Here is a 56,502-nt window from a genome sequence, read left to right as displayed (position 1 = left end):
ACGACAGCGGTGAAGTCACCAGTGTCGGCCTGCTGCTGCGCATCGGGCCCGACGGAACGGTCAGCCGGACACTGGTCTCCGGCCGGGTGCTGCACCACGAGCGGGTCCGCGACGCCCTCCTGCGCCATCTGGAGAAGGACCTCGGCCCGGTGGCACTGCCCCGTGTGCCGTCCTCGCTCCAGCCGTTCACGGTCGCGGAGTACTTCCCGACCCAGGGCGTCACCCCGTTCCACGACCCCCGCCAGCACGCGGTGTCGCTCGCCTACGTCGTGCCGGTCACCGGCGACTGCCGCCCCCGGCAGGACGCGCTCGATCTGGTCTGGTTCAGCCCGCAGGAGGCCCTGTCCCCGGCGGTGCAGAGCGAGATGCCGGGCGGCCACGGGGTGCTGCTGAAGCAGGCGCTGGCGCATGTGGGCTGCGTGATCTGACTACCTCGCGCGAGGGTGGCGGGGGCGTCCGGCCCATGCCGCCCGCGCCGCTCGTGAGGGCGGCGGCCCGCCGGCCCGGGACGAGACGGCGCGTCCGCGGCCGTGACTCGCCGCGGGCCAGGCCCGGCGCGGCGCGCCCGGCACGTGGTCAACGGGGCAGCGAAGCCGCGCACGGCACCGGGACCGGCGCGTCCGCCTGCGGCCGTCCGGCCGGGAACAGACGGTAGGAGCCGGGCAGGTCCCGCACCTCCGCGGAGAGGACCACCCCGTCCGCGCCGCCCGTCGGCAGGTGCTTGGCCAGCACGGCGAGGACGCTCTCGGACAGACGCGCCTTCAGCGTTTCGGACCGTCCCGGCATGAGACCGACCTGCGCGTGCACAAAATCCCTCCCGTCGCCCCCTCCGTCGCCGACGTACGTCTCGGCCGGGCGGAAGAACGTCTTGCACACGCCCGCCGACCCCGCGACCTCCCGCACGAGCGGGTGCAGTTCCCTCACGAGAGCTGCGCGGTCGAAGACGTCGGCCAGCCGGGAGGAGTAGTCGATGGTGAGGTGCGGCATGAGGGACCTTTCGCGCGCCCTGGTTTCTTCGGGCAACTATTTTCCCCCTGCCCCGGTCCGCACCACCGGCGGGCCCCCCGAGGCGTCCGGAGCGCCCGGCGCCGGTCGGGGAAGACGACACGGTCGGATCGGCAGGATCTTGGGCTTCGGGCTCACCGAGCCCGCCGGCCTGATCCGGGCCGGACTCGCCCGCACCGCGTGGCGGCCGCCGGACGGCCGACCGGGATCCGCCCGCCGCCCCGGGCAGCCGTACGCGGTGGCGCGCGTCGGCCCCGCGGGGCGGAGGATCCGGTCCGGATCGTGGTCGATCCCGGCCCCGGCGGAACGGACGAGGTCACGAGTGACGGGGAAGGTCACCAGTAGTGCCGACGTCCCCCGACGGCGTGTCCGGTGGCTCCGAGGATCCAGAGAATCGCGCCGATGACCACCAGGATGATCCCGATGGTCCACAGGATCGAGATGCCGGTGAGGAATCCGACGACGAGCAGAATGACGCCGAGGAGGAGCATGACCGCCTCCGGTTTCGAGTAGTGCTGTTTTTCACTCTGCACGGCGATGCCCCGCCAGGGAAGTGGCAGATTCACCAGCGTTCGCCGAGCCACGCGCGCCTGACGCCGGCGAGCCCGGAGGCGGCGGGGCACGAGCGGGTGCGACCCGCCGGAGAGGTGTCTCATCGGCCGCGGACGGGGCTCCCGCGTCCGGCGTACTCGCCTCCGGTCCGCGGCCGGCGGGCCCCGGCACCGGCCGGAGCCCGCACTGGGCGACAACCGCCGCGGCGTGCCGCAGACTCGTAAGAAGACCGCCGGTCGATCGCACTTGAGGGGCCGGACCCGTGCATGATGTTCCGCTGTGGCTGTGGATGGTGTTCGTCGCCACCGTGCTGGTGTCGTTGGCGGTCGATCTGCTGGCGCACCGGCGGGCCCACGTGATCCATTTCCGCGAGGCCGCCGCCTGGAGCGGTGTCTGGGTGGGACTGGCCGTCGTCTTCGGTGTCGCCGTGTTCCTGGTGGTCGGTACGGCCGCCGGAGTGGAGTACACCACCGCCTGGCTGCTGGAGAAGAGCCTGTCGGTGGACAACCTCTTCGTCTTCGCGCTGATCTTCGGCTACTTCAAGGTGCCCAGGGCCTACCAGCACCGCGTACTGTTCCTCGGCGTCCTGGGCGCCCTGGTCTTCCGGGGCGTCTTCCTCGCCGCCGGTGTGGCGGTGGTCAGCCGCTTCTCCGCCGTCCTGTTCGTCTTCGCGGCCATCCTCTTCTACAGCACCTACAAGATCCTCAAGGAGGAGGACGACAGCTTCGACCCCGGCCGGAGCATCGCCGTGAAGCTGCTCCGCAAGATCATCCCCGTGCGGGACGACTACGCGGGCACCCGGTTCTTCGTCAAGGAAGCCGGACGGCGCGTCGCCACCCCGCTGCTCGCCGTCGTCGCCGCGATCGAGGCCGCCGACCTCGTCTTCGCCGTCGACAGCGTGCCCGCCGTCCTGGCCGTCAGCAGCGACGCCTTCATCGTCTACACCAGCAACGCCTTCGCCATCCTCGGCCTGCGCGCCCTGTACTTCATGCTCGCCGGCCTGCTGGACCGCTTCCACTACCTCAGCAAGGGCCTGGCGCTCATCCTCGGCTTCATCGCCGTCAAGCTCATCCTCCAGGCGTCCCACAAAACGATCAGTACGGCCGTGCCCGAGGTCCCCTCCCCCCTCAGCCTCGCCGTCATCGTCATCGTCCTGGCCGTCTCCGTGGCGCTCAGCATGCTGCGCCCACCGCCCGGCCAGACCGGGCCCACGCTCCCCCCTTCCTCCGGCCAGACCGCCGGGACCGCCGGAAGCGAGGCCGCCGAGAGCGCCCCGGGACCGCCCCCGCCCGGACACGCGCCCCCGGCCGATCCCCACGACCGCGCCGGACCACCCGATGCCCGGTGATCCCGGCCAGGACGCCGCGACACCCAAAGGCCCCAAAATTGTGCAAAAGGGTCGTAAAATAAGGCCCTATGGGAACCAAACAGAAATCTCGGACGACCAAGCCGACCGGATACGTCTGCGGCTCATGCAAGCACCCGGTGGACGCCGTGGTGGAACGGCACAAGAACATGGGGGTCTTCGTCCCTTCCTGGACCGCGGGCCCGTGCCACAACCCGCGCTGCGACCAGTACGTGCCGACACAGGTACCGATCAGCTCGGTGCGCAGCACGCTGTGGAAGAGCATGACCGGCTGGTCCCACCGCTGACCGATATCCCGCGGCGCCGAACCGCTCGACGCCGAAAGCGCTCCCGCAGGGCCACGCCCCCCGGGACCGTGCCCGTGCGCGCGATCCGCACGCCGCTGCCCTGAGCCCGATCCTGACCGCCCGCGCGCCCCGCACCAACCGGCGCAGAGAGTGACCTCCCTCAGACACTGACACAGCGAACGACCGCCCGGTGTCGTGAGGCCGAAGCCCCGAAGACGTCGAAGACGCCCGCGTCACCGGCCCGTCCTACGTCCGCAACCCCGAGAAACTGACCCGCGTCGCGGCCGAGACGCCGCTCACCCCGCGATGAACACGCCGGGGCACCGAGACACCACCGTCCCCGGGTATGACGCGGGGGCGGCTTCGGGCTCCTCCGAAACCGCCCCCGCCCTGCGGCTCTCACATCGCGACGACAGGATGGGAACCAGCGCTCCCCTGGAGCCAGGGGGTCTGCCCGGCCGGGCGTCGGGACGGTGACCGCCGGACTCCGCTCACCGGCTGTCCCGCGCTGCCCACACCGTGCCGCGGGCCTCGTACTCGAGCATCTCCTCCAGACCGACCGCGGCGTCCGCGCCGAGTTCCCGGCGCACCAGCCACAGGGCCAGGTCCAGCCCCGAGGTCACCCCGCCGGCGGTGACCAGGTCGCCGTCGTCGACCACACGGGCGTTCTTCAGCACACCGCCCTGCCGTTCCAGATCGGCCCGCGCCCGGTGATGGGTGGTGCAGGGGCGCCCCGAGGTCAGCCCGGCGGCGGAGAGCAGCATCACGCCCGTGCACAGCGCGCTGACGGTCAGGCCCGGCCGGGCCGCGGCGGCTAGGGCCCGGGGCAGGGAGCCTCGCCGGATCTCGGCCCACACTCCGGGATCCTCACGGCGCGCGTACCCGCCGCCGGGGACGACGAGGAGGTCCGCCTCCTTGGGGGCCCACCCGTGGTCGACGCGCAGCCTGGTGCCGTAGGCGGCCTCGACGGTACGGGGGCCGTCGAGCGTGACGTAGCGGACCTCCACCTCCCGGTCGGCGAAGTAACCGGAGGCGGAGAACACCTCGTACGGGGCGGTGAAATCGAGTTCCTCCACACCGTCGAACAGGACGACGTGCACGCGTAGGGGACGGTCGCGCCCGGGAGCCGCGGACACGGCCGCGTCGGCCCGGGTGGCGGCGCCGGCGGTCAGCGTCGCGGCCCCGAGCGCGGTGGTGGCGTGCAGGAGGGTACGGCGGTTCATCTCGGTCGGTACTCCACTTCTCGGTCGGTCACGGGTGGGGTGAGCGGCTCGTTCGCCGGGTACGGAGGCGTCGTCGGGCCGTACGGGAGGGCACGGCGCACGGCGCGGGCGTGCTCGCCCCCGCGCGGGTGGCCGACGCGCCACAGGGTGCCGTCGGCGCCGGCGCGGACGCCCTGACGGGTGGGTGGTCAGTTGCCCCACCGCGCGGCGTCGGCCATGGTCTCCATCCGGGTCCTGTGCGGCGGCATGGACCTCTCCCGCAGCAGTTCGGACGCGACGGAGAAAGGCGGGGCCTTCTCCGGGCGGTGCCGCGCCTGGGCCACGATCTCGTCGGTGAGGGTGGTGGCCATGGACAGCCGCGGATAGGCGGCGTGGATCGCGGCCGCGGTGGCGTCGTCGACGCAGTCCGTGTCCCAGCCGAAGTCCATGCCGGTCCCCTGGTGCACCAGGGCGCACAGGGTGCCGCGGCGCTCGGCGATGCCCGGCGTCGTGTGCAGGGCGATGGCCTCCCATACGGCGTCGACGTCGGGGGCGGGCAGACCCTGCGCGGTGAGGAACTCCGCGGCCGTGTCGGCGCCGTCCACCTCGAACCGCTGGTGGCGGTCGCCCGCCTGCGTCAGGCCGATGTCGTGCAGGACACAGGCCAGGAACAGCAGCTCCGGATCGTAGTCGCGCCCCGGCTTCGCGCCCTGGTGGTCGGCGCGGAGGCGGGCGAACAGCGCGCTGCGGACGCTGTGGTTGGCGGTCGCGGTGGACTCCGTCTCGCGCACCAGGGCCAGCGCGCGGCGGGCGACCGGGGTGTCGGGGAGCGGCGGGACGCCGGTGGTCATCACGTCGTTCATGGCATCGATGATCGTCCGCGGCGACCGCCCGTGACAGTGGCAGGCTTGCCGCCATGCGAGAGGAAACTGCCACTCCCTCTCCCGGCCCCACCGCACCGCGGTAGCCCGGCGAGGCGACGTGGTTGCGGGAGTGGCTCGCCGGCATGGTCGCCATGGACGACTCCTCCGGATACCGCCGGCCCCCCTTCCGGCACGACGTCATCACGTGGCGCCGTCGCCGTTGACCAAGCGGCGGACCTCGGCGTCGGCGCGGGCACACGGAAGCCAGGGAGAGCGGACCGTCGTCCTCGGTGGCCTTGTCGGCCCCTGAATATCCGCCCTCTGAACGAGCGCCTGGATGGTCATTCCACTGCGTGGCCGGGTGGGAATGCGGATCAGGGGGATGGTCGGGTCCTGCGGTGGACCCGGTGGTCCAGGGCCGCCAGGCGCCGGGCGAGCGTCTCCGGGATGCCCACCGCCATGGCCTCGCCGGGGCAGCGGTGTCCGGTGCGCGGGTCCCCTCCCCTGGGGGATCGGTTCGTCCCGGCCGGGCGGGTGGCCGGGGAACCGCTCGGGGCGGAACGTGGAGCGGACCTTCCTGTGCGCGGGCCCGCACGTCGCCCTGGAACGCTGGCGGTCCGGGACCGTGGAGCCGGTGCGGCGTTCCTTCGCCACCGTGCGAAGGCAGCCGGCGTTCGGCGCGGGCTGTGGTGGGGGCGGCTGGAGCGGTCGTCATGCCCGCGGCGCCCGGCTGCCGGTAGCGGCCCGCCCACCGGGCGGCGGTGGTGTGGCCGACCTGGAAGCGTTCCGCGGCCCGCCGCAGCGGCCATCCGTCGTCCACGACGCGCCGCCGGGCCAGACGCAGCCGTCCGTCGGGGTCAGCGAGGCGTTACGGTGCGGCAGGAGGGCCTCCTGGGCGGACGTGGATGCCGCAATCCACACCGAACCCAGAAGGCCCTCACTCGTTCGGGCGCCCAGCACACGTGTCATCAACGTCCCGGACAGCACACCCGGCCCAGACGAAACGGACACCGACCCATCAGACGCCCACTGAACGCCCTCTGCGGCCGAGGCGGATGCGCAGGGCATGGCCGAGACGCCCGTGGAGGCGCTGCCGGGCGTCCGGTTCGCGGCGAGCGAGCACCGCACGGGCCGTAGCCACTGCGCACCTCAGCCGGGCCCAGAACAGCCCTTCAGGAAGCGAACCTCGCCCTCGGCCTGTCCCTCGCCGTCGCTACCTGGTGCATGGCCGGCGCGTGTGAGTCCATGGCGATGACCGATGTGTGCTGGGTGATCACCTGCTGGTAGATGAGGACCGCCTCGACCCGGTTGCGGACCTCCAGCTTGGCGAGCAGGTGGGAGACGTGGCTCTTGACGGTCGCCGTCTTGATGGCCAGCAGCTTCGCCACCTCCTCCGTGGACCGTCCGGAGGCCAGGTGGGACAGCACCTCGAACTCGCGGTCGGAGAGGTTCAGCAGTTTTTGTGCCGGATCAGGTTTCGCGGCGTCACACCCGGCACCGGACTTCGCACCGCCCGCCTCGCTGTGTCCTCCGCGCACAGCGGGGCGGGCGAAAGAGTCCAGTTCCGAGTTGACGAGTGTGTAGCCGGCGACCGCCGCGCCGACCGCGACCACCAGCCGGTCCGGTGTGGAGTCCTTGGTGAGCACTCCCGCCGCACCCGCGGCCAGGGCCGTGCGTATCTCTCCCCCGGTCCAGCGGGTACTCAGCAGCAGGACCCGTATGCCTCTGGCGGCAAGTGTCCGCACCTGACGGCTCACGTCGGTGCCGGGACCGATCGACCACAGCACCACCTTCACTCCGTCGAGCCGCCATTCGCGCAGCGGCCGTCCGGCGTCGACGGTGGTCACCGCCAGCACCATGCCGCTATCCCGTAATGTCGTCCCGATGATGTGACGGGAGAGCGGATCGCCATCCGCCACCAGGACGGCAGGGGCCGGGGAGTGCTTGGGTCTGGCCGTGGCATCGCGGATGGTGCGGAGGTTCACAGCACTGCCTGGAAGCAACTTCTCTGCCATGTCTGTTTCCCTAACGTGTCGGCGTGAACGAGGGTCGCCGGTGCAGGCGGACGCAGCGGGGGCGTATCACCCGGCTGGGCTGCTTCGTCGCAGCGGAGCGTCTGTGGAAGGGGCGCGGGCCCGGGAGCCGGGAGGAGAGAGGGGGAACGGCGGCCGAGGAGCGGGTGCCTGCCGCCACCGTGACTCACATGCCGGACGCCTTCCGCCGCCTGGCACCGCGCCGGTCGGCACATCGCACGCGGTCTCTGGGCGCGTGAGTGCGCGGGGCGTGAGCGGGGTGACAGGGTCCGCGGCCGGTCCCTCCGGGTACCGGCTCGCTAAGCGTCGCAGCCGTGAACAAGGAGCGAGGCGTTTCGTGCGCTGCCAACCGTCGTTCCCCCCCTCGGACGACCGCCTGTCACCTTTCGTGTGCCGTACGTATTCTCCCATCCATCGCCGGAGACACGACCAAGCGGGAGTAAACAATCCTGGGTGAGGACGAGGGAGCCGGCCGAGCGCTCACACGTGTCGTGTGCAGGGGTCCGCAAGCGCTCGGCCGGGTGGTCAGTCGGTGCCGCCCAGGAGGCGGACCACGTCGACGGTGCGGTGGGAGAAGCCAGCCTCGTTGTCGTACCAGCCCACGACCTTGACCAGGGATCCGCCCTGCCCGTCGTCGATGACCATGGTGAGCGGGGCGTCGAAGGTGCAGGAGGCGGAGGTGCCGATGATGTCCGTGGAGACCAGTGGATCCTCGCTGTACACGAGGACGTCCTTCAGGGGACCGCGTGCCGCTTCCGCGAAGGCGGCGTTGACCTCCTCCACCGTGACGGAGCGCTGCAGTTCGACGGTCAGGTCGACGATCGAGCCGTCGACGACGGGGACCCGCATGGACAGGCCGTCCATGCGTCCGGCGAGTTCGGGCAGGACCACGCCGATGGCCCGGGCGGCACCCGTGGTGGTGGGGATGATGTTGTGGGCAGCCGCCCGGGCGCGGCGGAAGTCGCGGTGCGGGGCGTCGTGCAGGCGCTGGTCGCTGGTGTAGGCGTGCGAGGTGTTCATCAGTCCGCGCCGTACACCGAAGTGCTGGTGCAGCACGTGGGCGAGGGGAGCGGCGCAGTTGGTGGTGCAGGAGGCGTTCGAGACGATCCTGTGGGAGGCGTCCAGGGCGCCGTCGTTGATGCCGTACACGACGGTGAAGTCGACGTTCGTGGCCGGTGCGGAGATCAGGACGCGGCGCGCGCCCGCGTCGAGGTGGGCCGCGGCGGCCTTGCCGTCGGTGAAGACGCCGGTGGACTCGACGACCACGTCCACGTCGAGCTGCGCCCAGGGCAGGTCGGCCGGGTTCTTCTCGCGCAGGACCCGAATCGTGCGCTCACCGATGACGAGCCGGCCGTCCCGGACGTCGACCGGCTCGGCCAGCCGGCCGTGGACGGAGTCGTAGCGCAGCAGGTTGGCCAGGAGCTCGGGGTCCGTCAGGTCGTTGACGGCGACGATGTCGATGTCCGGGCGGGTGAGCGCGACGCGGGTGACCGTCCGTCCGATGCGGCCGAAACCGTTGATGGCGATGCGGATTGCCATGGTGCCGGTACTCCTTGTTCCAGAGCTTTCCAGAAGGTCAGGCAGCGGCGCGCGCCTTTGCGTTCCGCCAGGAGGACAGGGCGAGCAGGGCCGCGGCGAAGAAGGCCGCCGAGGCGATGAGTGCCGAGATGTGCAGGCCGGAGACCAGTTGCCGGCCCGCGATGAGGGAGGTGAAGAGGGCGACGCCGAGCGAGTTGCCGATCTGGCGTGCCACGTTGAACACCGCCGATGCCACACCGGCGTTCTCGGTGGGCGCTGCCTGCACGATGGCGGCGGTGGCCGCCGGTACCGTGCTCGGGGTGGCGAGGCCGGTCGCGATGAGAGCGGGCAGCAGCATCCAGTACGGGGTGTCGGGCCCGGCGAGCAGCCAGCCGACGAATCCGACGGCGCCGAGCAGCAGGGCTCCGGTCATCGGGACGTACGGGCCGTAACGGGCCGTCAGGCGGCCGGAGAGCGGCGCCGCGACGACGGCCATGCACACCGTCGGCAGCAGGGCCAGACCGGCGCCCAGTGCGTCGTAACCGCGCTCGTTCTGCAGATAGAGCGTGGACAGGTAGAGCATGCCGTAGTAGCCGAGGTTGAGCAGGACGCCGACCGCGGCGGTGGAGGAGAAGCCGGGTGACCGGAAGAGCGACAGGGGCAGCAGCGGTGGCTTCTCCGGGATCCCGCGGGCCTCCGTCCGCCGCTCGGCAAGGATGAACAGGACGAGCGCGACCAGGCCGAGGGCACCGCCGCTCAGCACCACCGGCGAGGTCCAGCCCTGGGTGCCGGCCTCGTTCAGCATGCCGGCCAGCGCCAGCACGGCGACGATGCCCAGGACCTGGCCGAGGGGGTCCAGGCCGCGTGCCCCCGCCCGGCCGGCGGGCGCAGGAACGCATCTGCGGGTCAGCCAGACGGCCAGCAGCGCGACGGGAACGTTGATCCAGAAGGCGGCGCGCCAGTTCAGTCCCGCCACCAGCAGACCGCCCACGAGAGGCCCCGCCGCGAACGCGATGCCGGAGATGCCGGCCCAGACGCCGAGGGCCTTGGCCCGCACGGCCGTGACCGGGTAGGCCGCGGTCAGCAGGGCCAGCGAGGTGGGCACCAGCAGGGCACCGCCGGCACCCTGGGCGAGACGCGAGGCGATGAGGGCCGCCGGGGTGGTGGCCAGGGCGCAGCCGACCGAGGCGAGGGCGAAGACGCCGAGGCCGGTGAGGAACACCTTCCGGTGCCCGAGCCGGTCGCCGAAGCCGCCGCCCAGGAGCAGGAGGCCGCCGAAGACGGCGCTGTAGCCGTCGACGACCCAGGCGATCTCCGAGGTACCGGCACCGACCGACTCACGGATGACGGGGACGGCGACGGTGACGACGGTGACGTCCAGCATCACCAGGAAATAGCCCAGGCTGAGGGCGATGAGCGGGGGCCACGACAGTCGCTCGGTCATGGGGGGCGGCCCGTCCTGTGCCGCCGCCGTTCCGGTCGTTGTACTCATGCGAGTAATCGTCGGCCTCCAACAGTTAGTCGTTCGGCAAAGTGTGCTTGTATGGCGGACATGGACGAAGTCATGGACACGACCGAGCCGGAGCTCGCGCGCGCCGCGCGTCTGCTGGCCAGCGCCTCCCGGGCCCGGATGCTCAAGGCGCTCTCCGACGGCCGGCCGCTGGCGGTCTCGGTCCTGGCAGCCGAGGCCGGGGTGAGCGTGCCGACGGCGAGCGTGCACCTCGCGCACCTGGCCGAGGCGGGGTTCGTGCGGGCCGAACACTGCGGACGGCACCGCTACTTCCGCCTGGCCAGTCCCGACGTCGCCACCGCCCTGGAGGCGCTGGCCATCATCGCGCCGCCCGATCCCACCCCGGTGACCACCCTGCGCGCCCACAGCCGGCACAACGCGCTGAGGCGGTCGCGCACCTGTTACGACCACCTCGCGGGGTCTCTGGGCGTGGCGCTCATGAGCACTTTCCTCGACCAGGGGCTGCTACGGCGGGAGGAGAGCGACCCCACGTCCGGCTCCCGCCCCGATCAGCCCGCCTCCTACGGCAGGCAGGCGGCGTATCACCTGACTCCCCGAGGAACCGAGCGCTTCACCGGATTCGGTATCGATGTGGACGCGCTGGTCCGGGGGCGGCGTCCGGTGGTGCGCTACTGCGTCGACTGGAGCGAGCGGCGGCATCATCTCGCCGGTGCGCTGGGCGCCGCACTGGCCGCCCGGTTCTTCGCCCTGAACTGGCTGCGGTACGGCGTCTCGCCACGCGTCGTCCATCTCACCGACGTTGGCAAGGACGGGGTGCGGGACGCCTTCCGGATCGAGATCGCCGACTGAGCCACCCAAGCCGCGGCGCCGTCCCCGGCCGGGTCAGCGGGTCTCCAGGGACACCGTGGGCGCCTCCCGCACCCCGAGCACGGTAACGCCGGTCTCGGTGCGCACCCGATGCACGCTGCCTGGGTCCTCGATGATCAGGTCGCCGACGGTGTAGCGGTCGCCGTTGTCGTTGATGAGCTCTCCATCGAGAATGAACATCAGTTCGTAGCCGAGGTGTTCGTGCAGGTCGCCGTGTGCGCCCGGGCCGAAGCGCACAAGGAACGCGGTGGCGCTCTGCGGTGCCGGGGTGGCGTACAACGGCCGTATCTGCACCCCCGCCCGGCCTGGCTCGTCCCAACCGCTCCATTCGACGGCCTCGCGTCCCTCGGCGGTGAGCAGATCGCGGAGCACCGTGACGGTGCGCTGCTGGGGGGTTTCGGTCCGGTCTGCGAGCGTGCCGCTCATACCGGGGCTCCTTCCGGTTCTGGGGCGGGAACGGTTTCTTCCACGACCGCGTAGGGTGCGGGGCTCGTGGCACCGGAGGCGGTCGCCGGTGCCGCGCCGAGGGCCGCGGCGGCGACGGCGTCGGCGTCGCGGATGAACTCGTTCCACGGCCCGGGGCGCCCACTGCCGACCAGCGTGAACCAGCGGGTGTGCTCGGTCGGCAGACCCAGGACGGTCAGCCCGGTCTCCGGGCGGCCTGCGGCGGTCAGAGGGTGGAACGGGGAGCGGGTGACGGCGACACCGCCGGTGGGGAAGGCATCCTTCCCCACGCCGTTGACGAACTCCGTCCACACCCCGCGCCGCAGCAGGTTCACGGTCAGCGGCGAGGGGTCGAGCCGTACGTCCGGGTTGGGGATGCGCGCGTCGATCAGGACGTCCGCGCAGACCGCCGAGCCCGGGACGGCGTCGGAGGAGAGGACGAAGGAGTCCGACTCCGCGTCCGCGGTGAAGCGGGTCTCGGGCCCGACGACGCGCAGCAGTCCGGCCTCGATGAGGGCCATGGCGTAGCGCACCCGGATCCGCGGGGGGCCGGCCGCGAGAAAGGAGTGGCGCGGTGCGAAGTCGGCGAGGAAGTGGCGGTGGGCCCGCGGGTGGAACCCGGCGAAGTCCATCAGCTCCCGGATGACCCAGCGGGTGTCGCGCAGCACGTCGAGGGAGGTCTTCAGGGCGTCGTCCACATTGCCCCGTTCGGCGTGTTCGAGGTCGAGCCGCATCGCCTCGACCAGCGCCCGGTCGAAGTCGTCCACTCCTGTGAACGTCCGCCCCTCGAAGGGCCGGCTGAGCCGCCACAGGTCCGGTGCCGCCGACGTGTCCCGTACGCCGTGCAGCCGCGCGAGGGCGAGCACGTCCGGCACGCCCTGCCGCGACCGGGTCACGACCTCGGCGCGGAAGGCGTCCACCCGCTCCGGAGCCTCGGCGCGCAGCACCGCGGTGAAGTACGTCAGGTGGATCTCGGCCACCAGCCAGGGCAGCACGTCCCGGCTGAAGTCCAAAGGCGCGCGGGTGGCGTGCGCCCGGACGGTGTCCGGGGTGAACAGGGTGCTGCCGGCCTTGTAGGTGGCCGTCTTCTGGTTGCGGCCCCTGGCCGGCAGCGGCATGCCGCTGCGGGAGCCGACGAGCATCAGGGGCTCGTCGCCACTCGGTTCGTAGCGGACCTCGCCGTCCGGGTCCTCCAGGAACGTGCCGCCGCGCCCGACGGTGAGCGCATACATGACGTCGTAGAAGGACAGGCCGATGCCTACGATCCCGACGGTCGCCGTGGCGGGGATCTCGTCCAGCGGCATGTCGGCCGGGGAGTCGCCGCGTATGTAGCGCAAGTGCGGGCGAGCGGCGGCGAACTCGGCGAGTTCGCGCTGCGTGCCCGTGAGGGCGGGCGTCGGGTGGCCCGTGGCGAGCACGACCCGGTCTGCCCTCAGCCAGGTGCCGTCGGACAGCCGGAGGCTGTACCCGACGGGGCTTGGCACCAGGTCCTCGACAGCGGCGGTGATGCGGTGCAGCGTGGCCGACGACGGCAGGTGGGCCTCGGCGGTGTCCACGACGTAGCGCATGTACTGTCCATGCAGGGCGCGGGGGGCGTAGGCGTTGGGCCCGGCGCAGTCGGGGTCGTGCCGCTCCCACCACTGGGCCAGCGACGGGCCGGCGCCGGGGCGGTCCGGGCCGTCGTCGGGCGGCCCGGAGAACATGGTGACCTCGCCGCAGACCGTGTTCATCAGAAACCAGCTGGGCTGGTCGGAACGCCAGATCCGGCCGCATCCGACCTCCACGGCGTCCACCAGGTAGATGTCCGTCCTGCGGGACGCGCCCTCGGCCAGCCGTGCGGCCAGCCGCTCCAGAACCCCCACTCCCCGTGGACCGCTGCCGACTATGACGATGCGATGTGAGTCTTCCACCACATGGGACCTTTCGGCTTTTTCTCCGAGATGCTGCACGGGCCCCCTGGATCTTTTGGAACCGAGGGCCCGTGCAGGCTCCAAGGGATTCTGAGTGCGCCCTCGAAGGGGATTGCGAACTTCTTTCGGTGGAAAGCAGACTACCGGGATTCCGGTCGATAGACCAAACAAATTCATTCATATCGCCATGAGCAGCCTTCATGGAAATAGCGCAGGCTGCTGTGCGGCGACTATTGTGGCATCGCACTTAATTGATTTGCCGCAGTGGCGAAATCAATGATTCGCCCCCAGCGACAGTGGAGACACATCGTGGGACGCCCCGCACTCATCCTCATGGATCTCATCAACGACGTCGTCCATCCCGACGGCAGCTACGCCAAGGACGGCTACGCGGAGCAGGTTGCCTCCCGCGGCGTACTGGAGCGGGCGGCTGCCGCGGCCGACCTCGCCCGGGAGCGGAACATCCCGGTCGTCCACGTGACCGTCGGCTTCTCCCCGGGCTATCCCGAATGGCCCGCCGGTTCCCCCGTCTTCGCGCCGTGCCGCGACGAGAAGCGGCTGGAACTCGGCGCGTGGGGCACCGAACAGCACGAGCTGGTACGGCCACACCCCGGCGAGGTACTGATCGCCAAGCACCGGCTGAACCCCTTCCACGGCACCGCGCTGGACGTCGTCCTGCGCGCCCAGGGCGTGGACCGGCTGCTCCTGGGCGGGGTGTCCACCGACCTCGTGGTGATGTCGGCGGCACGGGACGCGCACGACCGCGACTACCAGGTGGAGGTCCTGGAGGACGCCACCGCGGCCGCCGACGCCGAACTGCACCGAGCCGCCGTCAGGCTCCTGGCCCGCACCGCCACCGTGACCACCGTCGCCCAGGCCCTGTCCCACTGACCGCCACCGCACGAGGAGCGACCATGGGCTCGACCCTGGCCGAAAAGGTATGGAACACGCATGTCGTCCGGCCCGGCGACAGCGGCGAGGACCTGCTCTACATCGACTTGCACCTGCTGCACGAAGTCAACACCCCGCAGGCGTTCGACGGCCTGCGGGCGGCGGGGCGGCGGGTACGGCGCCCGGATCTGACACTGGGGACCGAGGACCACAACATCCCCACCATCGCCGTCGACAAGCCCATCCAGGACCCGGTGGCCCGCCGTCAGTCGGAACTGATGCGCAAGAACTGCGCCGAGTTCGGCATCCCGCTGCTGCGCATTGGCGACCCCCAGCAGGGCATCGTCCATGTCATCGGACCCGAGCTCGGCCTGACCCGCCCCGGCATGACGATCGTGTGCTGCGACTCGCACACCACCACACAGGGGGCCTTCGGCGCGCTCGCCTTCGGCATCGGCACCAGCCAGGTCGAGCACGTGCTGGCCACCCAGACCCTCGCGATGAAGCGCCCCCGCGACATGGCCGTGACCGTGGGCGGCACCTTGCGTCCCGGGGTGACGGCGAAGGATCTGGTCCTCGCCCTCATCGCCGAGATCGGTACCGCTGGCGGCCAGGGCCACATCGTGGAATACCGCGGCACTGCCATCGACGCCCTGTCGATGGAGGGGCGGATGACCCTGTGCAACATGACGGTGGAGGCCGGCTCGCGGGCCGGGATGATCGCACCCGACGCCACGACGTTGGAGTACCTCGCCGGGCGCCCGGGCATGCCGCGGGGCGCGGCCTGGGACACGGAAGCCGAGTACTGGATGGGGCTGCGCAGCGACCCGGACGCGGTGTTCGACAAGGAGGTCGTCCTGGACGGCGAAGCCGTGCCCCCGTTCGTGTCCTGGGGCACCAACCCCGCGCAGAGCGTGCCGCTCGGCGGTCGGATCCCGGACCCGGAAACCTTCGCCACCGAGTCGGAGCGCGCGGCGGCCCGCCACGCCCTGCGGTACATGGCGCTGAGTCCGGGCACGGCGATGCGGGATGTGCCGGTGGACGTCGTGTTCGTCGGTTCCTGCACCAACGGCCGCATCGAGGATCTGCGCGCCGTGGCGGAGGTCCTCGACGGCCGAAAGGTGGCCGAAGGCGTCCGGATGATGATCGTCCCCGGGTCGGCGAGCGTACGCCGGCAGGCCGAGGCGGAGGGGCTGGCCGACGTGTTCGCCCGAGCGGGCGCGGACTTCCGGGCCGGCGCGGGGTGCTCGATGTGCGCGGCCCTCAACGAGGACCGGCTGCGCCCCGGGGAGCGGGCCGCCTCCACCAACAACCGCAACTTCGAGGGGCGGCAGGGCCGCGGATCGCGGACCCACATCGTCTCCCCGGCGGTCGCGGCCGCCACCGCCGTGTCCGGGCGGCTGGCCGCTCCGGACGACCTGTAAGGAGGCTGCCTTGGAGAAGTTCACCGTCCATCACGGAACGGCGATGCCGCTGCGCCGCAGCGACGTCGACACCGACCAGATCATCCCCGTCCGGTTCCTCAACCACTCCGAGCGCACCGGGCACGCCGAGGCGCTGTTCGCCGACTGGCGTACGGACCCCGGGTTCGTGCTCAACCAGCCCCAGTATCAGGGCGCCAGCGTGCTGATCGCCGGCAACGACTTCGGCACCGGCTCCTCCCGCGAGTACGCGGTGTGGGCGCTGCTGAACTACGGTTTCCGCGCCGTGGTCGCGCCGCGCTTCGGCGACATCTTCCACGGCAACGCCCTGATGAACGGCCTGCTCCCGGTCACGCTGCCCGAAGAGACGGTCGAGCGGCTGTGGGACGCGGTCACCGCCGAGCCGGCCCGTCGGGTCACCATCGACCTGACGGAGTCGCGCCTGCGCTGCGGTGAGATCAGTGCCTCCTTTCACGTCGAGGAGGGAGCCCGGCGACGGCTGCTGTCGGGCCTCGACCTCATCGCCGACACCTTGCGGCACGAGGACACCATCGCCGCCTACGAGAGCACGCGCCGATCGGCCATGCCCGCGACAACCTCGCTCTGACGGCCGGCGAGAGCCCGCAGTTCGTTGATCCGCCGCCCGGCGATCTCCCGGGCGGCGGCGGCGAACGCCCGCACCCGGCCGTCGTCGCCCTCCCCGGACTGGGTACTGATGGACAGCTGACGCGAGCGGCCGGGCGTCAGCCGCAGGATCCGCAGATCGGGCAGTACCGTCGGCAGGACGGTGTCCGGCAGGATCGTCGCCCCCAAGCCCTCGCCGACCATGGACAGCACGGTGTTCAGGTCGCGTATGTGGTGCTGGGGCACCAGTTGCCCGTCCGCCTCACGCAGAGCGCGCAGCACCGCCGCCTCGGGGTCCCAGGAGGGGATCATCAGTGGCAGCCGCGCCACCTGCTCGTACGGCACGGCTCTGGCACCGGCGAGCGGATGGCCCCGGGCGACCAGGGCGTACAGCGTCTCGCGCACCAGGGGCGCCGTGACCACTCCGGGCGGCGTGGAGTAGGTGATCCCCACGTCCACACCGCCGGTCCGCAGCCAGCGGCCTATCTGCTTGTCGTCGGCCTCCCTGACGGTGATGGCCGGCTCCCGGCCCGTGGCGGCGAGTTCCGCCATCAGCCGCGGTAGCAGCTGCGAGGCGAAGGTGGGCACCGTCGCCACCCGCAGCGGACCGTCGTCGGCCCGGGCGGCGCGAGCCCGTACCACCACCAGCTCGGCGTGGTGGACCACGGCCTGGGCATGCCGGAGCGCCCTTCTGCCCTCCGCGGTGAGGATGACGCCGCCGCGCTCGCGGCGCAGCAGTGCCACCCCGAGCTCCTTCTCCAGCGCCGCCACGGCATGGCTCACCGCCGACTGACTGATGCCGAGCCGCAGTCCGGCCCGGGTGAAGCTTTCCGTCTCGGCCACTGCGACGAACGCGGAGCACTGCGACAGTTTCACCTGGTCTCCTCGAGTTAAATAACGGGTTTCCTCAAGGGAAATACGTCATGCAAAACGCTCATGAAGCCACGGCCACGGTAATCACAACGCAGCGGCATTGGGTCGTGGTGCCCGCACAACGGAGGAACGGCGCCTGGAATTCCTCCACCTTCCTGATGGACGCCTCCACCTTTTGATGAGATCCGTTGACAGTATCTCGGCGCCCGTCGGATATTCCTTCCCGAATCCCCCACGCGTCCCTGGCTGCGGCATACACGTGTGGCGACTGGCGATTAGCATAAGGAAGCGAGCGATGCGACCCATCCACGTACTGGACAAGTCGGAACACGACGAACTGTACGACCTCCTCGACTCCGTCGGAAAGCATCCGTACGAGGACTACCCGGCCTTTTCCCGGTCGATCTCCGACCTGATCGACCAGGGCCGGGTCCCCGCCTTCTTCAGCGAGGTGTGCGGCCGTATCAAGGACGAGCGCCGCTCCGGCGTCTCGCAGGCGCATGTCCTGCGCAACGTCCCCATCGACGCGGAGGTGCCGTTCCTCGACCACGACGATCCGGTCAGCGACAAGCACAAGAAGAAGAAGACCTTCGTCGGTGAGGGGTTGCTGGAGCTGTTCAACCAGCTCGTCGGGACGCCGCTGCTCACCTACGCCCGCAACCAGGGTGACTTCTTCACCGACGTCGTCGCCTACAACCGCTTCGACGGGATGTTCAGCGGTTACAGCGACAGCGAGCTGTACTTCCACAACGACCGCACCGCCCACCCTGTCCGCGCCGACTACATCTCACTGCTCGGGATGCGCTGCCCAGACGACGTCATCTACACCGGGTACGTCGACGGCACGGCCCTGCTGGAACACCTCGACGAGGACACGCAGAAGACGTTGCGGCAGCCGTACTTCGTCACCTCCTTCGACGTCTTCTCCCGCGAGTTCAACCCGGCGCTGACCGAGTCCGAGAAGCACGCGATCCTCTACAACGACCACAGCTTCCGGTACATGGACACCGCGACCACCTTCGCCCCCGACGCTCCGGTCGAGGCCCGAGACGCGATCATCGCGGTCAAGGACGCGCTCGCGAAGGCGGACAAACAGCGCCACCGCATCCTCACCGGCGACCTGTTCGTCCTGGCCAACCAGGATGGCATGCACAGCCGGGAGAAGATCGAGATCCACGACCCGGTGAGGGCCAAGTCCCGCTGGCTGCTGAAGACCTACGCCTTCCGCGACGATGCCACCGCGGACGGCTACGCCGACGCGTGGCTCGACGGCGTACGGGGCCGTGTGGCCGACTGACGTCGGAACACGCCGGCCCCGGCGTCGGTCCCCTTCTCCCGCGCCGCCCGCGCCTCACCCCCCGCGTGCGGGCGGCGCGCACCTCACCCCGTGCGCTACCGACAGGAGAAACCACTGTGCCCGTCTCTCGCGTAGCCTCCCGCTTCGCAGGGATCGAGAAGTCCCCCACCTACGCGATCCTCGACCTGGCCGCGGAGCTGCGCGCCCAGGGCGAGTCGATCCTCGACCTCAACGGCGGCGAGCCCGACTTCGACACACCCGCCCACATCACCGCCGAGGCCACGCAGGCGCTGCACGGCGGCTTCACCCACTACACGCCCAGCCGCGGCCTGCCCACACTCCTGGCGGCCATCGGGGACAAGCTGCTGAAGGACAACGGTCTGGCCGTGGACCCGGCTCGCCAGGTCATCGTCACCCCCTCCGCCAAGCATGCCCTGTTCCTCTCGGTCATGACGCTGCTCGGCCCGGGGGACGAGTTGCTGATCCCCACCCCGAGCTGGGTTAGCTACCCCGCCATGGCCCGTCTCGCCGGAGCGGACCCCGTCTTCGCCCCGCTCAGCGCGGACAACGGCTTCCGCGTCACCCGGGAGATCCTGGAGGCGCACCTCGGCCCGCGGACCCGCGCCCTGCTGATCAACAACCCGAACAACCCGACCGGCAACGTCCTCACCGCCACCGAGGCCGAGGCGGTCGCGGCCGTCGCCCGGGACCACGACCTGTTCGTCATCACCGACGAGATCTACGAGAAGGTCCGCTTCCGCGGCGAGCACATCGCCATCGCGGCGCTGCCCGGCATGGCCGACCGCACCCTCACGGTCAACGGCTTCTCCAAGGGCTACGCCATGACCGGCTGGCGACTGGGCTATGTGGCGGCGCCCGAGGACGTCTCGGCCCAGATGCTGAAGGTGCAGCAGCACACGGTGGGCTGCGCCGGCTCCTTCGTGCAGCGGGGCGCTATCGGCGCGCTGACCGGCCCCCAGGAACCCATCGAGGAGATGCGCGCGGCGTACGAGGCCCGCCGGGACTTCCTGGTGGAGGGTCTGTCCGGCATCCCCGGCTTCGTCTGCCCGAGCCCGGACGCCGCCCTCTACGCCTTCTGCGACATCAGCGGCGCCGGATTCGCCGACCCCACCGCCTTCACCACGTGGCTGCTGCGCGAGGCGAAGGTGGCCGTCACCCCCGGCTCCGCCTTCGGCCCCGGCGGTGAACGGCACATCCGGCTGGCGTTCGCCACGGACGACAAGACCCTCGCCGAAGCTGTGGACCGCATCAAGAGCGCCATGGAGCGGCTGTGACCGCCCCCGTCGCCGCCCCGGCCCCCGTGCAGCGGCCGGAACGCCGCCCGACACCGATCACCGCGGCCACCGTACGACAGCGGCCGTCCGGCATGCCCGTGCACCGGTACCGCCCCTACGAGGCCGTGGACCTGCCCGACCGCACCTGGCCATCGAACCGCATCACCGCGGCCCCGCGCTGGCTGTCGACCGACCTGCGCGACGGCAACCAGGCCCTGATCGACCCCATGCCGCCCGACCGCAAACGGACCATGTTCGACATGCTGGTGCGGATGGGCTACAAGGAGATCGAGATCGGCTTTCCCGCTTCGGGCCAGACCGACTTCGATTTCGTGCGTTCGCTCATCGAAGAGGACGCGATCCCGGACGACGTGACGATCTCGGTGCTGACCCAGGCGCGTGAGGAACTGATCGAGCGGACTGTGGAGAGCCTTGTGGGCGCGGACCGGGCCACCGTGCACCTGTACAACGCGACCGCCCCGCTCTTCCGCCGCACCGTCTTCCGCAACGACAAGGAGGGAACCCGGCGGATCGCCGTCGACGGCACCCGCCTGGTGATGCGGTACGCCGACAAACTGCTGGGCGGCGACACGGTGTTCGGCTTCCAGTACAGCCCGGAGATCTTCACCGACACCGAGCTGGACTTCGCGCTGGAGGTCTGCGAGGCGGTGATGGACGTATGGCAGCCCGACGAGGGACGGGAGATCATCCTCAACCTGCCGGCCACCGTCGAGCGCTCCACTCCGTCGACATACGCCGACCGCTTCGAGTGGATGTCCCGCCATCTCTCGCGCCGCGCTCACGTATGCCTGTCCGCCCACCCCCACAACGACCGGGGCACTGCGGTCGCGGCGGCCGAACTCGCCGTACTGGCGGGCGCGGACCGGATCGAGGGCTGCCTCTTCGGCCAGGGCGAGCGCACCGGCAACGTCGATCTCGTCACCCTGGGCATGAACCTGTTCAGCCAGGGCGTGGATCCACTGATCGACTTCTCGGCGATCGACGACATCCGGCGTACGGCCGAGTACTGCACGCAGATGGAGGTCCACGCCCGGCACCCCTATGCCGGAGACCTGGTGTACACCTCGTTCTCCGGATCGCACCAGGACGCGATCAACAAGGGTTTCGCGGCGCTCGACGAGAAAGCCGCGTCCCTCGGCCTTCCGGTGGCGGACATCCCCTGGGAGGTGCCGTACCTGCCGATCGACCCCAAGGACGTCGGCCGCTCGTACGAAGCGGTGATCCGCGTCAATTCCCAGTCCGGAAAAGGCGGTGTCGCCTACGTACTGAAGACCAACCACCACCTCGACCTGCCCCGCCGCCTGCAAATCGAGTTCTCCCGGGTCATCCAGGACTACACGGACGCGCGAGGCGGCGAGGTCACCCCGGAACGCATCTGGTTCCTCTTCTCCGACACCTACCTCACCCAGCGCGACACCCCATGGGGCCGGATCTCGGTCCGTGACCACCACATCGACACCACGGCCGACGGCATCTGCCACCTCACTCTCGACGTGGACGCCGCCGACGAGCCGACGGCCCTCACCGGCGCGGGCACCGATCTGTGCGAGGCCCTGACCAAGGCCCTGACGCCCCTACGGCAGGTGTCCGTACTGGAAACGGTGAGCCAGCCCCTCGACATGGCCGCCGGGCAGACGGTCTGCGTCTACGCCGAATGCCTGGTGGAGGGCGAGGTGCGTTGGGGCGTCGGCATCGAGACCGAACTCACCAGGGCCCTGATCAACGCGGTGGTATCGGCGGCGAACCGGCACATCGGACGGCCGGTCCGGCTCAAGGCGTGCGATCGGCCCGAGGCGGGTTGACCACGGAGCGGGTGGAGCCGGGCGGGCGGCCGGAGCCTGCGAGCTGCACAGGCAGATCGCCGATCCACGGCCGGGCCGCCCCGACCGGCAGCCGGGCGCCCCGCCATAACACCTCCGACGCGACCGCGAGGCGGTGGGCGGCGCCGGTACGGTGACCGCGAGGTGCTCGCGGCGAGCGCCTTCGCGGCCACCGCGGGCTGCACCTGGCGGCATTCGCCGCCCATCTTCGGTCCGTCGGATCCTGCCGCGCACCGGCGTTTCACCGAGTGGAGCAAGGCCCGGTCCGGGCGAACTCGCACCGCCCGGTCCTGGATGAGCCGGGCTCGCGCGGCGAGCCGGACCGGTCGGCGCTGCGGGATCGACCGCCCACCCAGCGCTACCTCCGCCCGGACGTCCACAAGATCACGGCCGCCGGCGCAGCGCTCCCCGCGCACCTCAGCGCGGTCCGCGCTCCCCGCTCGCTCCCGAGCCCGATCGTCATCACCCGCTGACACCGGTCAAGGAGCACCGGTCCCCAACTGGCCCCCAAAACGATCAAGGGCCGGTTTCGGATACCTCCGAAACCGGCCCTGACCTGCGACTCTCACGAGTCGGGACGACAGGATTTGAACCTGCGACCCCTTGACCCCCAGTCAAGTGCGCTACCAAGCTGCGCCACGTCCCGTTGCCCGCCTGACCTGGGGTTTCCCCTGGCCGAACGCGCAGGAAAACCATACCGCACTCGTGCCGGTGGTCGCGCACCGCTTGCGGGTCGGGTCTTCGGGAGCGGCCCTTGACCTCAACTCTGCTTGAGGTTGCACGCTCATCGGTATGACGATCACCGAGGAACGCGGGCGCACCTACGGGTACGCCGACCTGCCCGAGCTGATGTCCCTGATGACCGGCGACGAGAAGCACGGCCCTGCGGCGACGTCCACGCTGGACGTGCTGTGGGTCCTGTACGACCGGGTGCTGCGGGTGAGCCCGCAGCGCGTCGACGATCCGGAGCGGGACCGGTTCCTGCTGTCCAAAGGACACGGTCCGATGGCGTACTACGCCGTGCTGGCGGCCAAGGGCTTCCTGCCGGTGGCCTGGCTGCCCGGTTTCGGCTCCTACGACTCGCCGCTCGGGCACCATCCCGACCGCACGCTGGTGCCCGGTGTGGAGATCGGCAGCGGCTCCCTGGGACACGGCCTGCCGATCGCCGTCGGCACGGCGCTGGGGCTGCGCGCTCAGGGACGTGCGGCACCGCGGGTATGGGCGCTGATCGGGGACGCCGAGCTGGACGAGGGCAGCAACCACGAGGCGATCGCCTTCGCCGGGCCCGCCGGGCTGGAACGGCTGCACACCGTGGTCGTCGACAACGCGTCCGCCAGCCATGCCCTGCCCGGCGGCATCGCGGCCCGTTTCGAGGCCGCGGGCTGGTCGGCGGTCACCGTGGACGGGCGGGACCACGAGGCGCTGTACGCCGCCTTCACCGCCCCGCATCCGGGACGCCCGCACGTGGTGGTGGCCAGGGTGGAGCCGAAGTCCGCCTGAGCCTTCGCCCTTCGCGCCCGCTCCCGTGCCTTTCCCTCCCGCGCTCATGCCGTCATCCCCTTCCGGCGTGCTCCCCGCAGCCGCCGGACCGCCGTCCCACCAGTCAGAAAGGCTCTCCGTCATGGACACCATGCGTGACCGGTTCGCCCCCGTCGTCTCCCAGCTGCTGGACGAGGACCCGCGCGTGGCCGTGGTCCTCGCCGAGATCGGCAGGGACGGCTTCGCCGAGGCCGTGCGCCGGCATCCGGACCGGGTCGTCAACGTCGGCATCCGCGAGCAGCTCCTGGTGGGGGCGGCCGCCGGGCTGGCGCTGACCGGGATACGGCCCGTCGTACACACCTTCGCCAGCTTTCTCGTCGAGCGGCCCTTCGAGCAGGTCAAGCTGGACCTCGGGCACCAGGACGTGGGTGCGGTGCTGGTGAGCGCCGCCGCGTCCTTCGACTGGCCCGCCGGCGGCTACACCCACATGGCGCCCGGCGACGTGGCCCTGCTCGACACCCTGGACGGGTGGACCGTGCACGTGCCGGGCCACCCCGACGAGGCGGAGGCACTGCTGCGGCACGCGGTGGCCGCCGGGGACGACAAGGTCTACGTACGGCTGTCCGTGCAGGCCAACACCGAAGGACGGCCGGTGGACGGGGAAGGGTTCCTGCCCGTCCGGCAGGGGCGCTCCGGCGTGGTCGTCGCCGTCGGGCCGCTGCTCGACGCGGCGCTCGCCGCCACGGAGGGCATGGACGTGACCGTCCTGTACGCGACGACCGTCCGCCCCTTCGACGGCGCCGCGCTGCGCCGGGCCACGCAGACGGCGGGGACGGACGTCGTCCTGGTCGAGCCGTACCTGGCCGGGACGTCGGCGGGGGCCGTGAACGAGGCGCTGTCCGAGGTGCCGCACCGGGTGCTGGGTCTGGGCGTGGGCCGCCGCGAGCTGCGGCGCTACGGACGCCTGGAGGAGCATGCCGCCGCCCATGGGCTGGACGCCCGGTCGCTGCGGGAGCGGATCGGAGGTTTCCTCGGGTCCGGTGGGTGACGGGCCGGCGCGGGGCGGAGCGGACCGGCGCCCCGGATGGTCATCCCTTGTCCGGGTGGACCGGCCCGGGTATCGCCGCCGTAACCGGTCCGGCCGCGTCGGCGCGGACCAGGCCGCGGATCGCGGGCACCGCGAGCAGGGCCACGCAGACCACGAAGCTCGTCGCCCCGGCGGCGAGCAGCACGTGGCCGGCGCCCAGCAGGGAGGCGGCCGGGCCGGCGAGGGCCTGGCCCACGGGCATCATCGCCAGGGAGCCCGCCACCTCGTAGGCGTGGATGCGGTTGAGGACGTCGGACGGGACCTGGGTCTGGACGCTGGTCGCCCACATCACGCCCCAGAAGGACATCCCCGCCCCGGCGACGACGGCTCCCGCCGCCATGGCCGGCACGCCCAGACCGGCTCCGACGGCCGCCGGGAAGGCGGCGAAGCCGAAGAGGGCGATCGCGCCGGCGCGGAGCATACGGCGGGGGCGCAGCCGCAGGGCGAGGAGTCCGCCGGCGACGGTGCCGGCGCCCAGGGCGGAGTTGACCAGGCCGTAGGCGCGCGCACCGTGCTCCCCGACCACCTCCGCCGCGACCAGGGGGACGGTCGGCCCCCACACGGCGATCATGTATAAGCACCAGACGGCGATGACGCTCCACAGCCAGGTGCGGGAGCGGAACTCCCGCCAGCCTTCGGCCAGGTCGGACCGGAACGCCTTCGCCGCGCCGCCGGTGCCCCGGTGTCGGTGCCCGGCGGCCCGGCCGCCGGGCGTGGGCGGCGGCAGCCGGAGCAGCAGCAGGCACAGCGCGCTCACCGCGTACGTGGCCGCGTGGGCGGTGAAGACGCCCCCGGGGGCGGCGAAGCCGACGAGGAGTCCGGCCAGGGCGGGACCCGCGAGCTGGGCGGCGGACTCGGCGACCCGTATCGCGCCGTTCGCTCCCTGGACGTCGGAGGCGAGCCGGGGCACCGTACTGGCGACGCCGGGCTGGAACACGGCTCCCGCGACGCCGTTGACGAAGCCGATCGCGCAGATCTCCCAGAGCACGACATGACCGGAGAAGAACAGCGCGGCCGCCAGGGCCTGGGTGCCCAGCCGCACCAGGTCGGCGCCGATCATCAGCTTGCGGGTGCTGAACCGGTCGGCGAGGACGCCGCCGAAGACGACGAGCCCGGCGAAGGCCGCGGCGGTCGCGGCCATGGCGAGGCCGACCGCCCCGGCCCCGTACCCGTGCTGGAGCAGTCCGGCGGCGAGCGCGACGGGCAGCATGGTGTCGCCGAGCCGGGCGACCGCGCGCGCCACGAAGAAGAGGGCGAACTCCCGCGACCAGACCCGTCCCGCCTTCCGGCCCCGCCGCGGCGCGGCTGCCGTCGGGCTCCCCGCCCCGGTGCCGCGCCCCGGCACCGCGCCGTGTCCCGCCCCACCGTGCGCGGGCTGCGACGACGTCCCCCTGGTCATCCTCTCGCGCTCCCCTCCCCCGCCGTGCCCGGCCGGCCCCCGGGGCAGCCGGAGCCCCCCTCCGGCCCCGGCTGCCGCTCATGCCTCCGGATGATGCCACGGGGCACTGACAATGCCGGAACGCTTTTCAGCCGCCGGCCGGAAGCCCCAGCCGGGGGTGGGCCTCCAGCAGCCGGGGCGGGGCCGCCTGGCGCCAGGAGTCGGCGAGGATGTCGTGCAGTTCGCCCTCGTCCTCCAGGGCGGACAGACGGACCCGCACCCAGGCGAACTGGGCCTCGTGGCCGGCGATCCAGAACTTCTCCGGCTCGGCGAGGGCCAGTTCGTCGCGCTCCTCCTTCGGGCAGCGCACGGCCATGGAGGTCTCGTCCTCGGGCAGTGTGGCGAACATCTTCCCGGCGACCCGGAACGTGGGCATGCTCCAGGCGGTCTTCTCCGTGGTGTCCGGCAGGGACAGGGCGATACGGCGTACGTCTTCGGCATCCGGCATGCCCCGCACCGTAGCCGCTGCCACTGACAACTCACCCGGCGGCGCGGGCGGCCCCGATCCGCTCGTGGTGCGGCGCCGTCGGCTGCAGCACGCCGTGCGGGTCGGCCGCGTACTCGGGGATCGCTCCGGCGCGGGTCCGCCCGGCGCAGCGGTAGAGGCGCTCGGCGGGGCTGCCGCTCTCGGTGTCCAGGCGCGGGAGGGCGATGCCGGACGCCCCGGCCGCCCGCTCGGCGCTGGTCGGCAGCGTGCGGCCCCGTCCCCGTCCGCGCGCGTCGCGGCGCACCGCCGGCTTCGGTTCGGCGCGGTGCCCGCTGTCGGGTGTCACACCCGCGCCGCTTCCGCCAGCGCGTCCAGCACCGGGCGGATCAGCGGGTGGCCTTCGGCTCCCCTGCGGACGGCCGCGAAGACCCGGCGGGTGGGGGCCACTCCGTCGACCGGGCGGACCACGACGCCCGTCAGGTCCATGCCGCGCAGCGCCGACCGCGGGACGAGAGCGACGCCCACGCCGGCCGAGGCGAGGGCGACGACCGCGCGGAAGTCGTCGGAGGAGTGCTCCAGACGGGGCTGGAAACCGGCGCTCTCACAGGCCAGGACCACCACGTCGTGGCAGGGGTTGCCCGGGTAGGGGCCGATCCAGGCGTCCTTGGCCAGCTCCGCGAGCGGTACCTCGGTGGCGCCGGCCAGGCGATGGGCGACCGGCACCACCGCGTCGAACGGCTCGGCGTACAGCGGGACAGGGGTCAGCCGCGGGTCGTCGGCGGGCGGCGCCCCGCGGTACTCGACGGCGACGGCCACGTCCACCTGCCGGTCCAGCACCATCGGCAGGCTGGCGTCGCCCTCGGCGTCCTGGACCCGGACGCGGATGCCGGGCGCCGAACGGGCGAGCCGGGTCGCGGCGGGCGCGACGACCAGGGCGATGCCGGTGGCGAAGGAGGCGACGGTGACCGTGCCGGCCTGGCCCGAGCTGTAGGCGGCGAGCTCGGCCTCGGCACGCTCCAGCTGGGCGAGGACCGCGTTGGTGTGGGTGAGCAGGATCTCGCCGGCCGGGGTGAGCCGTACGCCCTTGGCGCTCCGCTCCACCAGGCGGTGGCCGGTCTCCTGCTCCAGGGCCGTCAGCTGCTGGGAGACCGCCGACGGGGTGAGATACAGCGCGGCGGCAGCCGCCGTCACCGTGCGGTGGTCGGCCACCGCACGGAGGATGTGCAGCCGCCGCGCTTCGATCATGCGATCGATTCTCTCAGGTCACCGGCCCCGGTCAGGCGTCGAGCTCCGCCCGCGCCGCCACGAACGCGTCCACCGCGCGGTGGACGTCCTCGGCGCGGTGGGCGGCGGACAGCTGCACGCGGATGCGGGCCTGGTCCTGCGGTACCACCGGGTAGGAGAAGCCGATCACGTACACACCGCGCTCCAGCAGCAGCTCCGCCATGCGTCCGGCCCGCGCCGCGTCGCCGATCATGACCGGCGCGATGGGGTGGTCGCCGGGAAGGATGTCGAAGCCCTCGTCCGTCATCCGGCGGCGGAACAGGGCGGTGTTCTCCGCGAGCCGCACGCGCAGGTCGTCCGCCGACTCCAGCAGGTCGAGCACCTTCAGGGAGGCGGCGGCGATCACCGGGGCCAGGGTGTTGGAGAACAGGTACGGCCGGGAGCGCTGGCGCAGCAGGGCGACGATCTCGGCGCGGGCGGCGACATAGCCGCCGGAGGCGCCGCCGAGGGCCTTGCCGAGGGTGCCGGTGACGATGTCGACGCGGTCCATGACGCCGTGCAGCTCGGGGGTGCCGCGCCCGCCGGGGCCGACGAAGCCGACGGCGTGCGAGTCGTCGACCATCACCATGGCGTCGTAGCGGTCGGCGAGGTCGCAGATCTCCCGCAGCGGGGCCACGTAGCCGTCCATGGAGAACACGCCGTCGGTGACGACCAGCCGCCGCCGGGCGTCGGCCGCGCCCTTCAACTGCCGTTCCAGATCGGCGAGATCGCGGTTGGCGTAGCGGAAACGGCGGGCCTTGGACAGGCGGATGCCGTCGATGATCGAGGCGTGGTTGAGGGCGTCGGAGATCACCGCGTCCTCCGGGCCCAGCAGCGTCTCGAAGACGCCGCCGTTGGCGTCGAAGCAGGAGGAGTACAGGATGGTGTCCTCCTGGCCGAGGAAGGCCGACAGCCGGGCCTCCAGCTCCTTGTGCACCTCCTGGGTGCCGCAGATGAAGCGCACGGACGCCATGCCGTAGCCCCAGCGGTCCAGCGCCTGGTGGGCGGCGACGACGACCTCCGGGTGGTCGGCCAGGCCCAGGTAGTTGTTGGCGCAGAAGTTGAGGACCTCGCCGGGACGCCCGCCCGCCGTGACGTTCACGGTCGCGGACTGCGGGGTGCCGATCACGCGCTCGGGCTTGTGCAGGCCGGCGGCGCGGATCTCGTCGAGGGTGGCGCGCAGGTCGTCGCGCACGGAGTCGAACATGGGGAAGCTCCTTGGAGTGCAGGTGACTTACGCGGTCCAGTCGAGGATGACCTTGCCGCCCTTGCCGCTCGCCGCGTCGGCGAACGCCGCCTCGAAGTCGTGGCAGGCGTACCGGCCGGTGATCACGGGACCGAGGTCGAGGCCGCCCTCCAGCAGCACCGACATCGCGTACCAGGTCTCGAACATCTCCCGGCCGTAGATGCCCTTGAGGGTGATCATCGAGGTGACGATCCGAGCCCAGTCGACGGGGAACTCCTCCGACGGCAGGCCGAGCATCGCGATCCGGCCGCCGTGCGTCATGTTGGCGATCATGTCCCGCAGCGCCTCGGGGCGGCCGGACATCTCCAGGCCGATGTCGAAGCCCTCCCGCAGGCCCAGCTCGCGCTGTCCGTCGGCGATCGTGCTGCCGGAGACGTTCAGGGCCAGGCTCGCGCCGACCGTGCGGGCCAGCTCCAGCCGCTCCTCGCTGACATCGGTGACCACGACGTTGCGGGCACCGGCGTGCCGGGCGACGGCCGCGGCCATCAGGCCGATCGGCCCGGCACCGGTGATCAGCACGTCCTCCCCGACCAGCGGGAAGGACAGGGCGGTGTGCACGGCGTTGCCGAACGGGTCGAAGATCGCCGCGACGTCGAGGTCGACCGGGACGCGGTGCACCCACACGTTGGACGCGGGCAGGGCGACGTACTCGGCGAACGCCCCGTCCCGGCCGACGCCGAGACCGACCGTGGCCCGGCACAGGTGGCGGCGGCCGGCCAGGCAGTTGCGGCACTTGCCGCACACCAGGTGGCCCTCGCCGCTGACCCGGTCGCCGGCCTTGACGTCGGTGACGTCCCGCCCGGTCCCGACGACCTCGCCCACGAACTCGTGGCCGACGACGAGCGGGGTGCGGATGGCCTGCCGCGCCCAGCCGTCCCAGGCCCGGATGTGCAGGTCGGTGCCGCAGATGCCGGTGCGCAGCACCTTGATGAGGACGTCACCGGGCCCGACGGCGGGCTCGGGGACGTCCGTGAGCCAGAGCCCGGGCTCCGCCTTCTGCTTGACCAGCGCCTTCAACGCTACGGCTCCTGAGGGGTGAGTCCCGGCGCCGGGCATGCCGAAGGAGCCCGTTTCCCGGGAGAGCGGTGGAATCGCACAGCAATCTGCCCCATGGGCGGGGCACCGGTCCATCGAGGTTTTCTTAAGCGCGGCCGCAGCTCTTCTTCACGCCCTGTCCCGGCGGGCCGCACCCCCGGCCCCGCCGCGCCGCCACGCCTCGCCCCGCCGAGCCTCCGAAAGGCGCCGGACCTCAGACAACCGGTGTCCCGGTCACAGCGGGGGCAGCCCGTCGCCCGCGGACCGCTCCAGGCGCGCCATGAGATCCGCCGCCGTCGCCTTGATCGTCTCCAGCCCCGCCTTTCCCCACGGCCTGGGCCGTACGTCGGCGGCGCTGACCGTGCCCAGGGCCGTCCCCGTGCTGTCGATGAGCGGGGCGCCGAGGTAGGAGCGGATGCCGAACTCGTCGACGACCGGATTGCCCGCGAACCGCGGATAGTCGCGGACGTCTTCCAGGACCAGTGCCTTGCGCCGGGCCACCACATGCGGGCAGAAGCCGTGGTCGCGGGGCTGCACACGGCCGAACACCCGCCGTCGGCCCTCGCAATCGCCGGCGGGCGCGGGGTCCGGGGCGTGCAGGCCGGCGAAGAACTGCCCGTTCTCTACAAGGAAGTTGACCATGGCGTAGGGGGCGCCCGCGAGCTCGGCGAGACGGTCCGCGAAGGAGTCGAGCGCGGGCTCCGGACGCCGCGCCAGGCCCAGCCGGTGCAGCCGCCGCACCCGGGCGGGGGCTTCCCGGTCCTCGGGCGTGAGCAGCAGCCGGCCGGCCGGGCGGGGTGGGTCGTAGCTCATCGGCGGGCTCCGCGGCGGGCGGCGCACACGCGGGGAGGGTACGCGCCGTGGACGTACGTCATGGGCGGCTCCGTGGCGGTGGGGTGCGGGAGGGGGGTCACAGGGGGGCGCCGTACTCCGTCGCCGGGGCGGCCGGGGTGTGGGCGAGGAGGTGGCGCACGAGGGTCAGCAGGGTCTGCACGCCCGAGCTGGAGATGCGGGCGTCGCAGCACACGACGGGGATCTCCGGGGACAGGTCGAGGGCGGTACGGACCTCCTCCGGGTCGTAGCGGTGGGCGCCGTCGAACTCGTTGATGGCGACGATGAAGGCGAGGCCGCGCCGCTCGAAGAAGTCGATGGCCGCGAAGGAGTCCTCCAGACGCCGGGTGTCGGCGAGGACGACCGCGCCGAGCGCGCCCTCGCACAGTTCGTCCCACATGAACCAGAACCGCTCCTGGCCGGGCGTGCCGAACAGGTACAGCACGTGGTCGGCATCGAGGGTGATGCGGCCGAAGTCCATCGCGACGGTCGTCTCGAGTTTGTTCTCGACGCCGTCGAGGTTGTCGGTGGCGGCGCTGACCGTGGTGAGCAGTTCCTCCGTGCTGAGCGGCGCGATCTCGCTGACCGCGCCGACGAAGGTGGTCTTGCCCACGCCGAATCCGCCCGCCACGAGGATCTTCAGCGCGGTGGGGAACGGATCGGTGCCGTCGCCGTAGTCAGAGCTGTCGTCGTAGTCCATCGAGCACTGCCTCCAGAAGGGCCCGGTCCGTGGGGTTGTGGTAAAACGCGGGGGGCTTGGTGGTCAGCACCCCGCAGTCGACGAGGTCCGACAGCAGCACCTTGGTGACCGCCACCGGCAGCCTCAGATGGGCGGCGACCTCGGCGACCGGGACGGGCGCCCGGCACAGGTCGAGTGCCTGCGCGTGCTCGGGGCCGAGGTAGCCGAGGGGGGTGGCTCCGGTGGCCATCATCTGCGACATCAGGTCGAGAGCGACGGTGGGCCGGGTGCGGCCGTTGCTGACCGTGAAGGGACGCACGAGCCGTCCGGCCGCCTCGTCGAGCCAGGGCCCGTCGCCGGCCGCCGCCACGCTCAAGGCCTCATCGCCGGGGACGCCGGGCTCACCGGGGAACCGGCGGCCTGCTGGCGCGGCGCGGTCACCAGGTAGGGGCGGACGCTCTTGACGAGCATCGCCATCTCGTACCCGAGCACGGCCGCGTCGGCCTCGCGGCCGGCGAGGACGGCGAGGCAGGTGCCGGAACCTGCCGTGGTGACGAACAGCAGCATCGAGTCGAGCTCGACGACGACCTGCCGTACGTCGCCGCCGTCACCGAAGCGGACGCCGGCGCTGCGGCCGAGGGAGTACAGGCCGGAGGCCAGGGCCGCCATGTGGTCGGCGCTGTCCGGGTCGAGGCCGTGGACGGACTTCACCAGCCCGTCGCACGACAGCAGCACCGCGCTGGTGGTGTGCGGTACGCGCTGCACGAGGCCGCTCATCAGCCAGTCGAGATCGGATACATGGCCGGTCGGCGCATCGCTCGCCATGGGGGATCGACTCCTTGAGGTACGAAGGTCAGCGGGAGCGCTGGGGGTGGGAACCGGAGTGGTCGTCCTGGTCATCCGGCCGGTGCGCTCCCGTCGTGCCGGATGGTGGGGCCGGGCCGGGACACGGACAGGCCGTGCCCTTCCGGGGTCTTGGGGGAGGCGGGCGGGTGTCCGGGACCCGCTTCGCCCGTCCGGGGCACCGACGCGTGCCGCGCGTCGGGGCGGCCCGGCCCCCGGTGTTCCGCCTCCAGGTGACGCTGGGCCTCGGCGAGGCCGATGCCGCGCTGGAAGGCGGCCATCAGGCCGGGGTCGTGGCCGGCGAGCCGGTCGGTGTCCTGGCGGGGCGCGGGGCCGCCGCGCAGTTGCGGCGCGAGGTGCTCCTGGGCGCGGCGGCGGGGCAGCCGGGGCTTGCCCATGGTGCCGCGCACGGCCGGGTGGCGCGGGACGGGCGGCGCCCCGGCGTTCTCGGCGAGGGCGCGGCGGTCGCCGGGCCGGATGCCGGGCACGGCGTCGGCGGGGGTGGGCCGGTGCCGGTGGGCACCGCGTACGGGCAGCGGCGGGGGGTCCCCGCCGTTCACCGCCGGTGCCGGGGTCCCCGGGGCACCCTCGTGCCGGGGTTCGGGCGCGAGAGCCGGTGCGGCGGGGGCGGGCGGGGCGGGTTCCGGCGGGGGCGCCGCGGCGGGGGCCGGCCGGCCGGCGGCTTCCCCGTCCCGCGCCGTCGCTCCGGGGACGTCCGGTTCGGCCCCCAGCAGGGCCTGCGGGACGACGATGACGGCCTGCACTCCGCCGTAGATGTTGGTTCGCAGGCGGACGGTGACGCCGTGCCGCCGGGCGAGCTGGGAGACGACGTACAGCCCGATGCGCCCGTCCGCCAGCAGCCGGCCGACATTGACCTGGTCGGGGTCGTCGAGCAGGGCGTTCATCCGCTCCTGCTCCTCGGCGGGCATGCCGAGGCCCCGGTCCTCGACCTCGACGGCGAGCCCGGAGGTGACGCGGCCCGCGCGCAGCAGCACCTGGGTGTGCGGGGCGGAGAACACCGTGGCGTTCTCGATGAGTTCGGCGAGCAGGTGGATGACGTCGGCGACGGCGTGGCCGCGCAGCGTGCCGTCGATCGGCGGCACGAGTTTGACCCGCGAGTACTGCTCGACCTCGGCGATGGCCGAGCGCAGCACCTCGGTCATGCCGACGGGGTTGCTCCACTGGCGGCGGGAGACGGCGCCGCCGAGCACGGCGAGGTTCTCGGCGTGGCGCCGGATGCGGGTGGCGAGGTGGTCGACGTGGAAGAGCCCCTTGAGCAGCTCGGGGTCCTCCATCTCGTTCTCCAGCTCGTCGAGGAGGGAGATCTCGCGGTGCACCAGCGACTGCAGGCGCCGGGCGAGGCTGACGAAGACCTCCACCTTCTGTTCGCTGTCCGGTCGGCCGGACAGCTGTGCGGCCTGGAGGACGGCGGTGACGGCGCCGTCGTGGGCGCGGGCCAGGTCGTCGGCGAGCAGGTCGAAGTCGTCGGCGCCGCCTCCGGGTCCGCCGTGCTGCCGGGGCGGGGGCGGCGGGCTGTCGCCGCGCCGCAGCGTCTCGGCGAGGGCGCGCAGGTCGTCCTCCTGGCGCGCGACGCCGCGGCGCAGGGCGGCGACGCGGTCGTGCACCGACCGGACGGCGCGCTGCGCGGCCACGGCGGCGATGACGACGGCGGCCAGTGTGACGCAGACGGCTCCGGCGAGGACGGCCCCCAGGGTGAGGCCGGGCCGGATCCCGGTGGACCGTACGGTGAACAGCACGGCGGCGCCGGCGCCCAGGGCGACCGCGACGGGCGGCAGCACGGCGAGACGCAGCAGTTGGGACCGTATCTGGGACTCGGGCAGCGCGGCGGCGGTCCGGGCGGCCGGCCGGCCGTGCCGCCCGCCTTCACGGCGGTCTGCGCGCGCGGCGGAGGCGCGGAGGTGAGACATCGGTGTCCTTGTACTGGTCCGTGGGGGCGTGGTGGCCCGCGCGGAGGTACCCGCGCAGGCGGCGTCGGACGCACGAACCTGAAGACGGCCCTGCGTTGCCCTGCGGACACTCACGGTAGTTGCCTCCGCATCATGTGCGGTGGGCAGTTGACAAAGTCTCCCGCGCAGCGTCCCACTCTGGTATGAGGATTCGTACGACAGACCGATGAGCCGTCGATGGGCCCGGCGGCGCTTGGCCGGGACCGGCGGAACGCGGGCCCGCCCGGCCGCCGTCCGCCCCGCCGCTCCCGGATGTCCGCGCGACGTCGCCGGCCTGCTCCCCCGGGCCCGGAGTGAGACCGCGGGGGCGGCAGGCCGGCGACCGGCGGAGAACCAGGGCCCGGGGTCAGCGGTGGGCGGGCGCCGGACCGACCGGAGTGTCCCCGCGCAGCGTGATGCGGTGCATGACACGATGCCGGTCGCCGTAGTCCCGGTTGGCGTAGTGGGCCGTGCCGCGGTTGTCCCACAGGGCGACGTCACCCGGCTGCCAGCGGTGCCGTACGACGTGCTCGGGCTTGGTGAGGTGGGCGTACAGGATGTCGAGGACGCCCCGGCTCTCGTGCTCCGAGACGCCCACGATGTGCGAGGTGAAGCCGGGGTTCACGAACAGGCCCTTGCGGCCGCTTTCCGGGTGCACCCGCACCACCGGGTGCTCCACCGGCTTCAGCTCGGTGAACACCTCGCCCTCCCACAGGTTGCCCCGGCCCTGCCGGTGCCGGGCGAGGCAGGAGCCGAACTCGCGGCTGCCGTCGTGGACGGCGGTGAGCGTGTCGACGTAGGCCCGCAGGCCCGGCGACGGCGACTCGTTGGCGAGCCGGCTGTCGGCCCAGCTGGTGTCACCGCCGTTGGGCGGCAGGACCACGGCCCGCAGGACGGAGATCGCCGGCGGCCGCCGTACGAACGTCACGTCCGTGTGCCAGACGTCGGCGAACCCGTTGTCCTGGCTGTCCAGGGAGCACACCTCGGGCGTCACGTCGCCGGAGTCGTGGGCGGGATGCCCGGCGGTGACCTCGCCCAGGCGCCTGCCGAACTCGATCTGCGCGGCGTCGTCGAGGCCGTGCTGGCCGCGTACGAAGAGCACCTTGTACGCCACGAGTGCTTCGCGCAGCGCGCGGACCTGGTCGTCGTCGAGGCGTCCGAGGTCGATACCGTCGATCTCGGCGCCGAAGCGGGGGCCGAGTTCGGTGAGGGGCAGCCGGGTCGCGGCGGGCCGCTCGCTGAAAATGCTCACCTGCGTGTTCCTCGCCGGGCAGGGGGCCAGGCCGCCGCGGCGGCCTTGACGGGGGGACACCCGCGCGCGCAGCTCGGCGAACTCGTTTGAGGCGCGGAGCTCCTCGGCGTCGACGTCGCCGCGCGGCAGGGGGATCGGCAGGTCGAGCGCCACGGTCCCGGGGCTCCGGGTCAGCACCACGATGCGGGAGCCGAGGAACACCGCCTCCTCCGCCGAGTGCGTCACGAACACCGCTGTCCGCCCGGTCCGGTCGGTCACGCGGCGCACGTCCTCCTGGAGCCGCTCCCGGGTCAGGGCGTCCAGCGCCGCGAACGGCTCGTCGAGCAGGAGGAGCGGGTTCTCGGCGGCGAGCGCCCGGGCGAGGGCGACGCGCTGCCGCCGGCCGCCGGAGATCTCCCAGGTGCGCCGCTCCTCGGTGCCCTCGAGACCGACCCGGGCCAGCAACTCCGCGCGCCGCTGCGGCCATCGGGCGCGGTCCACACGGGCGTACCGCAGCGCCAGGTCGATGTTGCCCCGTACGGTCCGCCACGGGAACAGGCGGGGGTCTGGAACACCACGCCGCCCGCCTCGCCGGGCCGCGGCTCGGTGCCGGAGACCCGCACCGATTCGCCGGCGCCGGCCGCCCCCGGCGGGACTGACGCGGCAGGGGCGTTACAAGGCCGCCATGAGCTTGTCATACACAGGGGGAATGCCGGACGCGAGCAGGCCGGTTGTCCTCGGTATGACTCTCGGAGTATCGCTTCCCCTTCAGCAAGAGATCGACGGCACAGTGCTGCTGGCACGGGAGGCCCACGACGCCGGGTTACGCTCCGCGTGGTTCGGGCAGACCTTCGCCTACGACTCCATCTCGCTGGCCGCGATCGTCGGCCGCGAGGTGCCCGGGCTGCACGTCGGGACCGCCGCGATCCCCGTCTTCGGCCGCCATCCGCTGCTCGTCTCCAGCCAGGCCCAGACCGCCCAGGCGGCAACCGGCGGCCGCTACCACCTCGGACTCGCCCTCGGTACCAAGGATCTGACGGAGACGGGTTTCGGCATCCCGCACGAACGCCCCGTCCGGCTGCTCCGCGAGTTCCTCACCGCCTTGCGCCAGCTCGTGGAAACGGGCGGCGCCGACTTCCACGGAGAGCTGCTCACCGCCACCACCCCGCTGCCCGCCGCGGTACCGGGTGCCGAACCACCCGTGCCGCTCCTGGTCGCCGCCATGGCGCCGCTGGCGCTGCGCGCCTCCGGCGAACTCGCGGACGGCATCCTTCCGTACCTGGCCGGCCCGCGCGCCCTTGCCGAGCACATCGTCCCGGCCGTCACCGCGGCGGCCGAGGCGGCGGGCCGGCCGGCGCCTCGCATCGTGGCGTTCGTCCCCGGCGTGGTCACCGCCGACGCCGAGGCCGTGCGGGCGAAGGCGACCGAGGCGCTCTCGTTCTACGAGCGGTTTCCCTCCTACCAGCGGGTCATCGAGCTGTCCGGCGGCACCCGGGCCGCCGATCTGGCCGTGATCGGGGACGAGGAGACCGTCGCCGCCGAGGTGGCGCGTTACCGGGCGGCCGGGGCGACGGAGGTGGTCTTCACGGCGACGGAGCTGGGTGGCGAGGCCGACCGACGCCGCACCTGGAAGCTGCTCGGGGAACTGGCGAGCGGCTGAGCCGCCCGGGGGGCGCGTTCGGGGGCGGCGGCGCCGGGGCGTTTCGACGGCGTCCGGGGCGGCGGCCGTACCGCGGTGTCCGCGATGTCGGTGAGCGGTCCCTCGCCCTCTCCCAGGGCGGGAGGGGGGCGCCGTCGAGGCGGCCGGAGAAGGGGGCCGGCGTCGCGCACGCGGCGGGCCCGCCGTCCGCGCCGCGTGGCACCCGCCCCGTTCCCGGCCGGCGGCGTGCGCCGGCACACCGAAGCCGCCTGCCCGGCGGGCCCGTGTGCCGTCCGCGACCGGTCCTCAGGACGGGCAGGGGTATCCGCCGGGCTCCGGCCCCCGCCCCGGCCGCGGGCGGGCGAGCCAGGTCAGCACGGCCAGGACGCGGCGGTGGACGTTGAGATCCGGCTCCAGGGACAACTTGGTGAAGACGCTGCGGATATGGGTCTCCAGCGTCTTGGGACTGATGTGCAGGTACGTGGCGATCGCCTCGTTGGAGCGGCCCTCGGCCATGAGGGACAGCACCTGGCGCTCACGGTCCGTCAGGCCGTCGAGCGCGTGGTCCGCACGGCGCCGTCCCATCAGCCGGCCGACGACCGCCGGATCGAGCACCGACTCGCCCTGGCCGACGCGCTTGAGGGCGTCGTGGAGCGCTTCGGCGTCGGTGATGCGTTCCTTGAGCAGATAGCCGAATCCACGGCCGTCCCGGGCCATCGCCTGGACCGGCCCGCCCGTCTCGATGTACTGGGACAGCAGCAGCACCCCCGTGCCGGGGTGGTGTTGCCGGACGGCGACGGCGGCGCGGATGCCCTCGTCGGTGTGGGTCGGGGGCATGCGGATGTCGAGCATGACCACGTCGGGTCGCTCGGCTGCCACCAGGTCGAGCAGGTTCCCGGCGTCGCCCGCCTGGGCGACGACACAAATGCCCAGGTCCTCCAGCAGTCGCGTCATTCCCTGCCGCAGCAGGGCCGAGTCCTCGACGACGATCACACGCACGGCGGCTCCCTCACCTCCGGTTCCCTCGGACACAGCGCGCGGCCGGGTACGGCACGCCGCGTTCCCTCCCGGCCGGCCCGCCGGAGACGCCGCCGCTCACCCGCACGGCAGCTCCGCGCGGACCCGGGTGCCCCCGCCCGCCGGCGAGTCGACCCGCAGAACGCCGCCCATCGCCGCCACCCGGTCGGCCAGTTTGCGCAGACCGCTCCCGGCCGGCAGGCCGGCACCGCCCACGCCGTCGTCGGTGACCAGGACGACCAGCCGGTCACCCTGTCTGCGGGTCTCCACGGTGACGGCGCGCGCCCGCGCGTGCTTGGCGGCGTTGGTCAGGGCTTCGCAGATCACGTAGTACGCCGTGGTCTCGGCGAGCGCCGGCAGCCGGCCGGGTTCGGCCATCACCACGACCGGTACGGACGCCTGCTCGGCCAGGGCGTCGACGGCCGGCCCCAGGCCGCCGCGGGTGAGGACGGCCGGGTGCAGACCGTGGGCCAGGTCCCGGAGCTCCGCGAGGGCCGTACGCAGCGTGCGCTCGGCCTCGACGACGGCCGCCCGCAGCAGCGGCTCGCCCCCGGGCCGGCCGGCCGCACGGCTCAGCGTCATCAGGGCGAACACCAGGCGGGCCTGGGCACCGTCGTGGAGCATCCGTTCCAGGCGGCGGCGCTCCTCGTCCGCGGCGCGCAGCAGGCGGGCCTGGAGGGCGCGGGTCCGGGCGGTGCTGCGGCCGGCGTCCCGTACGAGCCGGGTGTTGTGCAGGCACAGGGCGACCGACGCGGCCACCGAGGCCATGAGGCCGGGATCGTCGCACAGAGCGCGGTCGTGCACCAGGACGGCCGCCGGGGCGGTCGCCGGTCCCACGGCCGTCACCGCCACATCGGAGGAGGCGCCCGCGCGGGCCGTGCCGTCGGTCCCCGCGCCGCCCGCGCGGGCTGGGACGCGCAGCGGCCGGCCGTCGGGATCGACGTAAGGGGGGCCCGCCCGGCCGGAGGGCAGACCGAGCCGCAGGACCGGGTCGCCCAGCACCTCCCGCAGGACGGCCTGGAGGCGGTGCGCGGTGGGGGCGGGACCGGCAGCGATCACGAGGTTGCCGACGACCGCGCGGCGCAGACGGGTGCGCAGCAGGCCCGCAAGGAAGGCCACCGGGACGGCCGCCTGCGCCGCGTCCGACAGCAGGACCGGCAGCAGCTCGGTGCCCCGGAGGAGACCGGGCGCGAGCAGATGGACGACTTCCCAGCCGACGAAGGCCGCGACGAGGGCGAGCGGCACGCCGGAGGGGAGCAGCAGACGGCGGTAGGCGGGACTGCTCAGCCGCCACCGGGCGGCCAGCAGTACGACGATACAGAGCGTGAGCAGGGCGCCCGCCCAGCGGTAGCACAGGTCCACGGCGGTGAAGAGCCCGGGGTCGCGGACGACGAGCAGGGCGTTGCGGCGGCAGCCGTCGCACAGCAGGTAGGTGCTGTCCGCGGCGCTCGCGCCGGCCGGGTCGTACAACATCGCCCGCACCAGCCCTCCCACCAGCACCAGGGCGTACCCGGCACCGGCCACGAACCGTTCACGACGGGCGGTCACCCTGCCCTCGGGGAAGGCGAGCAGCAGATGGCCGAGGACGGCGAGGTTGAGGGCCTCGCCCCAGGCGCCGAGCCCGACGAGCAGGGGCTGGCCGAAACCTTGCAGGTTGCCGGCGAACCAGGTCAGCCCTTCCGCGAGCATCAGCCGGCCGGTGCCGTTCGCGGGGCGGCGCCACCACCCGACCAGCCCGGCCGCCGCGTACGTCCAGCCCACCAGCACATCGCGGGCGACCTCACCGGGGCCGCCGCCGGCCCGCGCGTACCCCCAGGCGCCGCACACCCCGGCGGCGAGCGCGGCGATCGTCCACGCGAGAAGCAGGAGGGTACGGCCCGGAGGCCGCGAGGCGTGGCGCGTGCCGGGCGAAGACGCCGCGGCCGTACGTTCCATGGCCTCCCCCACGTCTTCCTGCCGTGCGCGCCGGGGCGGTTGGCCGGCCGTTCGCGGACCGCCGGTGAGTCGCCCGAGGGCCGGGCGGCGCGCGCCCCCACCGGTGGAACTCCCGGGTGAGACCGAGGCCATGTTCGCAGAACGACGGGTTCGGTGACCACAGCGCGGGCCGACCGCCCGGCCCCGTTCTCGGTGACCACCGCACGGGCCGGACCGCCGCCCGCCCCGTTCTCGGTGACCACCGCACGGGCCGGACCGCCGCCCGCCCCGTTCTCGGTCCCCGGCCGCCCGGTGCCGTGACCGCGAAGGCCCACCGCGGCGCGTGGGGTGCCGGCGCGGTGGCCGAGGAAGGCCCCGGGCGCGGCTGTGCCGTCGACGGGCGTCTCCTCGGGCGCGCCTCCTCGGGCGCGCCTCCTCGAACGAGGTGGTCCGCACGGCGGTCGGCTCGCCCCGGGGCGGGTACGGCCCGGGGCGGCTCCCCGCGCGTCTCAGGGTCTGCCCCGAGGTGCGCGCGGCGGGCCCCGCCTAACGTCTCCTTCCGGCAGCGCACCCCGGACCGCGGCACACGGCGGTGGCGGAGCGCGAAGGCTGCCGCACGGCACCAACGGACTGTGCGCTACGCACGCTTTACAGCCGTAAGGCGAGCTGCGCGATCTGATCCCGGGCGGGTGATGCCGGGCGGGGACCAGCCGCGGGCGGCCCGGGGGAGGTCCGCGGCGGGGCCTGCGGGGAGACGGAGGGGGCCGTCTCCCCGCAGGCCGGGTGCCCTGGCCGGGCGGGCGCGTTCAGGAGTCCTCGTCCGCTCGGTTCGTGCGGGACCGCTCTTCGAGGACTCGGAGGAGGGCCGAGGCGACGAGGGCGACGACGCGGTCGTCGTCATGGGCGAGTCGGCGCAGGATCTCCGGTCCGGAGGTTCCCGCGAGCTCGACCAGCGCCTGGATGAGGCGGATCCGCGTCGCGGAGTCCGCGGTGGGCGCGGCGAGTTCGCCGGCCAGGGCGGTCGTGATCCGGTCCGCGCGCTCGGGGTCCTGGGACAGCGTGCCCAGAACCTCCGCCGCGTCCACGTCGTGGGAGCCCTCGACCACCATGCCGACGAGTGTGGGCACGGCCGCGGCCACGCCCTGCCTGCCCAGAGCCAGAGCGGCGTGCCCGCGCACCGTCGGGTCCGGGTCCCCGAGGGCGTCCCCGAGCACCGCGACCGCCCCCGGAGCCTCGGGCATCTCGGCGATCGCCAGCACCGCGCGGCGCCGGATGCCGGCGTCCTCCGAGCGCAGGCCGGCGGCCAGTGCCGCCACGCCGTCGCCGCCCGACCGGGCGAGTGCCCAGCGCAGGGCGCCCGCGACGTGTGGGTCGGATTCGGCCAGGACCGCCCCGGCCAGCAGCTCGGCGGGAACCGACTCGCCCTCCGGGCGTGCCAGGACGGCCTGCTGCCTGCGCGCGGCGCTGGTCGAGTCGAGTTCCCGCATGAGTTCGACGGTGCGCAGGACGTCCTGCCAGTCGCCGGGCGCCGACGCGTCGATCGCGCGGAGCCGCTCAAGCAGCTCCTGTTCCCGCGCCAGGCGGTCCTCCGTCCACCGGATGAGGTCGCCGACCAAGGCGGACGGCGTGAAGGCCGGGTCCTCCAGCGCGCGTCCGATCTGCTGGAGCGAGAGCCCGAGCGACCGCAGGCTCTCCACATGGAAGATCCTGCGGACGTCGTCGGCGGAGTACTCGCGGTAACCGCCCGCGGTGCGGCCCGTCGGCCGCACCAGCCCCAGGGCGTCATAGTGCCGGAGCATCCGGGTGCTCACCCCGGAGTGGCGGGCCACCTCGCCGATCAGCAATCCGCGGCCTCCGATTCCTCCGCGGCCTTGGCGGTCCGCGCCGACGCGGCCGCTGCGGCGGCAGCGGCGACTCGTTCCGGGCCGAGTGTGACCACGCGCTTCGCCTCTTCGACGGCCGCGTCGAAACCGGTCTCCGGGTGCTGCCGGAGCAGCTCGGTGGCCCGGGCGTGCGCGGCCACCTCCGGGTCGGGACTCTCCGCGGCTCTCTCCAGGGCGGGCTTGATCACGCCGCCGAGGCCGGCCAAGGCGCGGCTCAGGCTCAGCCGCACGTCGCGGTCACCCCGGCCGAGCTGCGGAACCAGATCGTCGACCAGGTCCTTCTTCTCCGCCTCGGGCACGAGGACGACCGCGACGCGCCACGCGGTCCGCGCGACATCGTCGTCGGGGTCTCGCAGCATGTCGCGGGTGAGCCAGGCCCAGGCGCTCTTGTCGCCGATCTTGGAGAGGGTGTGCAGCGCCTGGCTGCGGGCCTGGCCGCGCGCGGAGCCGAGCTCCTGGCGGATCCGGGGCAGAGTGATCTCCGGCGGGAGGCGGGTCAGCGCCCAGGACAGCATGTCTCGTACGTAGAAGTCCGGCTCGACCGCGCACCGCTCGACGAGTGTCTCCAAGAACGCGGGGTCGGCGTTCGAGCCGGCCGCCAGAGCCGCCTGGAGCCGGACCGAGGGTTCCTTGGCGCGCAGGGCGTCGGCCACGCGGGTGTCCTGCGGGGCTGCGTTGGTCGTGTCGATGGGGACCACCTCCTGGGCCCAAGTGGAAACCCTGTCACTGTGACAAGGTCAAGCCCATGACCGGCGAATCGGGAAATGCGCAGGTCATGGGCTCCGCCTGGGCGCACCGACGGCGGCGGCCGGCCGCGGGTCGGTCGGCACGGCGATGACGGTGGGGTGACAGACGCCCCCTGTGACAGATGCCCCCTACCGTCGTGAAGCGGGGCGATGCGTGTCCCACCGGGGCGGGAAGGTCGACGTCCCATCGATCCATCCTCCTCCACGTCGGTGCGCCCCGCAGAGCAGGTGAACCCTCATGAGCAGCACCTTTCCCGGCACCGCCGCTCCGCCCCGCGTCGTCGGGCAGGAGATGCCCGGCGAGCCGGCGGACTCCCCCCGCACTCCAGGAGACCCGACCGCGGACTCCCCCCGCGCTCCAGGAGACCCGACCGTATGTCCGGACCTCACCTCCGCATTCCACCGGACGCCGAGCGCCCTCCGGGGCCGCCCACCGACCGACGCGAGGAGTGCGCCCGCGACCCGCTAGGCTCCCCGGGGTGCCGCTGCCGAGCGGGCCTTCATCGAGGCACGGATCGGCATGCCGTCCGGTCGCGGCGGCGCGCCGCCGGCCGTCCTGCGCTCTACGATGGGTGATGGCAGTGAGGAGCGACATCCCGGTCTCGGGAACGCCCCGGCAGGACAGCAGATGAATCCCTCTTCCTCCCTCCCGCCTCCGCTCGCCCACCTACAACTGCTCGGTCAGTTCCGCCTGGAGTTCCACGGCGAGCACGTCGAGGTCTGTGGAAACGCACAACGGCTCCTGGCCCTCGTCGGCCTCCGGCGACGGGCCGCCCGCTCCGTGGTCGCGGGAACCCTCTGGCCGGACGCGACCGAGGCACACGCGCGCGGGAGCCTCCGCACGGCCCTGTGGAAACTGCCGCGGAACGATCACGCGTTGGTCCAGTGCACCCCGGAGACGATCGCCATCGCCGACAGTGTGCGGGTGGACGCCCACGCCCTCGCGGAATCCGCGCTGGACGTCCTGCACGCTCGCGAGCGCTTCGACAACGACCGGTCGCTGCTCGGACTCATGAACCGCGGGGATCTCCTCCCCGGCTGGGACGACGACTGGGTCGTCCCGGAACGGGAATGGCTGCGCCAGCTGCGCCTGCACGCCCTCGACCTGCTCTCCGAGCGGCTGGCGCGGCAGGGGCTGCCCGCCCTCGCCCTGGAGGCGGCACTGGCGAGCATCCGCATCGAGCCACTGCGCGAGAGTGCCCACCGGGCGGCGGTCTCCGCTCATCTCGCCGAGGGAAACCTGAACGAGGCCCTCCGGCATTATCACGCCTTCCGGCACCTGGTGCGCGCCGAGCTCGGTGTCGAACCGTCCGTGCGGTTCACGCGGATGATCGCCGAGGCACCGCGATGACGGCGGGGTGACGGACCGGTCCGACCCTCGAAGACGGGCGGTACTCGTCCGGAAGGGAGACCGGTGGTGAACGCGCCTGTGTATGCCCGGAGCAACCGGATCGTCGAGCTGATGGAGCAACCAGCGGAGCGGCGTGACGCCGACTGGACGCGGGACGCGGCGCAGCAGGCGATCCTGCTGGAACTCGCCACGCTTCCCCCGTATCTGTGCGGCATGTGGTCGATCGACGGCGCGAGCGCGGGCGGCTCCGTCTTCGACACTCTGCACGCGATCGTCTTCGACGAGATGTCGCACCTCGGTCTGGCGTGCAACCTGCTCACCACGATCGGCGGGACTCCCGTGCTCGCCGACGAGAGGGTGGTGCCGACGTACCCGGGTCCACTGCCGGGAGGGGTGCGGCCCGACCTCTCGGTCTTCCTCAGCGGGCTGACACCGGAGGCCGCGGACATGTACTCCCGCATCGAGGAGCCGGAACACCCGGTGGCGGGACCCGCGGCGGCGCACACGTCGATCGGGGCCTTCTACACCGCGCTCCTGGAAGCGTTCCGCGCGCACCCGGAGCGGATCACCGGTGCCCGGCAGCTCATCAGGGAGATGCCCGCTCACGGTGAGGGGAACGACCTCGTGGCCCTCACCACGCTCAGCGCCGTCGAGTCGGCGATCGACGTGATCAGGGAGCAGGGCGAGGGCACCTCGGCGTCACCCGAGAACCCGCACCCGGGGGCGCGGGGAGAGCTCGCCCATTACTACGCCTTCCGGGAGATCTACCACCAACGCAAACTGAGGAAGAACCCCGATACGGGAGAGTGGGAGTTCACGGGAGCGACGCTCCCGATGCCTGAGGTCCTGCCCATGGGGACCGTGCCCCGGGGCGGCTGGCCCCGGACGGGGCCTTCCGCCCCCGACCATGAGACGAGGAAACTCCTTGACGAGTTCAACCACGTCTACAGCACGGTGCTGCGCTCGCTGGAACGAGCATGGCGGCAGGATCTCCCTGCCGAGGCGGAGCGGCTGCTGGACGACGCGGTGGTGCGGATGTTCTCCCTGCGGGGTCCCGCCCGGCAACTGATGGGCCGCGCGCTCCCCGACGGCAGCGGCAAGACCTACGGGCCGGAGTTCCGCTACACGGCTCCCTGACGGATTCGTGCCTGTCCGGCGCCCGACGCGCATCCCGCGGACCCTCCGCACCCGCGCACGCCGGGCGTCCCCGCCGTCCCGGTGGAATACGGCATCCCTTCGGTGCCCCGGGAGGCCGTGACCGCGCCCCGCGCCGAGACCGGGATGAGCGTCGGACCGCGTACCGACCCCCCATCCGCCCGGCGGGAGCCCTCTGCGGTCCGCGGGCGGGGAACGGCGACAGTCCGATGAACGGCCCCCACAGCATCCGCCGGCCGACCCCGAGCAGCCGCAGGTCGAAGGCGTGGGCTGGGCCGACGAGCAGTGCGACGCCGAGGATGTGCGCGCTCTCCAGCGACGAGTAGACCAGGGGCGTCGTGCGGACCACCTCGCCCGGGGCGGACCGTTCCAGCCAGAAGAAGAAGTCGTTCACGTGATCAGGCCCTGTTGCCGCGACGCGCCACGTAGCACCCGCCGCCGGCGAAGAGGAGCAGAACGGCACCGCCGGTCACCAGCCAGACGATCGCGTCGGAGGAGTCCTCGGATCCGGACGCCGCGGTGCGCGCCGCAGCCTCGTCGTCCGCCCCCGGCTGCTCCTCCGGCGCCGCCGCGCCACCCTCCTCGGGCGCGCCGGTCCCGGGAGCCACCGGCAGGGGCACGGACCGCTGGCGCACCGCCTGCCCGTCTTCCAGGACGATCAGCTCGGGGCGCGGCTCGTCATCGTGCTCCCGGTCCAGGTATCCGACGACCTCCAGCTTCTCCCCCTCCTCCACCTCGCCTTCCATTCCCCAGGCCGACAGCCGCTCGACGGGGGCGAGGAACAGGGTCAGTTCGTCACTGGTCCCGGAGTAGGAGCGGGTCGCCTCCATCACCTGGCGCCCGCCGATGTCCTCCAGGTCCGAGGGGATCTCACGGTCGGCCCAGCCGTCCGGCACCCGCTTCTCCTCGACGCGCAGCGTCACCTCGGGGTGCGGATTGCCCCACCGCACGCCCGTCACGGTGCCGGATGCGTAGTAGGCCGCGGTCGTGTCGCAGTGCTCCCAGCCGTGGTGCGCGATCGCCGGCCCGGCCGGCACCAGGGCGAGGGCGAGTCCGGCAACGGTCATGGCCGAAGCGGAAACGGAGGATCGAAGTCGCATGCGGCACAGTGTCGTTGGCGGACCGATCCGCACCGTTGATTGTTCGTCGGATTCAGTCTCTGTGATCTTGAACAGATGCGCTGCGTCGTGGTACTGGCGGAGGAGCTCCACTTCGGCCGCACGGCCCGCCGTCTGGGCCTCCAGCAGCCGACCCTCAGCCAGCACGTACGAAAGCTCGAGGACGAGTTAGGCGTCACACTGTTCGACCGCACCACCCGTGAGGTCAGCATCACGGCGGCGGGCGAAGGCTTCGTCACCGAGGCGCGCCGTGCCCTCCACCATGTCGAGAGAGCGCGGCTGACCGCGAGGCAGACGGGCCGCGGCGATCTGGGCGAGCTGTCCCTGGGCTTCGTCGGCTCGGCCGTACCCGAGCTGATCCCACCATCGGGTCCGGCGGGGGACGGCTCTCCCGGGTCAGACGTCGTTGCCGGGCCAGCCCAGCAGGCGGGCCCCGATCACCGCGGTCTGCAGGGTGTAGCGGTGGACGGGGTCGGCCGGGTTGTTGCCGGTGAGTTTGTGGATGCGTTCCAGGCGGTAGGTCAGGGCGCGCACGCTCAGGCGCAGGCGGCGTGCCGCCTCGGCTGCGATGCATCCGGAGTCGAAGTAGGTGGTGAGGGTGTCGAGGAGGGGCTGGGCTCCACCGCGTGCGGCCTGGAGCGGGCCCAGGGCGCTGCGTACGAGGTCGGCCATGGCCTGCCGGTCGCGGGTGAGGACCGGGTAGACGAGCAGGTCCGCGGAGTGCAGCACGGGTTCCTCCAGCTCCAGGCGGTCCGCCAGGTCGAGGGCGTTCAGGGCCTCCTCGTAGGAGTGGACGACCCCGCCGGCGCCGGGATGGGCGCGGCCGAGGGCGACGCGGCCGCCGTCGGTTGCCGCGTGCGCCTGCTTGGCGAAGAACGCGAGCACGTCGCCCTGGTCACCGGGTGCGATGCAGACCAGACGGCCGTCCTTGGTGGTGAGCAGTATGCGGCGCTCGCCGAAGCGGGCGACCAGGGCGCTCTCCACCTGGCGGGTTGCCGGGTGGGTGTCGTCGACCGGGGTGGCGCCGTGGGCGACGGCGACCGCGTGGGCGCGGGAGAAGAGCAGGCCGAAGCGTTCGGCGCGCTCGGCCAGGCGTCCCAGGTCGCTGCGGCCGTAGAGCAGGTCGTCGATGAACTCCCGCCGCGCGGCCTCTTCCTGTCGTACGGCGAGTTTCTGGGACCGTTCGTATCCTTCGGCGAAGGCGTCCACCGCCTGCTCGACGGCGGCGAGCACACGGTCGGCCCCTGCGGGCGACAGGGCAGGCGCGAGCTCGCGGGCCGCGGCCAGATGCCGACGGACGAGATGACGCAGTCCCAGCCCGGCTTCCGCGGCGCGTTCTCCCCGGGCGCGCAGGGACTCCAGCTCGTTGCGGGTGAGGCGGCGGCCCGTGGCACAGACGCCGGCCAGGATGTCGGCGTAGCCCTCCAGGTATTCGTCGGATATGGCCGACCGCGTCACGCGTCCTCCTCGATGGTGATGTTCCGCCGACGTTTCCCGGGCACAGCGGAACAGGGTGACAGATGGCCGGCCCGGCCCGCTTCGCACCTCATCGGATTCCGCCCGCTGACGGCCTGCCTCACCGGCTGCCGGGAAGGGCGGCGCCGTCTGCGGCACCGGTCCCGGGGCGGGCCCGCGCGGCTCGATGCCGCGCGGGCCCCTGGTGCCGACTGCCTGCCCTCAGCCGATCTGGATCTTTCCGTTGGCCTCGGCGGCCGACGTGTCCGCGGGTTGGACGTCACCGTTGCGCCGGGTGACGCCCCTCAGCAACTCGGCGAGGTCGACTCCGGTGGTGGAGCCGAGGAGTTCCATACCCTGGGCGACGTTGTCGGCGACGGCGCGCGACAGCCGGCTCGCCCCGTCGGTGGAGATGACGGTCATCTTGTCGACGGCGCTGAGCGGTTCGGACGCCTTGGCGACGACCTGCGGCAGAACCTCGACGAGCATCTGCAACACGGCCGCGTCGCCGTACTGGGCGAACGCGTCGGCCTTCTTCCGCATCGCCTCGGCCTCGGCCGTGCCCCTGGCGCTGATCGCGGCGGCCTCCGCGTCGCCCTCCAGCCTGACCGCCTCCGCGATGGCCGCACGCCGGGACCGCTCGGCCTCGCCCTGCTTCAGTCCCTCGACGGCCTCCGCCTCGGCCAGCGCGGACCTGCGCTGCTTCTCGCCCTCACCCGTGAGCCGGGACCGCTCGGCCTCCGCCTGCGCGGCGGCGATCTCCGCCAGCCGCTCGGCCTCGGCCTGCTTGACCCGGGCGACCCGCTTGGCCTCGGCCTCCTGCTCGGCGGCGTACCGCTGGGCGTCGGCCGGCTTGCGCACCTGGGTGTCGAGCTGGCGGTCGGTCAGCGCGGCCTGCCGCTCGGCGACCTTTTCCTGCTCGGTGAGGATCTCCTGCTGCCGGGCGGCCTCGGCCAGCGGACCGGCGGCGTTGGCGCGGGCGGCTGCCTGGTCGGTCTCGGCCTTGATCTCGGCCTGCCTCAGGTAGAGGGTCCGCTGGGCGACCGCGATCTCCTCCTCGGCCTTCAGCCGTGCCTGCTCGGCGGCCCGCCGAGCCTCCGCCTCCGCGATGTCGGCCTCCTGCTTGGCGCGGGCGGCTTCCGGACGGCCGAGGTCCTCCAGGTAGGAGCCCTCGGTGGTGATGTCCTGGATCTGGAAGGCGTCCAGCACCAGGCCCTGCCCTGACAGGCTGGCCTCGGCCTCCTCGGCGACCTGCCCGGCGAACGCGGCCCGGTCACGGATGATGTCCTCCACCGCCATCCTGCCCACGATCGCCCTGAGTGCGCCGGAGAGCACCTCCTGGGTGAAGCCGACGATGCCGTCCTGCTGCATGAGAAACCGCTGGGCGGCGGCCCGGATGGCGTCCTCGGTGCCGCCTACCTTGACGATGGCGACGCCCTCCAGGTTGGCCTTCACCCCCCGCAGGGTGACCGCGCCGCGCACCGCGACCGGGATGTGCCGGGAGGACAGGTCGAGGGTGAACTTCTGCTGCACGAACGGCACGACGAACACACCGCCGCCGACCACGACCTTCTGCCCGCTGTTGTCGGTGAAGACCCGGCCGGTCTCCGGGTCGGTGGCCTTCTTCCCACGCCGACCGGTGACGATGAACGCCTCACTGGGACCGGCCACCTTGTACCGGCTGACGACGACCAGCGCGATCAGCACGAGGAGTACGACGACTCCTCCCACCGCGATGACGACAGAACTCATGATGTTGTCCCCTCAGCCCTCCCTCAGGACGGCAGTCGACGAAGGATATGTGTGGGTGAACCGGCACCACGGAAGTGGTGCCGGAAGCAAGCCGGTGGCTTCGGGGTCAGCGTTCGACGGGGCGGACGGACACCGCCGACTGCGACAACGCCTGCTCGACCCAGACCTCGGCTCCCCGGGCCACGGCGAACGGGCTCTTCGCCGCGAGCTTCACCGGCTGCCCGGCCCGGCGCACCAGCACCTCGCCGTAGCCGTCGGCCGGGATGGCGGTCACCACCAGGGCGGACACGCCGATCAGGTCGGCGTCACACGGAGCGGCTCCAGAGGAATCACGCATCAGAGCCCGGCTGAAGCGGTAGGCGAACCAGCCGGTGAGGACACCGGCCGGCACCCCGGCCACGGTGGCCCCCGCCGCGCCCAGCCCGGTCGTCCCCAGGACGATCGCCCCGGAGAGACCGAGCATGGACAGGAACCCGGCGATCACCGGCAGCGACAGCAACCCGTCCAGCACGCCGCCCACGACCGGGATCCCGTCGAGCAGCCCCTCCAGCACGCCGTCGAGAACGAGCGACAGGGCAAGGAGGACGACTCCCGCAATGCCGAGCCCCAGAAACCAGGCCATCCGCGCACACCCCTCTCCTTGCCCTCCCCCGCTGGTGGACGCATCGTCACACGTGGACGCCGGGAGGGACATTGCCCGATCCCGGCAATCTTTACGCGGTTTTAATGCCGCACCCCGCACACTCGGGCGGCCGGCGGCCGAGGTCCCTGCCGGTGCTCTGTGACACCGGGCCAGGAACCTGTACCGTCCCCAGCGGTGTGCCGGGAAGTCTGGTCGGCGATCTTGACGGAAGAAGGCGGAGAGCTTCGCCGAACGGGGGTCCCGACGTGGTGCTCATGACGGTCTTCAGAATGGTCCTGGGGGGAGCGCACGCCTCAGCGCGGATACTCCCCCGCCTGATCCGGGGGTGCCGTACAGCATGATCACCTTCCCTCAGCCCGCGCGTGGCGTGCCGGGTCCGGGGCACATGATCGTGTGCGGGGACGACGCGCTCGCCGAGCGACTGGCCGCCGAGCTCGCCACGGTCTACCGGGAGCAGGTCACTCTCGTCGTACCGCCTTCCCGGCGGCCCGACGCCACCACCGGAGGGGCCCTCACCGCCGCGCTGCACGGCTGGATACAGGCCGCCATGAACCGCACCGAGGGCCCGGCCGGCACCAGGGCTCCCGGCACGGTCCGCGTCCTTGACGCCGTCGTACTCGACGAGGCCGCCCTGTCCGAGATGGGCGTGCGCGAGGCCGCCGCCCTGGCGCTCGTGCATGACGACGACGAGACCAACATCCACGCCGCGCTGGCCGCCCGCCGCCTCAACCCCCGGCTGCGCCTGGTCATCCGGCTCTACAACCGCAAGCTCGGACAGCACCTGGAAGAGCTACTCGACCAAGCCGCCGCCCTGGCCGTCCCCGGCCTCGATCCGGAAGTCCTGGACACCTCCACCACCGTCCTGTCCGACGCGGACACCGCGGCACCCGCCCTCGCCGCCACCGCCGTGGCGGGCACCAGCAAGGTCGTCCAGGCCGGCGGACTGCTGCTTCGTGCCGTGGAACGCACTCCGCCCGGCCACGGCCGGATCGCCGCTCCCGGCCTGTGCACCCTCGCCGTGCTGTCGTCTACCACCAACGACCCGGCGGGAGCCGAAGGTTCGGACGCCAGCGGCCGGGAGGCACCGATTCTGCTCCCGGACGACGACACGGTCACCGCCGCCACCGGGCGCGGCACCGTGGTCCTCGAAACCGTCACGCACACCGCCTCCGGTATCGCACCACGACGCCTGGCGCGGCGCGGACTGCCGCTGGGCTCCCTGTTCTCACGCCGGCTGCGCTGGTCGCTGGCCGGTCTCCTGGCTTGCGTCCTGGGCGTGGCCGTCGCGACCTGGCTGACCACCGGCGAGCACCCGCTGCACGCCGCCTACCTCACCCTGCTCGACCTCTTCGCGATCGGCGACCCGGCGCTCGACGAGCCCACCGCACGGCAGGTGCTCCAACTCCTCGCCGGCCTGGCCGGCCTGCTGCTCCTGCCCGTTCTGCTGGCGGCCGTCCTGGAGGCACTCGGTACGTTCCGCACCGCCTCCGCGTTGCGCCGGCCGCCCCGCGGCCTGTCCGGCCACGTCGTCCTGCTCGGCCTCGGCAAGGTCGGCACCCGGGTACTGGCCCGGCTCCGAGAACTCGATATCCCCGTCGTGTGCCTGGAAGAGGACCCGGAAGCACGAGGCATTCCGCTCGCCCGCCGCCTGCGCGTCCCGACCGTCCTCGGGGACGCCACCCAGGAGGGCGTACTGGAGGCCGCCAAGATCCACCGCGCGCACTCCCTGCTGGCCCTCACCAGCCACGACATCACCAACCTGGAAGCCGCCCTCTACGCGCGCTCCGTCAGACCGGACCTGCGGGTGGCCCTGCGCCTGTACGATGACGCCTTCGCCACCGCCGTCTACCGAACCCTGCGCGCCGCCCACCCACGCGCCCTCACCCGCAGTCGCAGCGTCTCCAGCCTCTCGGCGCCCGCCTTCGCCGGAGCCATGATGGGCCGCCAGGTTCTCGGCGCCATACCCGTCGAACGCCGCGTGCTGCTTTTCGCCGCCCTCAATATCGCCGGGCACCGGCAGCTGGATGGGCGCACCATCGCCGAGTCCTTCCGCCCGGGCAAGTGGCGCGTTCTGGCGCTGGACACGGCTGAACCGGACGAACGGCTGCCGGACCTCGCCGCCACACCGGCGAACCACGGCGTCGAGCGTCCCGGCGGACTCGTATGGGACCTGCACCCCGGCTACGTCCTGCGGCCCGAAGACCGAGTGGTACTCGCCGCGACGCGCCAGGGCCTGGCCGAACTCCTCGGCCGACAGCCGTGACCGGGGACACGAACCACTGACGCCCAACCCAGCGGGGCAACGACCGTCGCGATGCGCCGGGCTGCTCCTTCACACCTTGTCGTCGGCATACGACTCACGGGGCGTACACGGAGCCGGCCCCGCTTGCCCCGTACCGGCGAAGCCCGTCGACCAGCGGCCGAAGGTGCGTGACATCGTTGCGGTGTCCGCCGGTGTCCCACCCCGCGGCCGATGCCGTGCGCGCCGGTCAGCATGTGTGCTTGGAGCCCGGCCGTGAGCGTCCTGCCCGTGTCCTGCGCATCCCGTGCGCGCGACCTCGGATGCCTTGATCCGGAGCGCCCGGGCCCACCGTGATCAGCCGTGCGCGTCGGCGCACGGTACGGCCGTCCGCGTGGCCCGTTTCGGGAGTAGGCTGAAATCACCGAGGGTATTTCGTGCACCGGCTTCCGGGCCGGTGTCGTTTTCGGCGATCGAATATGCCGGGCCGGCCGCGGCCGGCCCGGGGCAGGGCTCGCGTCATGACTGAGACCTTTCACCGCCCGTCGGCAGCCGAAGCCGGCGACCGGTTCCTCCCGTCCTCTCTTCGGTTGTCGCTTGCTCCCGCCGGCCCCGCGCCCGCACTGCTGGACGGCGCCTGGTGGCCCCGCTCCCGCGATCTGGCGGCGGAACTCCCCGTCCCGACTGCCGTACTGGATCCCCGGTGGGGGCGGATCACCCGGGTCACGGTCAATCCCACTCACTGGCCGGTCGTACCGCGCGAGGTGTCCGTCGCCGGGCGTGTGGTGAAGGCGGGCTGGTTCCTGTCCGCGCGGGACCCGCACGAGTTGCTGCTCCTCTCGTACCGCACGGGCCGCTGGAACCTCCTGGTGGTCCCGCCGCGAACGGACCCCGGCGCGGCCGCCCGGCTGACGGCCACCGCGAGCGATCCGCCCGGCACGTCGACCGCGAGCCGGCTGACGGAGGAAGCGGCCCGCCTGCGGGCGGTGGACGAGGCCGACCGGGCCGGGGCGGTATGGGACCCCGAAGGCGGCCCTGAGGCCCCCGATCCGGCCGTACGTCCACGGCTCCCGGCCGTGACCGCCGTGACGCCGACTCTGCCGAGGGGAAGGTGAGGACCGTGGAGACGTTCGTGACCGTGGCTGCGATCCTGGCAGTGATCGCCCTCGGGGCGTTCCTCATCCACCGCCTCAACTCGCAGCACGGCGACCGCGTCACCGCCTTCCACTACGGCCGCTCCGGGGCACCCGTCCAGGGGCCGGCCCCGTCGGCTCCGCGCAAGGCCCGCGGCCGTCACCACGGCGGACACCGGTGGCTCCGGCACCGCACCCCTAAGGCACCCGGCTGAGCCCGGGTGCCCGTCTGCCCGCTGTTCCGGGATGTGGCTCGGTGAGGAAGGACCCTGAAGGAGGGCGATTCGATGCCGTGGTTCGTGTGGCTGCTCGCCGCCGCGGCGCTGGGCGCCGCGGAGTTCTTCACGCTGACGCTGGTCTTCGGGTTGCTGGCGGGTGCCGCGCTGGTCGCCGCCGTGGTCGCCGGTGCCGGCATCGGTCTCCTCGGCCAGCTCGTGGCCCTCGGAGCGGCAGCGGCGGCGGGCCTTCTCGTCGTCCGTCCTGTCGCGCTGCGGCACATGGCACAACAGCCCCTCGTCCGTGAGGGCAGTGACGCGCTGATCGGCAGGCGGGCCGAGGTCGTGCAGGAGGTCACGGGGACCCGCGGCCTGGTCAAGCTCTCCGGCGAGGAGTGGTCCGCGCGGGCCCTCGACGAGAGCCTGGTGATCCCGGTGGGAGCGCTGGTGGACGTCATGGACATCGAAGGCGCCACCGCCATCGTCCACCCCCGGGAACTCCTTCCGTGAACGACTGAACACAGGCAGCAACGGAGGCGCTGTGGACCCGGTTGTCATCCCCATCCTCGTGGCGGCCCTCGTGGTCGTCTTCCTCGTGGCCGCCACCGTGCGGATCGTCCCGCAGGCGCGCCGGTACAACATCGAGCGGTTCGGCCGGTACCGCCGGACGCTGCAGCCCGGCCTGAATCTGGTCCTGCCCGTGGCGGACCGCGTCAACACCAAACTCGACGTCCGCGAGCAGGTCTACTCGTCCGACCCCAGGCCGGTGATCACCGAGGACAACCTCGTGGTGAACATCGACACCGTGCTCTACTACCAGATCACGGACCCGCGGGCGGCGGCCTACGAGGTCGCCGACTACCTCCAGGCGATCGACCAGCTCACCGTGACCACGCTGCGCAACGTCATCGGCAGCATGGACCTGGAGGAGACCCTCACCTCGCGTGAGGAGATCAACTCCCGGCTCCGCGCGGTCCTCGACGACGCCACCGGCAAGTGGGGCATCCGGGTCAACCGCGTCGAGATCAAGGCCATCGATCCACCGCACACCATCAAGGAAGCGATGGAGAAGCAGATGCGGGCCGAGCGTGACAAGCGCGCGGCCATCCTGCACGCCGAAGGGGAGCGGCAAGCCAAGATCCTCACCGCGGAAGGCACGAAACAGAAGGACATCCTGGAAGCCCAGGGCACGCAGCAGGCCATGATCCTGCGGGCGGACGGCGAGTCCAAGGCGGTGGAACTCGTCTTCCAGGCCGTCCACCGCAACAACGCCGACCCGAAGGTCCTGGCCTACAAGTACCTGGAGACACTCCCGCACCTGGCAGGCAGCGACAACAACACGTTCTGGGTGATCCCGGGCGAGCTGACCGAGGCGGTGCGGACCGTCACCCGCGCGTTCGGTGACGACTCGGCAGCAGGCCCAGCCGAGTCCGTGCAGACCGGGGAAGCCGCCACCGCCGACGATGGCGACACGCCGGACGCTCCCCGAATGGCGCAGCTCGACGCGGGCTCGACGGTTCCCCTCGACGCCGCCACGGCTGCCGGAGAGGCCGAGAAGGAGGCCGCCGCCGCGGTGAACGACGCCAAGGCGGAGGCCGAGGCCGCGAAGTCTCCCCAGGTGCGCCGGGGGCGGACGTCCGGCGACTGAGCCCTCCCGACGGCCGTCCCGCTCCGCTTCGAGCCCCAGGCCGGTGCCCCGGGGCTGGCGCAGTGCCGAGGCGTATCCGCTGGTGCCCCCGTACGTGGCACGGCGAGGAGACCGACCCTGGGCCCCCCACGGACGAACCACCCTGGTGCTCCCGCCAAGGACGGGGCCAGCGGTGAGACCGGCCCGCGAAAGCCGTCGGCGCCCCGGACTATTCCCGGTAGCGCGGTGGGTGCGTCATTGCCGCCAGGTCCAGTCAGTGATCGTGGCCGGGTCGACGCCGGTGCGGCGCAGTTCTCTGCGGAGCTCGTCGCGGTGGCGGACGTACCGCTCCGCGAGGTCGCCGGTGGCTGCCGGGCGCCCTCGCAGATGGCCCAGCGCGGTGACGGCCAAGTCGTGCCGCGAAGTGCCGTTGCTGATCAGCAGGTCGTACGGCGTGGTGGTGGTGCCTTCCTCGATGTAGCCGCGAACGTGGAAGCGGCCAGGGTCGGGGCGACCGTGCAGCAGTTGGTGGACGGCCGACGGGTAGCCGTGGAAGTTCAGCACGACCGGTGTGTGCCGGCCGAACAGGTCGGTGAAGTCCGCCTCGTGCAAACCGTGCGGGTGTCGCTCCGGCGTGGCGAGCGCACACAGGTCGACGATGTTGACGACGCGGATGCGCGCGTCCGGCAGGTCGCGGCGCAGCATGTCGGCCGCAGCCAGCGTCTCGACTGTGGGAATGCCGCCCGCACAGGCGAGGACGATCTCGGGGTCCTCCCCGTCGTGGGTGGACGCCCAGCGCCACACCGACGCGCCGGCCGCGCAGTGGCGGCGGGCGTCGTCCAGTCCCAGCCACTGGGCCGCGGGCTGTTTTCCCGCTACGACCACGTTGATCCTGCCGGTTTCGTCCAGCAGCCGTTCCATGGTGACCAGCAGGGTGTTGGCGTCCGGTGGGAGGTAGACGCCGGTAACGGTGTTCTTCTTGGTGAGCAGGTTGTTGATGAACCCTGGGCCCTGGTGGCTGTAACCATTGTGCTCTTGGCGCCAGCCCTCGCTGGTGAGCAGATAGGTCAGGCTGCTGACCGGAGCCCGCCACGGCACCTCGCGGGACATCTTCAGCCATTTGCCGTACTGGTTGAGCATGCTATCGACAATGGAGGCGAACGCCTCATAGGTGGGGAACAGGCCGTGCCGCCCGGTCTGCAGGTAACCCTGAAGCCAGCCCTGGCAGTTGTGCTCAGACAGGATCTCCATGATGCGGCCGTCTGGGGCGAGGTCCTCGGCGTACTGCTCGACCGGCCAGGCGTAGGCCCGCTTGCCGGCAGCGAGGACGGCGTCGAGTTTGTTGGAGGC

50 protein-coding genes, 1 tRNA gene and 7 pseudogenes (1 of these 58 only partly in view) are annotated in these 56,502 nt (G+C 72.5%); 24 read left to right on the top strand and 34 right to left on the bottom strand.

Translation table 11 applies throughout. The features are described from left to right. Positions 1-428, top strand: the 3' portion of a protein-coding gene (locus AB0L74_RS28185; RefSeq protein WP_044386238.1) for an NUDIX hydrolase family protein. It extends 100 nt beyond the left edge of the window; the window shows 428 of its 528 coding nt (coding positions 101-528); its start codon lies beyond the left edge, outside the window; its stop codon occupies positions 426-428. Between the two features lie 148 nt (positions 429-576). Here the strand turns inward: AB0L74_RS28185 and AB0L74_RS28180 are convergent, their stop codons facing one another. Both AB0L74_RS28180 and AB0L74_RS28175 read right to left on the bottom strand, forming a co-directional pair. Next, complete coding sequence (locus AB0L74_RS28180; protein ID WP_365658201.1) at positions 577-987, bottom strand: 5-carboxymethyl-2-hydroxymuconate delta isomerase; 411 nt, start codon at positions 985-987, stop codon at positions 577-579. Between the two features lie 353 nt (positions 988-1,340). Continuing rightward, positions 1,341-1,496: a DUF6131 family protein gene (locus AB0L74_RS28175; protein ID WP_365658245.1), complete on the bottom strand. Its 156-nt coding sequence runs from the start codon at positions 1,494-1,496 to the stop codon at positions 1,341-1,343. A gap of 323 nt (positions 1,497-1,819) precedes the next feature. On the opposite strand from AB0L74_RS28175, the gene AB0L74_RS28170 reads away from it, so the two are divergent. From AB0L74_RS28170 to AB0L74_RS28160, 3 genes and pseudogenes are all read left to right on the top strand, one after another. Then, complete coding sequence (locus AB0L74_RS28170) at positions 1,820-2,905, top strand: TerC family protein (RefSeq protein WP_365658198.1); 1,086 nt, start codon at positions 1,820-1,822, stop codon at positions 2,903-2,905. Between the two features lie 68 nt (positions 2,906-2,973). Continuing rightward, positions 2,974-3,210: a hypothetical protein gene (locus tag AB0L74_RS28165; RefSeq protein ID WP_365658195.1), complete on the top strand. Its 237-nt coding sequence runs from the start codon at positions 2,974-2,976 to the stop codon at positions 3,208-3,210. A 217-nt stretch (positions 3,211-3,427) separates the two neighbouring features. Continuing rightward, positions 3,428-3,520: pseudogene (locus AB0L74_RS28160) on the top strand (RNA polymerase subunit sigma-24); the annotation flags it as partial. 181 nt (positions 3,521-3,701) lie between these two features. Here AB0L74_RS28160 and AB0L74_RS28155 read toward each other — a convergent pair. The 6 genes and pseudogenes from AB0L74_RS28155 to AB0L74_RS28130 all read right to left on the bottom strand — a co-directional run bounded on the left by AB0L74_RS28155 (position 3,702) and on the right by AB0L74_RS28130 (position 10,318). Further along, positions 3,702-4,433, bottom strand: coding sequence for a DJ-1/PfpI family protein (locus tag AB0L74_RS28155; protein ID WP_365658192.1), 732 nt, complete (start codon positions 4,431-4,433; stop codon positions 3,702-3,704). Between the two features lie 188 nt (positions 4,434-4,621). Continuing rightward, positions 4,622-5,275 (bottom strand): HD domain-containing protein, encoded by a 654-nt coding sequence (locus AB0L74_RS28150; RefSeq protein WP_365658189.1) that lies wholly within the window; start codon positions 5,273-5,275, stop codon positions 4,622-4,624. Positions 5,276-5,943: 668 nt separating this feature from the next. Continuing rightward, a pseudogene (locus AB0L74_RS28145) lies at positions 5,944-6,157 on the bottom strand (leucine zipper domain-containing protein); the annotation flags it as partial. A 290-nt stretch (positions 6,158-6,447) separates the two neighbouring features. After that, the gene (locus AB0L74_RS28140) at positions 6,448-7,290 is read right to left on the bottom strand and encodes a LuxR C-terminal-related transcriptional regulator (protein WP_365658187.1); all 843 of its coding nucleotides are present in this window, start codon (positions 7,288-7,290) and stop codon (positions 6,448-6,450) included. A 543-nt stretch (positions 7,291-7,833) separates the two neighbouring features. Further along, a complete protein-coding gene (gene gap, locus AB0L74_RS28135; RefSeq protein WP_365658184.1) occupies positions 7,834-8,847 on the bottom strand; it encodes a type I glyceraldehyde-3-phosphate dehydrogenase in 1,014 nt (337 codons plus the stop codon). Between the two features lie 37 nt (positions 8,848-8,884). Beyond that, positions 8,885-10,318 (bottom strand): MFS transporter, encoded by a 1,434-nt coding sequence (locus AB0L74_RS28130; RefSeq protein ID WP_365658180.1) that lies wholly within the window; start codon positions 10,316-10,318, stop codon positions 8,885-8,887. Between the two features lie 72 nt (positions 10,319-10,390). On the opposite strand from AB0L74_RS28130, the gene AB0L74_RS28125 reads away from it, so the two are divergent. Then, complete coding sequence (locus AB0L74_RS28125) at positions 10,391-11,146, top strand: helix-turn-helix domain-containing protein (RefSeq protein WP_365658177.1); 756 nt, start codon at positions 10,391-10,393, stop codon at positions 11,144-11,146. A gap of 33 nt (positions 11,147-11,179) precedes the next feature. Here the strand turns inward: AB0L74_RS28125 and AB0L74_RS28120 are convergent, their stop codons facing one another. Together AB0L74_RS28120 and AB0L74_RS28115 are read right to left on the bottom strand one after the other, a co-directional pair. After that, a complete protein-coding gene (locus AB0L74_RS28120) occupies positions 11,180-11,590 on the bottom strand; it encodes a cupin domain-containing protein (protein WP_365658174.1) in 411 nt (136 codons plus the stop codon). Further along, entirely contained in the window at positions 11,587-13,518 is a 1,932-nt protein-coding gene (locus AB0L74_RS28115) for an FAD/NAD(P)-binding protein (RefSeq protein WP_365658171.1), read from the bottom strand. Before AB0L74_RS28115 ends, AB0L74_RS28120 begins: the two co-directional genes overlap by 4 nt. Before the next feature lie 309 nt (positions 13,519-13,827). Here AB0L74_RS28115 and AB0L74_RS28110 point away from each other — a divergent pair, with 309 nt between their 5' ends. The 3 genes from AB0L74_RS28110 to leuD are packed head-to-tail and all read left to right on the top strand — an operon-like array spanning position 13,828 to position 16,437. After that, a complete protein-coding gene (locus AB0L74_RS28110; protein WP_365658168.1) occupies positions 13,828-14,409 on the top strand; it encodes an isochorismatase family cysteine hydrolase in 582 nt (193 codons plus the stop codon). A gap of 23 nt (positions 14,410-14,432) precedes the next feature. Next, the gene (gene leuC, locus AB0L74_RS28105; protein WP_365658165.1) at positions 14,433-15,833 is read left to right on the top strand and encodes a 3-isopropylmalate dehydratase large subunit; all 1,401 of its coding nucleotides are present in this window, start codon (positions 14,433-14,435) and stop codon (positions 15,831-15,833) included. A 10-nt stretch (positions 15,834-15,843) separates the two neighbouring features. Then, positions 15,844-16,437 carry a 3-isopropylmalate dehydratase small subunit gene (gene leuD, locus AB0L74_RS28100; RefSeq protein WP_365658162.1) on the top strand — a complete coding sequence of 198 codons (594 nt, stop codon included), beginning with the start codon at positions 15,844-15,846 and terminating at the stop codon, positions 16,435-16,437. On the opposite strand, the gene AB0L74_RS28095 is transcribed toward leuD, so the two are convergent. Beyond that, on the bottom strand, positions 16,389-17,330 hold the full coding sequence (locus AB0L74_RS28095) for a LysR family transcriptional regulator (protein ID WP_365658160.1): 942 nt from the start codon (positions 17,328-17,330) through the stop codon (positions 16,389-16,391). The genes leuD and AB0L74_RS28095 overlap by 49 nt on opposite strands. 292 nt (positions 17,331-17,622) lie before the next feature. Here AB0L74_RS28095 and AB0L74_RS28090 point away from each other — a divergent pair, with 292 nt between their 5' ends. The 5 genes and pseudogenes from AB0L74_RS28090 to AB0L74_RS28070 all read left to right on the top strand — a co-directional run. Continuing rightward, entirely contained in the window at positions 17,623-18,624 is a 1,002-nt protein-coding gene (locus AB0L74_RS28090) for a taurine catabolism dioxygenase TauD (protein WP_365658157.1), read from the top strand. Positions 18,625-18,740: 116 nt separating this feature from the next. Then, a complete protein-coding gene (locus AB0L74_RS28085) occupies positions 18,741-19,919 on the top strand; it encodes a pyridoxal phosphate-dependent aminotransferase (RefSeq protein ID WP_365658154.1) in 1,179 nt (392 codons plus the stop codon). After that, positions 19,916-21,742, top strand: a complete 1,827-nt coding sequence (gene leuA / locus AB0L74_RS28080) for a 2-isopropylmalate synthase (RefSeq protein ID WP_365658151.1) — start codon at positions 19,916-19,918, stop codon at positions 21,740-21,742. The genes AB0L74_RS28085 and leuA overlap by 4 nt, the downstream gene beginning before the upstream one ends. Positions 21,743-21,847: 105 nt before the next feature. Further along, positions 21,848-22,105: pseudogene (locus AB0L74_RS28075) on the top strand (transposase); the annotation flags it as partial. Positions 22,106-22,110: 5 nt separating this feature from the next. Beyond that, positions 22,111-22,233: pseudogene (locus tag AB0L74_RS28070) on the top strand (integrase); the annotation flags it as partial. 99 nt (positions 22,234-22,332) lie between these two features. Here the strand turns inward: AB0L74_RS28070 and AB0L74_RS28065 are convergent. Next, a tRNA-Pro gene (locus AB0L74_RS28065) sits at positions 22,333-22,406 on the bottom strand. Between the two features lie 146 nt (positions 22,407-22,552). Between AB0L74_RS28065 and AB0L74_RS28060 the strand changes: the two genes are divergently transcribed. Together AB0L74_RS28060 and AB0L74_RS28055 are read left to right on the top strand one after the other, a co-directional pair. After that, complete coding sequence (locus tag AB0L74_RS28060; RefSeq protein WP_365658148.1) at positions 22,553-23,260, top strand: transketolase; 708 nt, start codon at positions 22,553-22,555, stop codon at positions 23,258-23,260. Between the two features lie 121 nt (positions 23,261-23,381). After that, positions 23,382-24,287: a transketolase C-terminal domain-containing protein gene (locus AB0L74_RS28055; RefSeq protein ID WP_365658145.1), complete on the top strand. Its 906-nt coding sequence runs from the start codon at positions 23,382-23,384 to the stop codon at positions 24,285-24,287. Between the two features lie 40 nt (positions 24,288-24,327). Here AB0L74_RS28055 and AB0L74_RS28050 read toward each other — a convergent pair whose 3' ends face one another. The 13 genes and pseudogenes from AB0L74_RS28050 to AB0L74_RS27990 all read right to left on the bottom strand — a co-directional run. Then, a complete protein-coding gene (locus AB0L74_RS28050; protein WP_365658142.1) occupies positions 24,328-25,725 on the bottom strand; it encodes an MFS transporter in 1,398 nt (465 codons plus the stop codon). A 127-nt stretch (positions 25,726-25,852) separates the two neighbouring features. Then, the gene (locus AB0L74_RS28045; RefSeq protein WP_365658139.1) at positions 25,853-26,212 is read right to left on the bottom strand and encodes an MmcQ/YjbR family DNA-binding protein; all 360 of its coding nucleotides are present in this window, start codon (positions 26,210-26,212) and stop codon (positions 25,853-25,855) included. Positions 26,213-26,243: 31 nt separating this feature from the next. Continuing rightward, positions 26,244-26,537 carry a hypothetical protein gene (locus AB0L74_RS28040; protein ID WP_365658136.1) on the bottom strand — a complete coding sequence of 98 codons (294 nt, stop codon included), beginning with the start codon at positions 26,535-26,537 and terminating at the stop codon, positions 26,244-26,246. Continuing rightward, positions 26,534-27,436 (bottom strand): LysR family transcriptional regulator, encoded by a 903-nt coding sequence (locus tag AB0L74_RS28035; RefSeq protein WP_365658133.1) that lies wholly within the window; start codon positions 27,434-27,436, stop codon positions 26,534-26,536. The genes AB0L74_RS28040 and AB0L74_RS28035 overlap by 4 nt, the downstream gene beginning before the upstream one ends. A 31-nt stretch (positions 27,437-27,467) precedes the next feature. Further along, entirely contained in the window at positions 27,468-28,661 is a 1,194-nt protein-coding gene (locus AB0L74_RS28030; RefSeq protein WP_365658130.1) for a glycine C-acetyltransferase, read from the bottom strand. Positions 28,662-28,688: 27 nt separating this feature from the next. After that, on the bottom strand, positions 28,689-29,717 hold the full coding sequence (gene tdh / locus AB0L74_RS28025) for an L-threonine 3-dehydrogenase (RefSeq protein ID WP_365658127.1): 1,029 nt from the start codon (positions 29,715-29,717) through the stop codon (positions 28,689-28,691). Positions 29,718-29,969: 252 nt separating this feature from the next. Further along, complete coding sequence (locus tag AB0L74_RS28020) at positions 29,970-30,548, bottom strand: GAF domain-containing protein (protein ID WP_365658124.1); 579 nt, start codon at positions 30,546-30,548, stop codon at positions 29,970-29,972. 97 nt (positions 30,549-30,645) lie between these two features. Beyond that, complete coding sequence (locus AB0L74_RS28015; RefSeq protein ID WP_365658121.1) at positions 30,646-31,266, bottom strand: ATP/GTP-binding protein; 621 nt, start codon at positions 31,264-31,266, stop codon at positions 30,646-30,648. Further along, on the bottom strand, positions 31,244-31,615 hold the full coding sequence (locus AB0L74_RS28010) for a DUF742 domain-containing protein (protein ID WP_365658241.1): 372 nt from the start codon (positions 31,613-31,615) through the stop codon (positions 31,244-31,246). Before AB0L74_RS28010 ends, AB0L74_RS28015 begins: the two co-directional genes overlap by 23 nt. A gap of 2 nt (positions 31,616-31,617) precedes the next feature. Beyond that, positions 31,618-32,070 carry a roadblock/LC7 domain-containing protein gene (locus AB0L74_RS28005; RefSeq protein WP_365658118.1) on the bottom strand — a complete coding sequence of 151 codons (453 nt, stop codon included), beginning with the start codon at positions 32,068-32,070 and terminating at the stop codon, positions 31,618-31,620. A gap of 71 nt (positions 32,071-32,141) precedes the next feature. Further along, a complete protein-coding gene (locus tag AB0L74_RS28000) occupies positions 32,142-34,016 on the bottom strand; it encodes an ATP-binding protein (RefSeq protein WP_365658115.1) in 1,875 nt (624 codons plus the stop codon). A gap of 385 nt (positions 34,017-34,401) precedes the next feature. Continuing rightward, a complete protein-coding gene (locus AB0L74_RS27995; RefSeq protein WP_365658112.1) occupies positions 34,402-35,286 on the bottom strand; it encodes a TauD/TfdA family dioxygenase in 885 nt (294 codons plus the stop codon). Further along, positions 35,283-35,891 (bottom strand): annotated as a pseudogene (locus AB0L74_RS27990) (ATP-binding cassette domain-containing protein); the annotation flags it as partial. The pseudogene AB0L74_RS27990 and the gene AB0L74_RS27995, both read right to left, overlap by 4 nt. A 116-nt stretch (positions 35,892-36,007) precedes the next feature. On the opposite strand from AB0L74_RS27990, the gene AB0L74_RS27985 reads away from it, so the two are divergent. Beyond that, positions 36,008-36,925 (top strand): LLM class F420-dependent oxidoreductase, encoded by a 918-nt coding sequence (locus AB0L74_RS27985; RefSeq protein WP_365658109.1) that lies wholly within the window; start codon positions 36,008-36,010, stop codon positions 36,923-36,925. Positions 36,926-37,210: 285 nt separating this feature from the next. Here the strand turns inward: AB0L74_RS27985 and AB0L74_RS27980 are convergent, their stop codons facing one another. The 4 genes from AB0L74_RS27980 to AB0L74_RS27965 all read right to left on the bottom strand — a co-directional run bounded on the left by AB0L74_RS27980 (position 37,211) and on the right by AB0L74_RS27965 (position 42,407). Continuing rightward, a complete protein-coding gene (locus AB0L74_RS27980; RefSeq protein WP_365658237.1) occupies positions 37,211-37,897 on the bottom strand; it encodes a response regulator transcription factor in 687 nt (228 codons plus the stop codon). A gap of 102 nt (positions 37,898-37,999) precedes the next feature. Continuing rightward, complete coding sequence (locus tag AB0L74_RS27975) at positions 38,000-39,856, bottom strand: sensor histidine kinase (RefSeq protein ID WP_365658106.1); 1,857 nt, start codon at positions 39,854-39,856, stop codon at positions 38,000-38,002. 785 nt (positions 39,857-40,641) lie between these two features. Further along, a complete protein-coding gene (locus tag AB0L74_RS27970; protein WP_365658103.1) occupies positions 40,642-41,679 on the bottom strand; it encodes a MerR family transcriptional regulator in 1,038 nt (345 codons plus the stop codon). After that, on the bottom strand, positions 41,673-42,407 hold the full coding sequence (locus AB0L74_RS27965; protein ID WP_365658234.1) for a HEAT repeat domain-containing protein: 735 nt from the start codon (positions 42,405-42,407) through the stop codon (positions 41,673-41,675). The genes AB0L74_RS27970 and AB0L74_RS27965 overlap by 7 nt, the downstream gene beginning before the upstream one ends. Positions 42,408-43,092: 685 nt before the next feature. On the opposite strand from AB0L74_RS27965, the gene AB0L74_RS27960 reads away from it, so the two are divergent. Both AB0L74_RS27960 and AB0L74_RS27955 read left to right on the top strand, forming a co-directional pair. Beyond that, positions 43,093-43,815, top strand: a complete 723-nt coding sequence (locus tag AB0L74_RS27960) for a BTAD domain-containing putative transcriptional regulator (protein WP_365658100.1) — start codon at positions 43,093-43,095, stop codon at positions 43,813-43,815. Positions 43,816-43,881: 66 nt separating this feature from the next. Continuing rightward, entirely contained in the window at positions 43,882-44,952 is a 1,071-nt protein-coding gene (locus AB0L74_RS27955) for a ferritin-like protein (protein WP_365658097.1), read from the top strand. Between the two features lie 416 nt (positions 44,953-45,368). On the opposite strand, the gene AB0L74_RS27950 is transcribed toward AB0L74_RS27955, so the two are convergent. Next, positions 45,369-46,037 (bottom strand): hypothetical protein, encoded by a 669-nt coding sequence (locus tag AB0L74_RS27950; RefSeq protein ID WP_365658094.1) that lies wholly within the window; start codon positions 46,035-46,037, stop codon positions 45,369-45,371. 108 nt (positions 46,038-46,145) lie between these two features. Between AB0L74_RS27950 and AB0L74_RS27945 the strand changes: the two are divergent. Continuing rightward, positions 46,146-46,304 (top strand): annotated as a pseudogene (locus AB0L74_RS27945) (LysR family transcriptional regulator); the annotation flags it as partial. 180 nt (positions 46,305-46,484) lie between these two features. Here the strand turns inward: AB0L74_RS27945 and AB0L74_RS27940 are convergent. From AB0L74_RS27940 to AB0L74_RS27930, 3 genes are all read right to left on the bottom strand, one after another. Continuing rightward, positions 46,485-47,546, bottom strand: coding sequence for a helix-turn-helix domain-containing protein (locus tag AB0L74_RS27940; RefSeq protein ID WP_365658091.1), 1,062 nt, complete (start codon positions 47,544-47,546; stop codon positions 46,485-46,487). A gap of 219 nt (positions 47,547-47,765) precedes the next feature. Continuing rightward, positions 47,766-49,295 (bottom strand): SPFH domain-containing protein, encoded by a 1,530-nt coding sequence (locus AB0L74_RS27935; RefSeq protein WP_365658088.1) that lies wholly within the window; start codon positions 49,293-49,295, stop codon positions 47,766-47,768. A gap of 106 nt (positions 49,296-49,401) precedes the next feature. Beyond that, on the bottom strand, positions 49,402-49,917 hold the full coding sequence (locus tag AB0L74_RS27930) for a hypothetical protein (protein ID WP_365658085.1): 516 nt from the start codon (positions 49,915-49,917) through the stop codon (positions 49,402-49,404). 358 nt (positions 49,918-50,275) lie between these two features. On the opposite strand from AB0L74_RS27930, the gene AB0L74_RS27925 reads away from it, so the two are divergent. The 5 genes from AB0L74_RS27925 (at position 50,276) to AB0L74_RS27905 (ending at position 55,173) form a co-directional block, all read left to right on the top strand. Further along, positions 50,276-52,201, top strand: a complete 1,926-nt coding sequence (locus AB0L74_RS27925; protein WP_365658082.1) for an NAD-binding protein — start codon at positions 50,276-50,278, stop codon at positions 52,199-52,201. Positions 52,202-52,698: 497 nt separating this feature from the next. Next, a complete protein-coding gene (locus AB0L74_RS27920) occupies positions 52,699-53,292 on the top strand; it encodes a DUF5994 family protein (RefSeq protein ID WP_365658079.1) in 594 nt (197 codons plus the stop codon). Positions 53,293-53,297: 5 nt separating this feature from the next. Then, positions 53,298-53,525, top strand: a complete 228-nt coding sequence (locus tag AB0L74_RS27915) for a hypothetical protein (protein WP_365658077.1) — start codon at positions 53,298-53,300, stop codon at positions 53,523-53,525. Positions 53,526-53,597: 72 nt separating this feature from the next. Then, positions 53,598-54,035: an NfeD family protein gene (locus AB0L74_RS27910; protein WP_365658074.1), complete on the top strand. Its 438-nt coding sequence runs from the start codon at positions 53,598-53,600 to the stop codon at positions 54,033-54,035. Between the two features lie 31 nt (positions 54,036-54,066). Continuing rightward, the gene (locus tag AB0L74_RS27905; protein WP_365658071.1) at positions 54,067-55,173 is read left to right on the top strand and encodes an SPFH domain-containing protein; all 1,107 of its coding nucleotides are present in this window, start codon (positions 54,067-54,069) and stop codon (positions 55,171-55,173) included. A 234-nt stretch (positions 55,174-55,407) separates the two neighbouring features. On the opposite strand, the pseudogene AB0L74_RS27900 reads toward AB0L74_RS27905, so the two are convergent. Then, positions 55,408-56,502, bottom strand: a pseudogene (locus tag AB0L74_RS27900) (phosphoketolase); the annotation flags it as partial.

This window comes from Streptomyces sp. NPDC052020, assembly GCF_040680575.1.
Classification (GTDB): domain Bacteria; phylum Actinomycetota; class Actinomycetes; order Streptomycetales; family Streptomycetaceae; genus Streptomyces.
This window is presented reverse-complemented; position numbering and strand designations above follow the sequence as displayed.

Bases quoted from the DNA above. Each gene is read 5' to 3' on its own strand.
- AB0L74_RS28180 (WP_365658201.1), bottom strand. From the start codon at position 987: ATGCCGCACCTCACCATCGACTACTCCTCCCGGCTGGCCGACGTCTTC.
- AB0L74_RS28140 (WP_365658187.1), bottom strand. From the start codon at position 7,290: ATGGCAGAGAAGTTGCTTCCAGGCAGTGCTGTGAACCTCCGCACCATC.
- AB0L74_RS28000 (WP_365658115.1), bottom strand. From the start codon at position 34,016: ATGTCTCACCTCCGCGCCTCCGCCGCGCGCGCAGACCGCCGTGAAGGC.
- AB0L74_RS28150 (WP_365658189.1), bottom strand. From the start codon at position 5,275: ATGAACGACGTGATGACCACCGGCGTCCCGCCGCTCCCCGACACCCCG.
- AB0L74_RS27925 (WP_365658082.1), top strand. From the start codon at position 50,276: ATGATCACCTTCCCTCAGCCCGCGCGTGGCGTGCCGGGTCCGGGGCAC.
- AB0L74_RS28005 (WP_365658118.1), bottom strand. From the start codon at position 32,070: ATGGCGAGCGATGCGCCGACCGGCCATGTATCCGATCTCGACTGGCTG.
- AB0L74_RS28045 (WP_365658139.1), bottom strand. From the start codon at position 26,212: ATGCCGGATGCCGAAGACGTACGCCGTATCGCCCTGTCCCTGCCGGAC.
- gap (WP_365658184.1), bottom strand. From the start codon at position 8,847: ATGGCAATCCGCATCGCCATCAACGGTTTCGGCCGCATCGGACGGACG.
- AB0L74_RS27985 (WP_365658109.1), top strand. From the start codon at position 36,008: ATGACTCTCGGAGTATCGCTTCCCCTTCAGCAAGAGATCGACGGCACA.
- AB0L74_RS28155 (WP_365658192.1), bottom strand. From the start codon at position 4,433: ATGAACCGCCGTACCCTCCTGCACGCCACCACCGCGCTCGGGGCCGCG.
- AB0L74_RS28050 (WP_365658142.1), bottom strand. From the start codon at position 25,725: ATGACCAGGGGGACGTCGTCGCAGCCCGCGCACGGTGGGGCGGGACAC.
- AB0L74_RS28055 (WP_365658145.1), top strand. From the start codon at position 23,382: ATGGACACCATGCGTGACCGGTTCGCCCCCGTCGTCTCCCAGCTGCTG.
- AB0L74_RS27950 (WP_365658094.1), bottom strand. From the start codon at position 46,037: ATGACCGTTGCCGGACTCGCCCTCGCCCTGGTGCCGGCCGGGCCGGCG.
- AB0L74_RS28030 (WP_365658130.1), bottom strand. From the start codon at position 28,661: ATGTTCGACTCCGTGCGCGACGACCTGCGCGCCACCCTCGACGAGATC.
- AB0L74_RS28120 (WP_365658174.1), bottom strand. From the start codon at position 11,590: ATGAGCGGCACGCTCGCAGACCGGACCGAAACCCCCCAGCAGCGCACC.
- AB0L74_RS27920 (WP_365658079.1), top strand. From the start codon at position 52,699: ATGACTGAGACCTTTCACCGCCCGTCGGCAGCCGAAGCCGGCGACCGG.
- AB0L74_RS27935 (WP_365658088.1), bottom strand. From the start codon at position 49,295: ATGAGTTCTGTCGTCATCGCGGTGGGAGGAGTCGTCGTACTCCTCGTG.
- AB0L74_RS27975 (WP_365658106.1), bottom strand. From the start codon at position 39,856: ATGGAACGTACGGCCGCGGCGTCTTCGCCCGGCACGCGCCACGCCTCG.
- AB0L74_RS27930 (WP_365658085.1), bottom strand. From the start codon at position 49,917: ATGGCCTGGTTTCTGGGGCTCGGCATTGCGGGAGTCGTCCTCCTTGCC.
- AB0L74_RS28035 (WP_365658133.1), bottom strand. From the start codon at position 27,436: ATGATCGAAGCGCGGCGGCTGCACATCCTCCGTGCGGTGGCCGACCAC.
- leuC (WP_365658165.1), top strand. From the start codon at position 14,433: ATGGGCTCGACCCTGGCCGAAAAGGTATGGAACACGCATGTCGTCCGG.
- AB0L74_RS28125 (WP_365658177.1), top strand. From the start codon at position 10,391: ATGGACACGACCGAGCCGGAGCTCGCGCGCGCCGCGCGTCTGCTGGCC.
- AB0L74_RS28060 (WP_365658148.1), top strand. From the start codon at position 22,553: ATGACGATCACCGAGGAACGCGGGCGCACCTACGGGTACGCCGACCTG.
- AB0L74_RS27910 (WP_365658074.1), top strand. From the start codon at position 53,598: ATGCCGTGGTTCGTGTGGCTGCTCGCCGCCGCGGCGCTGGGCGCCGCG.
- AB0L74_RS28020 (WP_365658124.1), bottom strand. From the start codon at position 30,548: ATGAGCTACGACCCACCCCGCCCGGCCGGCCGGCTGCTGCTCACGCCC.
- AB0L74_RS28015 (WP_365658121.1), bottom strand. From the start codon at position 31,266: ATGGACTACGACGACAGCTCTGACTACGGCGACGGCACCGATCCGTTC.
- AB0L74_RS28090 (WP_365658157.1), top strand. From the start codon at position 17,623: ATGCGACCCATCCACGTACTGGACAAGTCGGAACACGACGAACTGTAC.
- AB0L74_RS27960 (WP_365658100.1), top strand. From the start codon at position 43,093: ATGAATCCCTCTTCCTCCCTCCCGCCTCCGCTCGCCCACCTACAACTG.
- AB0L74_RS28175 (WP_365658245.1), bottom strand. From the start codon at position 1,496: ATGCTCCTCCTCGGCGTCATTCTGCTCGTCGTCGGATTCCTCACCGGC.
- AB0L74_RS28165 (WP_365658195.1), top strand. From the start codon at position 2,974: ATGGGAACCAAACAGAAATCTCGGACGACCAAGCCGACCGGATACGTC.
- AB0L74_RS28130 (WP_365658180.1), bottom strand. From the start codon at position 10,318: ATGAGTACAACGACCGGAACGGCGGCGGCACAGGACGGGCCGCCCCCC.